Consider the following 56,662-nt stretch of genomic DNA (forward strand, 5'->3'; position numbering starts at 1 on the left):
TGCGGCGAGCGCCTGCCTTCAGCAATCGACCATGGCAAAACCGACAATGCGGCAATGGCAGAACGAACACCGATAAACAGAAACGGGCCGATGCTTGCCATGGCAGTTGATTGCGCGACAAAGCCCATGCCCCAGATGACGCCCGCCAGAAGAAGGAGCATATTAGCCTGTACGCGTGTCATCAGTGCCTCATGTCTATAAGAAACAAGGATGACAGCTTGGCTCATCATCCCTTCGTGGATATGCTATAGGCATTAGCCTGACGCTGCGGCAAGGGATTTCCTCTTGTTGCGAGTGTGGCAAAGCTTTTTCGGAAGGGCAGCATGTTTTCTTGTCTATTTAATCATAGGTCAGTTCTTACAGGCGCTGCACTGGCTCTCGTTTTTGCAAATCCCGGTTCAGCCTCGGCCGCTTTCAAACAGATTCGCGATAGCTGGGTTCTGTGTGATTATGCGTCCAATTGCACGCTTACGCTTAACAGTACAACGCAAGGCGCCCCCTCGTTCAATCTGTATCGCAGCAGTGCAGTCGGCGCGCAGCCCTTGTTACGCTTGTCCAATCTTGATTCGAAGCCTGCCTCCGGGCAATTCGTCATTGCGGTTGATGGCAAGCCAGCTCTTTCCGCCGCTGTTTCCGCACTCAAGCCCAATGATGATCAGTTCGATTATGATAATGCGGCGGATGTTGCCAAGCTGATGGATGCCATGAAGGCGGGGCAGAAATTGACGCTGCAACTTGGAAATAAGACCTACAGCTATTCGCTGTCCGGTTTTGTCGGTGGTCTTATTTATCTTGATGAGCAGCAGGCGCGAAATGGCACAGTCGCGGCCCTGCAGGCCAAAGGCAAAAAGCCTGCGCCGCCTGCGCCCGATGTCTCGCTGATCACAACTCCCGAACAGTTGCCAAAGAAAATCCGGCCAGATTTTACCGATGAAAAAGGTGTATGTGGCACGTCTGGCGGGTCATCCTTTGACACAGGTGGCGGTTTTAAAGCGAAGATCGGTGATGGGTTGAGCATGATTGCAATGCCATGCGGCTCGCCGGGAGCTTATAATCAGCCTTATGTCTTCTATAGCCAGTATGAGAATCAGGTGGTTCCAATCGCGTTGCCAACCATTTCGGATGATGGTCCAAGCACGGTCGATCAGGCATGGAATATCGACTGGTCGCAGGCAAACAAGACAGTGACCGCGTTTTTCAAGGGCAGGGGCTTGGGTGATTGCGGAACCTATGATGTCTGGAAAGCCACCGATGATGGCGAAGGCAAGGTGCGCTTTGTGCTTGTTGAAGAGCGGTCGAAAGGTGATTGTGACGGCAATTATGCGGGTGGGCCTGAAAAGTGGCCTGCAAGCTGGCCGATTTCTGTAAAATAGCGCAATGTTTCCCGCACAATTAACAGGCTAAAATTTTTGTTCGTGAAATGATTTGTGAAAATGCTATAGTTTCATCAACATCACTTTGAACGGTTCCGAAGCCTGTGCTTCGGGGACCGTTTTCTTTTGTGTGCCGGCGGGTATTTTTACCTTTCGGACGGTGATTTTGCTTCAATGTGTGAGGCAAGATCAGGCGGGCAATCAAACTGCCGTCGCATTTAATCCCGGAGGGGAGTGCGACGGGCGATGGAAAGGACTGGACTGGGTATGGAAAAGTTCCCGATGACCCCTCGCGGTTTCGAAAACCTCAAGGAAGAACTGCGCACGCGTCAGCAAGTTGAGCGCCCTCGGATCATTGAGGCGATTGCTGAAGCGCGCGCGCATGGCGATCTTTCTGAAAATGCTGAGTATCACGCTGCAAAAGAAGCCCAAAGCCTGAATGAAGGCCGTATCAACGAGCTTGAAGATCTGGTTGGTCGCGCCGAAGTGATCGACGTTACCAAGCTTTCCGGCGATAAAATCAAGTTTGGCGCAACCATCACGCTGATCGATGAAGACACCGAAGAAGAGAAGGTCTATCAGATCGTTGGCGATCAGGAAGCCAACGTCAAGGAAGGCCGTATTTCGATTTCCTCGCCAATCGCGCGCGCGCTGATCGGCAAGGGTGAAGGTGACACGATTGAAGTCAATGCACCGGGCGGCTCGCGTTCTTACGAGATCATCAGTTTCAAGTTTGTTTGATGGCTGAGGTAACGGTTCCCGTTGATCAGGTTGAGGTCGTTGCGCCTAATTTCAAGCGTCGCCTTTCGGGCGTGACCTCAACCATCGTGCAACTTATCCCTTTGCAGCGCGCGAAGGGATTGGGCATTGCGACAATGGGGCCGGGACTGCCTGACAGCCTGCCGCATTTAGGCTGGTCAGCGCTTTTCTCCTTTTGGAAAAGGCCTGCGAGGCGACGTTTCCGTATCTGGCACGCACGTCGCAATATCGAAATGCTGGCAGGCATCTTCATGCGCGATGTGCTGCGCATGAAGCTCAGGCTGGTGTTTACGTCTGCTGCACAGCGACATCACAAAGCTTTCACCAAATGGTTGATTCGCCGCATGAATGCGGTGATTGCGACCAGTGGTCGTTCGGGACGTTTTCTCGAAGTGCCGCATGATGTGATCATGCATGGCGTTGATCTTAAACGGTTTCATCCGCCGCTCGGCGATGATGACCAGTTCAGCGCGTCCGGGCTGCCGGGTAAATATGCAGTTGGCTGTTTTGGCCGGGTGCGTCATTCAAAAGGCACGGATTTGTTCGTTGATGCGATGATTGCGCTGTTGCCAAAATATCCTGACTGGACGGCAATCATTACCGGGCGCACGACGACTGAACATCAGGCATTCGAAGATGATTTGAAAGTGCGTATTACGGCTGCTGGTTTGCAGGATCGCATCTGCATTCTTGGTGAGGTGCCGGATGTGCGCATCTGGTATCGGCGGCTTACACTTTATGTGGCGCCATCGCGCAACGAAGGTTTTGGCCTCACGCCGCTGGAAGCCATGGCTTCACAAACGGCTGTCGTTGCAAGCGATGCCGGTGCCTATGCCGAAATGATCGTGGAAGGTACGGGCAGTTTTGTTGCGGCGGGTGACGGCAATGCTTTGCGCAATGCTATTGAACCTTATCTTGCCGATCCGGCTATGGCTCAACGCCATGGCGAAAACGCGCTGGCCCACGTGCGTGAAGCGTTTCCGCTCGAAAAAGAAGCGCAAGCAATCAGCGCGGTTTACGAGCGGGTCTTTAACGCCAAATAGATTTAGAGAATCATCAGTGGCTCGTCCTTAACCGGACGAATGGTCAAGGCTGTGCGGACCGAATCCACATTGGGCGCAGCCGTCAGCTCTTCGATGACGAAGGTCTGGAACGTGTTAAGGTCGCGCGCAACGCAATGCAGCAAAAAGTCGGATTCACCCGAAACCATCCACGCGCGGCGTACCAGCGGCCACTGCTTGGTTTTCTCTGCAAAGGCTTTTAAATCGGCATCCGCCTGACGGTGCAGGCCCACCGAACAGAAAGCGACGAGATCCTGACCGAGTGCATTGCCGTTAAGGATGGCGCGGTAACCACGAATGACACCGCTTTCCTCAAGTTTGCGGACGCGGCGCAGGCAGGGAGGGGCCGAAATTCCAACCCGCTCAGCGAGTTCGACATTGGTGATGCGCCCGTTATTCTGGAGCTCCCGAAGGATTTTCCAATCGATTTCGTCCAGATCGGCCTTGATCGGCATATAAAACTCCGCGCGCAATGAAATTTCATTCAGGCGTAATAATAAAACACTCAGCGCCGCTATAGCGCAATGTAATCCTGCTCATACCAAAAGAAACGACCGGATGTAAACTGCTTAAAGCGCTGTTAGCGCATCCAGAAAGTGCGTGTGAACAGGATAAATACGGTGACAAGCTCAAGACGCCCCGCGAGCATCAGGAATGAAAGCACCCAAAGCGCGGGATCGTGAATGGTGGAATAGTTGCCCACTGGTCCGATTGTATCGCCCAGACCGGGCCCGACATTTGACAGGGCAGTCAACGCGCCGGTGAAGGCGGAAACAAAATCCAGTCCGAGGGACGCCAGCAAGACAGCGCCGATGACGAGAGAAGCAATATAGAGAAACAGATAGAGCAGAACGTTCTGGGCGATCTCGCCGGACACTTCCGATGAACCGTACCGGATTTTAATGACCGCATGGGGCGTGATCAGCCGCACGAGGTTCGCTTGCGTCAGACTCCACAAAATGATCAGGCGATTCATTTTTATACCGCCGGAAGTGGAGCCAGCGCAGCCGCCAAGGAACGAGGCAAGAAAGAAAATGCCGATTGCCGGTGGTCCCCACAGCGAATAGTCTTCCGTTGTAAAGCCGGTCGTGGAAATGACGGATACAAAATTAAAAGATGCCGTGATCAGAGCACTTCCAAATGGAATATGTGAACCAAGGCGCAGCACAATTGCCAGAATAAAGCTGAAACCAATAACAATGGCCAGAAACAGCTTCACCTGGGGGTCAATGAGCGAATCCGTTCGACGTGGCATGAAAGCTTTAATGTAAAGAATAAACGGTAGCGCTGATAAGGCCATAAACACAGTTGATATAAGCAATATCAGGTGGTTGTCGTGGTAAAATCCGAAAGAGCTGTCATGCGTAGAAAAGCCAGCCGTGGCGATCGTCGTCATGCTATGGTTCACAGCATCAAATATGCTCATGCCTGCTGCGAAATATGCGATTGTACAAGCGGTTGTCAGGCTTAGATAAGCTGTGATGATGCCCAGAGCGATCTGGTTCATGCGTGGAAGAATTTTTTCCGATTTGTCGGAATTCTCCATATGAAAAAGCGCAAGCCCTCCTGCACGCAGCGATGGCAGCAGCAAAAGCGCAAGCCCGATAAAGCCGATACCGCCGATCCAGCAAAGAAGTGATCTCCACAGAATGATGCCGCGCTGCATGTCATCAAGACCTGTCAGAGCAGTGGCACCGGTTGATGTGATGCCTGACATCGCTTCAAAGAAAGCGGTGGCATAGCTGATTGGCAGATGGGAGAAATAAAGCGGGATCGAACCGAGGAAGCCGCCAGTCACCCACAGGCAGACGGTCAGCAAAAAACCAAGCCGCGGTGTGAAGCGGGTGTTGTGATTGTGCGTGGCCAGCAGAATCAGGGCAGACAAAGCGCCGGTTGCTGCGGCAGAACGCACGAAAACGAGCCAGTCATCGCTGCCGTCGCGCAGATCGACGGCCGCTGGCAGCAGCATTGCCACAGCCATTACGAGGCCGAAACGCGCGCAGATATTGGCGACTGTCTTATAGATAGCGGTAGGCTCCAGCTTTTTGAAAGCAGTGATTTATTCTGCGTGTTTAACGCGGGAAACTGCCCGCTGCAATGCGGGTGTGGCGTATAGCCGTTCCGAAAGGTCACAAGCTGTGGGCGAAGGGCGGCAAACATGCAGCCAACCTTGCAAATGCGGGTTGGTGGACCTACCTTGGACATAATATCAGGGCACTAGCCAAATCGAGTGCGAAAGCGATTCTCGCAAGCTTGACGTCCGCGAATTAAATCGATTTTTGGGACCGGAGAACTACCCTTATGTCACAGCGTCACGCGCCCGTCATTATCATCGGCTCAGGTCCGGCGGGTTATACTGCCGCAATCTATGCAGCGCGTGCGATGCTCAAGCCGATCATCATCACTGGTCTTCAGCAGGGTGGTCAGTTGATGATCACAACCGATGTGGAAAACTATCCAGGCTATGCTGAACCCGTACAGGGGCCCTGGATGATGGACCAGATGGCAACGCAGGCGCAAAATGTTGGCGCCGAGATTCTTTACGACATCATCACTGAAGTTGAGACCACGTCGCGTCCGTTTCGTCTGATCGGTGATTCTGGCACAGTTTACACCTGTGATGCGCTGATCATTGCCACAGGTGCGCAGGCCAAGTGGCTGGGCCTTGAAAGCGAACAGACCTTCATGGGTGGTGGTGTTTCAGCCTGCGCGACCTGTGACGGGTTCTTTTATCGCGGCAAGGATGTTGTGGTTGTTGGCGGCGGCAATACGGCTGTCGAAGAAGCACTTTATCTTTCGCACATCGCCAAGAGCGTGACGGTTGTTCATCGCCGCGAAGGTTTCCGTGCTGAGAAGATCATGCAGGATCGTTTGCTGTCACGCGATAATGTGAAAGTGGTCTGGAACAGTGTCATCGATGAGATTGTCGGCACTGAAGCCAAGCCGCCGATGGGCGCAACCGTGACCGGTGTGCGCTTGAAGAATGTTGTTACGGGGGAGACGGCTGTTCATGATGCGCATGGCGTTTTCATCGCCATTGGTCACGCGCCGGCTGTTTCTTTGTTTGAAGGCAAACTCAAGCAGAAGCCAAACGGTTATCTTTGGACTGCACCCGATTCAACGGCCACAGATGTTGCTGGCATTTTTGCTGCTGGCGACGTCACAGACGATATTTACCGGCAGGCAGTCACGGCTGCGGGTATGGGCTGCATGGCTGCTCTGGAAGCAGAGCGCTGGTTGGCTGCACAGGAACCGCTGCACGAAGCTGCGGAGTAATGAGAGGGGGAGAAGGTGGTCGCACCGCTCGACTGGGATAAACTGCGCATCTTCCATGCTGCTGCGGAAGCAGGGTCTTTTACCCATGCCGCGCAGACATTGCATCTGTCGCAGTCGGCTATTTCGCGTCAGGTGAGCGCACTTGAGCAAGATGTCGGCGTTCCGCTGTTTCATCGACATGCGCGCGGACTCATTCTGACGGAACAGGGCGAAACGCTCTACCGGACGGCACATGACGTGCTGATGAAGCTCGAAAATGTTCGCTCCAAGCTTGCCGAAAGCAAGGAAAAGCCAACAGGTCGCCTGCGTGTGACCACAACGGTTGGTCTTGGCTCCGGCTGGTTGATCGAACGCATTCAGGAATTCGTTGAGCTTTATCCGGATATTCAGTTGCAGCTTATCCTCGATAATGAGGAGCTGGATTTGACCATGCGTCACGCGGACTGCGCCATTCGTCTGCGTCAGCCGCAACAGCCGGATCTCATTCAACGTCGCCTGTTTACTGTGCACATGCATGTCTATGCATCGGCAGGATATGTTTCCAAGCATGGAAAATTGAATTCCATTGAGGAAATTGACCAGCATCGCGTGGTGACATTCGGTGAGCCTGCGCCAAGCTATCTGACCGGCTTGAACTGGCTTGAGATTGCTGGTCGTACGGATGGTAGCTCACGTATTCCGGTTTTGCAGGTCAATAATCTTTTGTCGATCCGTCGCGCTGTGCAGCGTGGGGTCGGCATTGCGGTTCTTCCTGACTATATGGCCGATAAGGAATCGGGTCTCGTCCAGCTTCTGCCAGAGCTTGAGGAAATTCCTTCCTTCGATACGTTCTTTTGTTACCCGGAAGCGTTGAAGAATTCGGCCAAGCTGCATGCCTTCCGCGATTTCTTGTTCTCGAAGGCGAGAAACTGGGTGTTCTGATCAGGCTCAGAAATTAGCAAAAGGCCGCGCAGGATGACTGACGCGGCCTTTCGCTATTATGAACTCTCCAGGGCGATAGGGGAGTCGTTGTTCAGGTCTTATTCCCATTAAGATTATGTGGATAGACCTCGTGCATAACGTCATCAATCACGTAATGTATGAGTGTATCGACCTCGACGATTTCACTGCGAACTGTATCGTCCAGATTATGAACAACAGCCCCGATAATGCGCTCGCCCGGCAATTCCCGGTTGATTGCATGGGCGACAAAGCCTGACGACGGTGCCCATACATAATTCGTTCCATTTGCTTGGCCCGACCATGCTCTATGCAGATGGCCGCTTGCATGAAGTTTGACATTATAATCCGCAAAGAGATCGGCCAGGCGTTGGCGAGGTCTTGGTGGAACACCCCAAAGGCCGGTGTTGCCTTCATCCAGCGCATCGACAAACAAAGGTTTGTGCGCAAAAACCGCGGCGGGTCGGCCGCCGCTCTCGCTTAATTGCTGTTCGAGCCAGAGGAACTGCTGTTCCTCGTCGGTTGAGCCGTCGCCGAGGATGAGACTGTTGAGACCGATCAGTCGCCATTGTCCAAAATCCCGCGCCCAGTAATCGGGACCGAAATGCGCGCGCCAGCGTTGCAGTCTCTGTGCATTGACTGGCTGGCGGCTTGCGGGCAAATGCCCGATGTCGTGATTGCCCGGAAGACACAGAATTGGCGCGGGAAGGTCGGCTATCAGCTCCCGACAAAAGGCCAGGTCTTCTTCGATATCGGCACCGTCTACTGTGAAGTCACCTGTATGGATGATCAGGTCCGGCTTCTGATCAGCTATCCAGTTAACGAGGGGAAGCCAGTTGCTGTTGAAGTGCGGCTTGGTTGGGCTGAGGTGCGTGTCGGTAATCTGTATGATCCGCAAGATAAGCTCCTGCGCAGCGCGTTGAATGAGTGAGGCTGCGAATTCTACATGGCTTCTAGGAGCATCAGATGACAAATTGGTTTCAGTTGAATGATCGTTTCATGACAAGCGACTGTCGAACTGATTTGCTTGCCCACTAAAGTTATTTGCCATTATAAAAGGCATTGAGATTGATCATGTGCCTCTCGTTTAGGCGCGTCATTATTCGGTTTTAAAAAACTTTTTCGCTTGGTTAACTTGTAACATACTGATTTATTTGAGTTATTATAAAAATCAGAGCTATGCGTTAAATGCATAGCTGCATTGTTTTAAAGTTGAGTTGCAAAAACAATAATCACAGGGCATAAAGAATGCATCTCAGCGCTGCGTTTCCTCCTCCCATTTGCGCGCGCTGAGTGTTCCCCTCTGGAGGTTTGCCTCGAAGGCACCTTCAAAACTCAAAGCCAGACATTTGTCTGGCTTTTTTTTTGGCTTCGCGCTGAAGTCATTCCTTCCGACACATAAGCGGATACGAAAAAGGGGCCTTTCGGCCCCTTTCATCATTTATATTCGAAGTTGTTAGCGCAGACTTGCGCAGAAGCGCTGAATGCGTGAGCAAGCTTCTTCGAGCAAGGCATCGGACGTTGCATACGAAATGCGGAAGTTCGGTCCAAGGCCAAAGGCCGAACCATGAACGACGGCAACGCCTTCAGCTTCCAGCAGTTCGGTGACAAAATCTTCGTCGGTTTCGATGACCTTGCCAGCTTCCGTCTTCTTGCCGATCAGGCCGGCGCAGGATGGATAGACGTAGAATGCACCTTCAGGTGTCGGGCAGTGGATGCCGCTTGCCTGATTGAGCATCGATACAACCAGATCACGACGAGCCTGGAAGATCTTCTTGTTTTCTGGAATGAAGTCCTGCGGGCCATTGAGCGCTTCAACAGCTGCCCACTGAGCGATGGAGCAAGCGCCGGAGGTCTGCTGACCCTGCACCATGTCCATGGCTTTGATGAGCTGCAACGGGCCTGCAGCGTAACCAATACGCCAGCCGGTCATTGCATAGGCCTTGGATACGCCGTTCATGGTGAGCGTGCGATCATAAAGCGAAGGTTCAATCTGAGCAGGGGTCGTGAAGACGAAATCGCCATAGACGAGATGCTCATACATATCGTCAGTCAGAATCCAGACCTGCGGATGACGAACGAGAACGTCGGTCAGCGCCTTCAGTTCCGCTTCGGAGTAAGCCGCGCCGGTTGGGTTTGATGGCGAGTTGAAGACCAGCCACTTGGTCTTTGGTGTGATCGCCTTTTCAAGTTCGGCGGCTGTCAGCTTGAAATTGTCTTCGATCTTGGTGTTGACGAAAACCGGAGTGCCACCATTGATCGCAACCATTTCCGGGTAGCTGACCCAGTATGGCGCAGGCACGATGACTTCATCTCCGGGGTTCAGGGTTGCCATGAAAGCATTGAACAGGATTTGCTTGCCGCCGGTGCCGACGATGACCTGTTCTGGCTTATAATCGAGGCCATTTTCACGCTTGAACTTGGCAACGATGGCCTGGCGCAGCTCAGGAATACCGGCAACGGGTGTGTACTTGGTTTCGCCGCGATTGATGGCGTCGATGGCAGCCTGCTTGATATTGTCCGGCGTGTCGAAATCGGGTTCGCCTGCTCCCAGACCAATCACGTCCTTGCCCTTGGCTTTCAGTTCACGTGCTTTCTGACTGACCGCGATGGTTGCAGATGGCTTTACACGAGAAAGGGCGTCGGCGAGAAATGCCATGATAGATCTCCATAGATGGCAGGATCAGATAACCGGCACCGGGCACGGTCCGGTTTTGCGGACTTTCTATGTCCCATTGGCGCAAGAATCGCAACAAGAGCTTTGCGGTTTCGCGAGAAAATACGGTTTCTCGCGCGATTGTGTTGCTGAAAAGTTCTGATCTATCAGTAATCCGACCCTGTTGCTTCAATGAAACTGATTGGACAGGCTGCACGCAGATCGACATGTTATATCGGCACAGGAGAAGCAGATGCTCACAATCTATTCACAGCTCGATTCCGGAAATTGCTATAAGCCACGGCATTTGCTTGCAAAACTCGGCAAGCCTTTCAAACATGTTACGGTGTCGGCACTCGACGGTTCGACCCAGACGCCTGAATATCTTGCGAAAAACCCGAATGGCAAAGTTCCACTGCTTGAGCTGGAAGATGGGCGTTTCCTTGCCGAATCAAATGCAATACTTCTCCATCTGGCAGAAGGAACGCCCTACCTCCCAAAAGACGCTTATGAGCGTGCACTGGTTTACCAATGGTTGTTCTTTGAGCAATACAGCCATGAGCCTTATGTTGCCGTGCGCCGCTCCTTGCTGCTTTACCCGGAGCGCGCGCATCTTGCCACGCCGGAGCGGCTGGCATCGACGCTTGCGGGGGGCAATAAAGCGCTTGGTGTCATGGAAGAGCAGTTGAAGAAGACGCCGTTTCTGGCAGGAGACAGCCTGACAGTGGCTGATATTGCGCTTTATGCTTATACACATGAGGCGCATCGCGGTGGCTTTGATATGACGCGCTATCCGGCAATCAATGCGTGGCTTGCGCGTGTTATTGGCGATGACGGCCATGTCCCAATGGGCTGGCTGCCTTGATTTCAGATAAAGAAAAAGGCGGGGTGTTGCCCCGCCTTTTTCTCTGCCTTAGAGGCAAAACTTATGCTGCGACGAGGTTGTCGGCAGACGAACGGCCCGAACGACGGTCCTGTACGATTTCGTACGAAACCTTCTGGCCTTCGTCGAGGGTCGCAAGACCTGCGCGCTGAACAGCGGAAATGTGGACGAATACGTCCGTGCCGCCCTGATCAGGCTGAATGAAGCCGAAGCCCTTGGTCGTGTTGAACCACTTAACTGTTCCCGTAGCCATGGGAAATTCCTTTGTAACATTAGTAGTCGTTAGTCCGTATGCTTCGCACACGTCCCTGTGGATCGAATTTATGGACAGGAGATCGTCAGGAAGCACGGCAGGCCGGGCGGGTCGCAAAGTCACTTGACCGAAAAATCGATGCCAGAATTATATGTGACAATTTTGACCAAGACAAGACAGGCTTTGCTATCTCTAAAGGTCTATTTCTGTATCGCTTTTTCATATTTCAATGTTCAGGTGAACGCTTGTTTCTGCCGAGGCGGGGCCTAACAGGTTTAAAAATATTGCTATAGCATACACCGGGAATTGATTAAGACGCGTTGGAAGAAGTCTGTTATTGAACGCGCGGTTTTTTACCGGCAAATTGTTGCACACATTCGGTGAGGAAAGACGTGGTATCCAAATCAAAGCAGGATAAGCCGCTCAGCGCCGAGCATCCGCTTCGTGACCGGTCCAATAAGGGCAAGCACGACGGCAATGATCTTTTCTCGCATGTGCATATGATGATGAGTGCATTCTGGGTTTCCCCGGTTCGCAACACTCTGATTGCAGTTGGAACCGGAATCTTTGTTCTGATTGTTCTGATCGCGGTCGGGCAGGTCGCCATCAACCGCTGGAATGTGCCCTTTTACAACGCGTTATCGGATCGCAATCTGAGCGCTTTCTTTCATCAGCTGTTGATTTTTTTCGCTATCGCTGGATCAATTCTTATCCTCAACGTGTCGCAGACATGGCTCAACCAGATGTTCAAGCTCAAGCTGCGGGAAGGACTGGCGCGCGATCTGGTGGGGCAATGGTTGCAGCCGGGGCGCGCCTTCCGGCTGGCAAAGGCTGGCGAGATCGGTGTTAATCCCGATCAACGCTTGCAGGAAGATGCGCGGCATCTGGCTGAAACAACCAGCGATCTTGGAATCAATCTGCTGCAATCGACCGTCATTCTGGTTAGTTTTGTTGGGGTGTTGTGGTCGCTTTCGAGCGGCTTTGTCTTTCATGTCGGGGGCTACAGTTTTTCCATTCCCGGCTATATGGTCTGGGCAGCGGTGTTTTATGCGGGTTCGGCATCGCTGCTGTCATGGTTTGTTGGCCGCAGTCTCGTCAATCACAATGCCAACCGCTATGCGCGTGAGGCTGATTTCCGCTTTTCGCTGATGCGGGTCAATGAGCATATCGATGCGGTGACGCTGGCCCGTGGTGAGGCGGATGAGCGGCGAAGGCTTTATCGTGATCTTGATGCTGTCTTGGTCGCAATCAAGCGGATCGTCATTGCGACGACCAATCTGACATGGGTGACGGCTGGCTATGGCTGGTTCACGATCGTTGCTCCCATTCTTGTTGCCGCACCGGTTTATTTTTCAGGCGGACTGACATTTGGCGGTCTGATGATGGCCGTGGGCGCTTTTACGCAGGTGCACAATTCGCTGCGCTGGTTTGTCGATAATTTTGGCGCCATCGCTGATTGGCGCGCAACGCTCTTGCGCGTGGCAAGCTTTCGGCAGGCTATTTTGCGCATGGATGAAATTGGCCATCCTGATCAGCAGATCGCGGTTGCGACCAATGAAGAAGAAAGCCTGACAATCGATAGTCTGTCGATTGCTTCCCCTGAAGGATGTCTCAATCTGGTTGAGAAGAAGGTTGTCATCAATCCCGGTGAGCGCCTGCTTGTAACGGGGGCGACCGAATCCGAGCGCAGCCTGTTCTTTCGGGCACTTGGCGGCTTGTGGCCGTGGGGCAGTGGACGCATCGGAATGCCTGCGGGAAACCGCGTGGTGTTCATTCCGCATGCACCCTATATCCCGCCGGGCAATCTGCACGATGCGGTTGTTTATCCCTTGAACTCTGCTGACTTTTCAAAAAATCAGGTTGCCGAGGTGCTCAGACTGGCGGGACTTGAGCGGCTGGTGTCGCAGATCGACCGCCCGCTGCGCTGGGATCGGACGCTGACGGCTGACGAACAGCAAAGCCTCGCCTTAGCGCGGCTGGTGCTGCAAAACCCTCACTGGGTCGTGATCGATGGAACGCTGGATGGAATGGATGAAGAGGCGCGCAGGCGCGCTTATGATATTCTGGAAGGGCCTCTGAAGGCTGCTTGTGTTATTCACATTGGGAAAGGCATAGACCATAATGGCTTGTTCAAGCACAAGCTTCATCTGGAAATGGATTTGCAGGCCGATCCATTGCGTTTGCCGTATCAGAACTAAAGTTTTCTAAAGCGCTTCCTGTTTTGATCGAAACATCGGAAATGCGCCATCTATTTTTTCATGCATTACCCCACGCAAAACCGCTTCGTATTTTTGCTGCAAATGCTCCAATAGCAAAGGCCGCAGATTTTCATCTGCGGCCTTTTTCTTCTGCAAGCCGTGCTTATGTGCGGAAGTAATCCTGAAGCGGACGAACTTCCATTGAGCCAGCCTTAAGCGCTGCAATCGCGTCTGCGGCCGAATCTGCACCAGCCATAGTTGTGTAATATGGCAGTTTTTGCATCAGCGTTGCGCGGCGGATCGACTTGCTGTCAGAAACCGCACTTGCGCTGTCGGTCGTGTTGAAGACCAGGTGAATCTGGCGATTGCGGATTGCGTCTTCAACGTGTGGGCGGCCCTCAATAACCTTGTTGATCTTGGTCGCTTCCACGCCATTCTCTTCGAGGAACTTCTGAGTGCCACCGGTTGCCATAACCTTAAAGCCGATGTTTGCCAGTTTGCGCACCGGACCAAGAACACGTTCCTTGTCTTCGTCACGCACCGATACAAAAACCGTGCCCTCGCGGGGCAGTTCAACACCTGCACCGAGCTGCGCCTTGGCAAAGGCCAGCGCGTAATCATAGTCGAGGCCCATGACTTCGCCGGTTGAACGCATTTCCGGTCCGAGCAGCGTGTCAACGCCAGGGAAGCGGGCAAATGGGAACACGGCTTCCTTGACCGCAATATGCGGACGCGAAGGAGTCTTTGGCTTGCCACCATATGCGCCGAGCGCTTCTTCAAGGTTCTCACCGGCCATGATGCGGGCTGCAACCTTGGCAATCGGTGTGCCGATGGTCTTGGCGACAAATGGCACAGTACGCGAAGCGCGCGGGTTCACTTCAAGAATGAAGATTTCGCCGTCCTTGATCGCGAACTGCACGTTCATCAGGCCGCCAACATTGAGCGCCTTGGCGAGCAATGCTGTCTGGCGTTCGAGTTCGGTGACGATCTCTGGCGAAAGCGTATGGACCGGCAGCGAACAGGCAGAGTCACCCGAGTGAATACCAGCTTCTTCGATGTGCTCCATGATGCCGGAAACAAAACTGTCCTTGCCATCGCAGAGGCAATCCACATCCACTTCGATTGCCTGTGTCAGGTAGGTATCGAACAGGAGCGGGTTCTTGCCGAGCAGCGTGTTGATCTGGCCGGTCTTGTCGTTTGGATATTTGGCCTTGATGTCTTCCGGTACCAGTTCTGGAACCGTGTCGAGCAGATAGGCTTGCAGGCTGCGTTCATCGTGAATGATCTGCATGGCGCGGCCACCCAGAACATAAGATGGGCGCACAACCAGCGGGAAACCAAGGTCTGCTGCAATCAGGCGTGCCTGTTCAACCGAATAGGCGATGCCGTTCTTCGGCTGATTGAGACCCAGCTTGATGAGCAGCTTCTGGAAGCGGTCGCGATCTTCTGCAAGATCGATTGCGTCGGGCGAAGTGCCCAGGATTGGAATGCCGGCCTTTTCAAGTGCATTTGCGAGCTTGAGCGGTGTTTGGCCACCAAACTGCACAATGACGCCATGCAGTGTGCCTTTTTCCTGTTCGACGCGCAGGATTTCCAGCACGTCTTCTGCCGTCAAGGGTTCGAAATAGAGACGGTCCGACGTGTCATAGTCGGTCGAAACGGTTTCCGGGTTGCAGTTGATCATGATGGCTTCGTAATCGGCATCGTTGAGCGCGAAGGCCGCATGGCAGCAGCAATAATCGAACTCAATGCCCTGGCCGATACGGTTTGGACCCCCGCCGAGAATGACGACCTTTTTGCGATCCGAAACTTCGGCTTCTGAGCGTGGCTGGCCAACAAAAGGCGTTTCATAGGTCGAGTACATATAAGCGGTTGGCGAAGCGAATTCCGCAGCACAAGTGTCGATGCGCTTATAAACCGGATGCACGTCGAGATCATTGCGCAGCTTGGCAACGTCTTCGGCATCTTTGCCAATCAGGCTTGCAAGGCGCGCATCGGAGAAGCCCATCGCCTTCAACATACGCAGATTTTCCGTGTCCTGTGGCAGGCCATGTTCGCGAATACGGGCCTCGGTATTAACGATGCCTTCGATCTGCTCAAGGAACCATGGATCGATCTTCGATACGTCATGGATCTGCTCTGTGCTGAGGCCGAGGCGCATGGCCTGAGCGACCATGCGAAGACGGTCTGGCGTTGGTGTGCCAATGGCTGCACGGATTGCGTTCTTTTCGTCGCCTTCCTCGATGTTCGGGATAGCGATTTCATCCAGGCCCGTCAGGCCGGTTTCAAGGCCGCGCAGCGCCTTCTGCAAGCTTTCCTGGAAAGTACGGCCAATCGCCATGACTTCGCCGACCGACTTCATGGCGGTGGTCAGGATTGGCGATGAGCCGGGGAATTTTTCAAACGCGAAGCGCGGGATTTTGGTGACGACATAGTCAATCGATGGTTCAAACGATGCAGGCGTTGCGCCGCCGGTGATGTCGTTGTCGAGTTCGTCCAGCGTGTAGCCAACCGCAAGTTTGGCTGCGACCTTGGCAATCGGAAAGCCGGTTGCCTTGGAAGCCAGCGCCGATGAACGCGAGACGCGTGGGTTCATTTCGATGACGATCATGCGGCCATTGGCCGGGTTGATCGCGAACTGGACGTTGGAGCCGCCTGTTTCAACGCCGATCTCACGCAGCACCGCAATCGAGGCGTTGCGCATGATCTGGTATTCTTTGTCGGTCAGCGTCAGGGCAGGGGCAACGGTAATGGAATCGCCGGTGTGCACGCCCATCGGGTCGAGGTTTTCGATTGAGCAGATGATGATGCAGTTATCCGCCTTGTCGCGGACCACTTCCATTTCATATTCCTTCCAGCCAAGAACCGATTCTTCGATCAGCACTTCAGTGGTTGGCGATGCATCAAGGCCGCGCTCGATGATTTCAAAAAATTCCTGACGGTTGTAAGCAATACCACCGCCGGTGCCACCAAGCGTAAAGCTTGGGCGGATAATCGCCGGAAGGCCGACAACATCCATCGCCTGTGCAGCTTTGGCCAGCGCATGGCTCATATAGCGCTGCTTGCGCTCGACTTCGCCAAGCTGCCATTCAGTTTCAAGCTTATCGAGTGCCTTATCCAGATCGTCGCCCGAATATTGCGCCTTGACTTCGTTGCGCTTCATTTCGTGGCGCTTGCGATCTTCGTCCTTGATTTCGGTCGCATTGGCGAGCATCGACGTCGGGGTATCAAGGCCGATCTTTTCCATGGCTTCGCGGAAAAGTGCGCGGTCTTCTGCCTTATCGATCGCTTCTGCGTTTGCGCCGATCATTTCAACATTGTAGCGCTCAAGAACGCCCATACGACGGAGCGACAATGCCGTGTTGAGTGCCGTCTGTCCGCCCATGGTCGGCAGAAGCGCATCCGGGCGCTCCTTGGCGATGATTTTAGCAACGACTTCGGGTGTGATCGGCTCAATATACGTCGCATCGGCCAGATCAGGATCGGTCATGATCGTTGCCGGATTGGAATTGACGAGGATGATGCGGTAGCCTTCCTCTTTCAACGCCTTACAGGCTTGTGTGCCCGAATAATCGAACTCGCATGCCTGACCGATAACAATGGGGCCCGCGCCGATGATCAGGATCGATTTGATATCTGTACGTTTCGGCATGGGGGCGTATCCTTGTTCTTAGCCTGCCAGAAAAGCCCGCACGGTTTTCCGGCGGGTTGGCAGAGGTATATTCTGTGGGCTAAGTGGGCCTTATAGGCAATGATGATCCAAAGCGGAACCCCACAAATGCCCTTATTTAAAAGAAAATGCGGGCATTGACCAAAACTTCCTGGCAATGCCGCCTGTTATGGTCTCTCATTGATGCGTTTGTTGCAGTTGCGTCTTTGTTTGTGATTCCTGCTCATTTACTTTTTATGTTGCTGTGCCAAGAGTTTGTGCGACAATTACCAGTAATAGATTGGTGCTGCCCTCTCATGGGCTGGCACGGTGAAGGGGAGTTGGTCCATGCGTTGGCAAGGCCGTAGACAAAGCGATAATGTTGAAGATGTTCGTGGACAACAAGGCGGCGGTGGCGGCTTTAGTGGCGGTGGCATGGGCGGCGGGCCAGGTTTTCGCATTATGCGGGGGGGCGGTATTTCCGGCATTGTTATTCTTGTCGTGCTGTTCTTTGTGTTGCGTGCGATCGGCATTGATCCGATGCCATTCCTTTTTGGCGATGGCAGTATTCAGTCCACGCAAACGAGCCAGCAGAGCAGTGGCGGTAAGGTTGCCAATGATGAGGCAACCCAATTTGCCCGGACGATTCTTGCTGAAACCGAAGATACCTGGAGCGGTATTTTCCAGTCGCGCGGACAGACCTACACGCCGCCGACCATGGTTCTATTTTCGGATGGTGTGCGCTCTGCCTGCGGCATGGCTTCATCGGCTTCTGGGCCGTTCTATTGCCCCGGGGATCGCAAGCTTTATCTGGACCTCACATTTTTCAACGAGCTCGCGACCAAATTCGGCGCATCTGGTGATTTCGCCAATGCCTATGTGATTGCGCATGAGGTTGGGCATCACGTTCAGAACCTGCTCGGCATTCTGCCGCGCTTCAATCAGATGCGCCAGCAGATGAACGAAGCGCAGGCCAATCAGATGTCGGTTCGGGTCGAATTGCAGGCCGATTGTTTTGCCGGTGTCTGGGGATATTACACCAACCAGAAGGGTATTCTGGAGGCGGGTGATCTCGAAGAAGCAATCAATGCGGCCCACCAGATCGGCGACGACACACTGCAAAAGCGCTCTCAGGGTTATGTGGTGCCGGAAAGCTTCAATCACGGCACGTCTGCGCAGCGCGCCAAGTGGTTCCAGCGCGGCTTTGATAGCGGCAAGATCGATTCCTGCGATACATTCAGCGGTGATATCTGAAATTAAAGCTGCATGCAGACAAAGAAAAAGCCGGGATCAAATCCCGGCTTTTTCATTTCTTAACAAAGTCTTACTTCGGTGCTCTCAGGTGTTGATTCACGCAGCCTGTTCGCGTTCCGGCAGGAGTGCTTCGCCCTTTTTCTCGCGGATCAGATTGATGAACCGACGGAACAGATAGTGGCTGTCCTGCGGGCCGGGAGAGGCTTCCGGGTGATGCTGTACGGAGAACACAGGCTTGCCGATGACGCGCAGGCCGCAATTGGTGCCGTCGAAAAGTGACACATGGGTTTCTTCCACATGGTCCGGCAGGCTGTCGGAATCAACGGCAAAGCCGTGGTTCATCGATACGATCTCAACCTTGTCGGTGGTGTAATCCTTGACCGGATGGTTTGCCCCATGGTGGCCCTGATGCATCTTTTCAGTCTTGGCACCAAGCGCCAGTGCCAGCATCTGGTGGCCGAGGCAAATGCCAAAAACCGGCAAGCCGCTATCAACCAGCTTTTGGATGGTTGGCACGGCATAGCTGCCGGTTGCCGCTGGATCGCCGGGGCCATTTGAAAGGAAGATACCATCCGGGTTATAGGCAAGCACATCTTCTGCGCTGGCCGTTGCAGGCAGAACGGTGACCTTCGCACCGAGGCCTGAAAGCAGACGCAGAATGTTGCGCTTCACGCCGAAGTCGAGGGCGACGACATGGTATTGTACATCAGACTGTTCGCCATACCCTTCACCCAGCACCCATGGTGTCTGATCCCATGTCAGGCTCTGGCCGATGGTGACATCTTTGGCGAGATCGAGGTTTTCAAGACCGCTCCATTGGGCGGCACGGGTTTTCAGCGCTTCGATGTCAAACTTGCCTTCCGGGTCATGCGCAATGACGGCATTTTGCGCGCCGCGCTCACGAATAAGGGCGGTGAGGGCGCGGGTATCGATGCCGGCAAGGGCAATGACGCCGCGATTCTTAAGCCATGTATTCAGGTCTTCCGATGCGCGGAAATTGGAAGGGGTGGTGATGTCCGCTTTGAAAATCGCACCGACTGCGCCGTGGCGGTTGGCGGGCGTCAGGTCTTCAACATCTTCCGCATTGGTGCCGACATTGCCGATATGTGGGAAGGTGAAGGTAACGATCTGGCCGGCATAGGATGGATCGGTCAGGATTTCTTCATAGCCGGTGAGGGCAGTGTTGAAGACAACTTCTGCTTCAATCGCACCCGTTGCGCCAAGGCCCTGACCTTCAATGACGGTGCCGTCAGCAAGTACGAGAACGGCGGTTCGCTTTGCAATTGTCCAGGGTGCTGTTTTCGATGGGGCTTCGGTCATGGCGTGCACTCCTGCGTGGTTTCGCGTTTGCCGTCTGGCGCGCGTTTTGGTTTATCAGTCATGCGGCATGTATCCGTGTTTCAACCTCTCATTGTGAGCAGCTTGAAAAAAGGAGTTTCCGGGGCCATATATGCACCAAAACACAGCGGGGATTAAACTTCCCGCCGTGAGCACATGCCGATGTCCTGCTAAGCCCTGACAAATAGAGAAACTTGGACGCGCGGTCAATCGCAGGAACGCAAGCTTTTTACGAAAATTTGGGATTGGGTCTATTCCGTCATACCCAGCTTCAACCCCTAATCCTCAACAGGCCCTAAGACGTGTGATTGCTTATGGCCCCGCTTTTGGACTAGAAGCGGTTCTAATTGAACATTTTACAGATATTAGGAGAATAATATGCTGCGCCAGGAGATTTCTCAGGCAATGACCGATGCCATGAAGGCACAGGATAAGCTTCGCTTGTCGACGCTGCGTCTGATCATGGCTGCGGTTAAGGATCGTGATATTGCCAATCGTGGTGCAGGCAAAGATCCGGTCGGTGATGAAGAACTGCTTGGCATTCTGGGTAAGATGGTCAAGCAGCGCGAAGAATCTGCACGCATTTATGAAGAAGGCAATCGGATTGAACTGGCCGAAGGTGAGCGTGCCGAAATCGCGATCATCAGCGATTTTCTGCCAACGCAGATGAGCGATGACGAGGTTAAGGTGGCCTGTGAGGCGGTCATCGCCGATATTGGTGCACAGGGACTGCGCGATATGGGTAAGGTTATGGCCGCTCTTAAAGAACGCTATGCAGGACAGATGGATTTCACCAAAGCCAGTGCGCTGGTGAAAACGCTGCTGCAGTGAGATGCGTAGAACCGCCTAGCGGCGGTTCGATCCTCAACTGAAATGCCGGGGCACGCAAATGGTCATGTCTGCTTGCCTTGGATTGGCGATATTTCGAACGTTTTATATTGCCGGAACTATCTTCCTGAAGCATTCTGGTCGTTCACCCGTCAGGCATTTTGTGACGCAAACAAACCAAAATCGGATGAACGACCATGGAAACCACCCAACTGCATCGCGGTCGGCTTATCGACCATATTCAGCTTGTTGTCCGCGATATCACGGCCAGTCAGAATTTCTACACGGCTGTTCTGGCGGTGCTGGATATCCCTATTGTAACGACGGCGGACGACTACTTCTGGGCTGACGAGCTTGTTGTGTCGTCGGCGGATAGTCCGGCCGCACTCGGTGTATTGACAGGACGCCACCATCTGGCCTTTCAGGCAAAGGATCGTGCAACAGTGGATGCTTTCTATCGTGCTGCACTGGAAAATGGTGGGCAGGATAACGGTGCTCCTGGCGAGCGCCCTTATCATCCCGATTACTATGCGGCTTTCGTTCTCGACCCCGATGGCAATAACATTGAGGCCGTCTACCATGGAAAGGCGCGACGCAGCGCACCCTCTGTGGTGATCGATTTTTAATGCTTGCTGTTACGAGCCTTGTTTCGCTGTTTTCAGGCGTGTGGTGCTGAGCAGGCCCTGTTCCTCAAGAACCGGATAAGCCATTGATGCCAGCAGTGAATTGATCTGCTTGAGATCGCGAATGGTATCGAGATGAATCGTACTTGTTTCGATGCTTCGGGTCGAACCATCGCGAAGGCGCGAGAAGTGGCGCATGCTTGTCTGCTTTTCCAGTTCGCGCAGATTGTCTTTTTCCTGCACGAGCTGGCGGGCTGTGTGCCCGTCGCGAGAGACGATCACATTAAAGGCCATATGCGCATTGGCGAGCACCATGGCGTGGAAGTGGGTGAGTTCCTTCCAGCCTTCCTCGGTGAATTCGAGCTTGTGATCCATCTTCTTTTGCACATGTGCGAGCATGTTGCGCACGATGATGTCGCCGACCTGTTCAAGCTTGACGCAGGCGCCCATCAGTTCCTGCATGCGCAGCGCTTCAAATTCATCCAGATCCTTGCTTGCAACTTTTGTAAGATAAAGCTTGATCGCGGCATGTTTTGTATCAACCCGGTCATCAAGAGCTGCCAGTTCATTGATGCGTGTCTGATCGGGCTTTTCATAAAGGTCTATAATACGGCGCAGCATCACTTCAATCGTGTCACACACGCCCACGACTTCACGTGTTGCATTGGCAAGTGCCTGTGAGGGCCGGTCGAGAACCGCCATATCCAGTGCACTGTATTCTTCGAATTCAACCGGCTGAATGGGTGCGTTTTTGTCAGCGTTGAGGTGGACGAGTGCGTCAGTGGCGCGCAGAACCAGCCCCGACAGCGGAATGCCTGCAACCATGACAATGACGTTGAACAGAATATGCGCATTGACGACCTGCGAGACCGGATCGCCGCCCAGAAAACCAATCGAGGGTTTGAATGTCTCAAACAGGATCAGGATCACCAGCGAACCGGCACCGCGCATCAACAGATTGCCAAGAGGCACGACGCGCGTTTCCGGCGGTGCATTTCGGGTCAGGATGGGGGCGATGATTGACGAGCCGAGATTGACGCCCAGTACCATAACCACGGCCAGTTCCGGCGCGATCAGTCCGCGTGAAGCGAAAGTGGTGAGCAGAATGACGGCTGCGATACTTGAATGAAACAGCCATGTCATGAGCGCCGCCAGAAGATAGGCGGTTATCGGATCGCCGGACAGATAATCGACGATGATGGGCAGCAGCTCACTTTGGCGAAGCGGTTCCGTTGCCTGCCCGGTCATTTCCAAAGACATGATGAGCAGCCCGATACCCACCAGAATGCGGCCAATCTGTCGCCAATCCCGTCGCTCGGTGGTCATGAAAATCGCAGTGCCGGAAACAAGGCAGAGCGGTACCAGCAGGGTCAGGTCATAGCTCAGAATTTTGACGACAAGTGCCGATCCCAGTTCGCCGCCGCGCACGGCCATCAGGCCAGCGACGCCGCTCACAATGCCTGACCCGACGAAAGAGCCAACCAGCAGCGTTACAGCGGTCGAGCTTTGCAAGGCGATTGCCAGCGCAAGGCCAAAGGCAATTGAAAGCAGGGGATTTTGCATCTGGTTGCGCAGACGACGGCGCAAACGATCGCCATAGGCGCGCTCCACTCCTGTTCGCACCATGCGCGTCGCCCAAAGCAGGAGCGCGACTGCACCAGCAAGATGCAAAAGGACCAGAGAACCGTTCACGAAAAATCCTTTCGGCTTGGGGGTGAAAAATGAAAACTCGTCAGGTTAAGCTTACGCAACGAAAAGAGAAAAAATATGTTCCGGCTAATGATTATTTGAAAGAATATGGGCTGGAAATGGCCTTAAATCAAGCGTTCCTATTGTAATGTGACAGGTATATGACAGTTTTATGAATGTCGGAGCCGCGTCCAATCATCATCCTTATCCGCTTTACAGCATGTGATTAGCGGGGAGGGCCGCTTGTGTGCGATGGACTGTATGATTGTGCGGGCCTATATGTATCTCAGTCTGCATATCATGCTTATCTGACCCGAAAGTGACAATCGTAATGCGTTTTCCGCCCTCCTTTCTTGATGAGATCAGAGATCGCGTGCCGATTTCGACGCTGATCGGAACGCGCGTTTCATTTGATCGGAAAAAGAGCAATCCGCCGAAAGGTGATTTCTGGGGCTGCTGCCCGTTCCACGGAGAAAAGACGCCGAGTTTCCATTGCGAGGATCGCAAGGGGCGTTATCACTGCTTTGGTTGCGGTGTGACCGGTGATCATTTCAAATTTCTGACTGAGCTTGAGGGCGCAAGTTTCCCGGAAGCAGTTGAGCGCGTTGCCGATATGGCGGGCGTGCCGATGCCGGCGCGTGACCCGGAGATGGAAAAGCGCGAAGCACAACGCGCAACGCTTTATGATGTGATGGAATTGGCTGCGCAGTTTTTTGAAAGCCAGTTGCAGGTTGCAGCCGGAGCGAAGGCGCGTGCCTATTTGCGCGACCGTGGGCTTTCCAGTGCAACGCAGCAGACATTTCGTATTGGGTATGCGCCCGAATCGCGCAATGCGTTGAAAGAATTTTTGGCCTCCAAAGGCGTCGCCAAAGATCAGATTGAGGCGTGTGGTCTTGCGGTGCATGGTGAAGGCATCGCTGTTTCTTATGACCGCTTCCGGGACCGCATCATGTTCCCGATTGAGGATTTGCGCGGGCGGATTATCGCCTTTGGTGGCCGTGCACTTTCAGCCGATGCGCCTGCGAAATATCTGAACTCACCTGAAACCGAGCTCTTTCATAAGGGGCGGGTGCTTTATAACGGGCTGCGTGCGCGCAAAGCCTGTCAGCCGCAGGGGGGCGAAGAGGCCAAGGCGATTATCGCGGTTGAGGGCTATATGGATGTGATTGCGCTTGCACAGGCCGGCATTCATCAGGCTGTGGCGCCGCTTGGAACGGCGTTGACCGAAGAGCAGCTTGAATTGCTTTGGCGCATTAGTCCTGAACCGATCCTGTGTTTTGACGGTGACGGCGCAGGTGTGCGTGCAGCCCATCGTGCGGCTGATCTTGGTCTGCCGAGTTTGCAGCCGGGAAAATCACTGCGCTTTGCTATGTTGCCGGAGGGCCAGGACCCGGATGATCTGGTCAAGGCAGAAGGTCCGTCGGCGTTTTACGCTGTTTTGCGGGATGCCAAGCCGCTGGTCGATCTGGTGTGGACGCGCGAAACGGCAAGCGGCGTGTTTGATACACCGGAGCGCCGTGCAGAGCTCGAAGCACGCTTGCGCGAAATTACTAATCGCATCGCAAATGAGGATATTCGACGCCATTACAGTCAGGAAATGCGCGACCGGGCACAGGCGTTTTTCGGGCAGCGGCGGCAGAACAATGGCGGAAATGCTTTCAATCGCGACAAAGGCAAGGGCCGGGGTGCGCAGGGCGGTCGCGGAGGGGCAGCCGCCTTTGCTGGACGCCTTGCTTTTTCAGACAGTCTGACGCGGTCCAATGTGGTGAAGGGGCGAAATGCGCCTTTGCGCGAAACAGCCATTGTCCTGATGCTGCTCAATCATCCGCGTTTGATTGAGGAAGATTTCGAGGCGATCGCGGCTCTTGATCTTGAGCATGACGCGTTGAAGGTGTTGCATTTTGCAATGCTTGATGTTCTCGCATCAGCTCGTGTGGAAGATGGCTTAGCCATGCGCAAGGCGCTGGTCGCGGCCGGTCATGGCGAGCTGATCGAAATGCTTGAAGCAACGGTGCGCCGGACACGGGAATGGACGGCGACCGCACAGGCTGCGGAAGATGATGTTCGCGAAGCCTTAAAACAGGCGCTTCACTTGCATCAGCGCGCGCGCACCCTACATAGGGAACTGCGCGCTGTCGAAGCATCGCTTGATAGCGATGAAACGGGTGAAGTTTTTGCCCGTCTCATCGATATTCAAAAGCAGATCGCGCAGGCAGAAGCGACCGAAGCTCTCATCGATGGGTTTGGATTGTCTTCAGGACGCAGTGCCGGTTCGTCGTAACGCTATCCGAATCACTTTGCGCCGATGCGCCGTTGAAACCGCTGGATTTGTAAGAATTTGGGACGGTTGAGGGCCTGAGGCGATGACGCGACAATAAATGATTCGCTTTTTAGAGCCGAATCAGGTGAGTCGCTCTTGACGCGCGGCGCAAATGGCGGAATCACGACAGTTCAAACAAGGAATAAAGAACTGATATTGCAGAAATTACCTGAATGAGTTCCTGAATTCTTCCTTGATGGGCATCAATCACAGACCGGGCAGGGCCTTTATGGCGACCGTCGATACCGGATCTACCCACAGGAATTTGGAGACTGCAGGATCCGTTAATGAAGGCAGGGTTAATCCGGCATTAACGTGAAATCAGCTATTCGCAGAATCAACAGTTAAACGGCGCTCTCGCAAAACCGTTTGACCACTCTATATATCTTATACGCGACCGGTGTCGCCTGGAGACGAGCAATATGGCAACGAAGGCTAAGGAAAACGAAGAAGCCGAAGTCGAGCGCGAAGGTGCGACCGACGGGCCGCTTCTCGACCTTTCTGACGATGCTGTCAAGAAGATGATCAAGGTTGCGAAGAAGCGCGGCTACGTCACCATGGACGAGCTGAATGCCGTGCTTCCTTCCGAAGAAGTGACATCTGAGCAGATCGAAGACACGATGGCTATGCTGTCGGACATGGGCATCAATGTTGTTGAAGACGACGAGCAGGAAGCTGATCGCGACGATAACAATGAGGATGAACAAGAAGAAGGCGGCGATCTGGTTGAGGCAACCGGCACAGCCGTTGCTGCCACCACAACCAAAAAAGAGCCGACCGACCGCACCGACGATCCTGTGCGCATGTACTTGCGTGAAATGGGTACTGTTGAGCTTCTGTCGCGCGAAGGCGAAATCGCTATTGCAAAGCGCATTGAAGCCGGTCGCGAAACGATGATTGCCGGGCTTTGTGAAAGCCCGCTGACATTTCAGGCCATTATCATCTGGCGTGAGCAGCTGAATGAATCCAACATTTTGCTGCGTGAAATCATTGACCTTGAAACTACCTATGCCGGCCCAGAAGCCAAGCAGGCTCCGATTGTCGAGCGCGTGGAAGAAGAAAAGCCACGCGATGATAAGGGGCCGCGCCGTTCGCGTGATGACGACGACATTACCAATGTCGGCGGCGATATGCCTGCGGAAGAAGAAGAGGATGATGAGGACGAAGCCAATCTGTCGCTGGCAGCTATGGAAGCTGAACTGCGCCCACAGGTTATGGAAACGCTCGACCTTATTGCCGACACCTATCGCAAGCTGCGCAAGTTGCAGGATCAGCAGGTTGAAAGCCGTCTGGCTGCCACCGGCGAACTCTCATCCAGTCAGGAACGCCGCTATAAGGAGCTGAAAGATCAGCTGATCAAGGCGGTTAAGTCGCTTTCGCTCAACCAGAACCGTATCGAACAGCTCGTTGAACAGCTTTATGACATCAACAAGCGTCTGGTTCAGAATGAAGGCAGGCTGCTGCGTCTGGCCGAATCCTTTGGGGTTCGCCGTGAAGAATTCCTGAAAGAATATCAGGGCCACGAGCTTGATCCGAACTGGATTGAGCGTGTCAGAACATTGACTGCACGCGGCTGGAAAGATTTCGCGACGAAAGAAGAACGCGCAATTGATCGGCTGCGTTCAGAAATTCAGATGCTTGCTACTGAAACCGCGATTTCGATTGGTGAATTCCGCCGTATCGTCAATCAGGTTCAGAAGGGCGAACGCGAAGCAACCATTGCCAAGAAGGAAATGGTGGAAGCCAACCTTCGTCTCGTGATCTCGATTGCCAAGAAGTACACCAACCGTGGCCTTCAGTTCCTTGATCTTATTCAGGAAGGCAATATCGGCCTGATGAAGGCGGTTGATAAGTTTGAATATCGTCGTGGTTACAAGTTCTCGACCTATGCGACATGGTGGATCAGACAGGCAATCACCCGTTCGATTGCCGATCAGGCGCGTACCATCCGTATTCCGGTGCACATGATCGAAACGATCAACAAGATCGTTCGTACATCGCGCCAGATGTTGCATGAAATCGGTCGTGAACCAACGCCGGAAGAACTGGCTGAAAAGCTCGCGATGCCGCTTGAAAAAGTGCGCAAGGTTCTCAAAATCGCCAAGGAGCCAATCTCGCTTGAAACGCCAGTGGGTGATGAAGAAGATTCACATCTGGGTGATTTCATCGAAGATAAGAATGCGCTGCTGCCCATCGATGCAGCCATTCAGGCAAACCTTCGCGATACGACGACCCGCGTTCTCGCTTCGCTCACGCCGCGTGAAGAGCGCGTTCTGCGTATGCGTTTCGGTATTGGCATGAACACTGACCACACGCTTGAAGAAGTCGGTCAGCAGTTCTCGGTGACACGTGAACGTATTCGCCAGATTGAAGCGAAGGCGCTGCGCAAACTCAAGCATCCGAGCCGTTCGCGCAAGCTGCGTTCGTTCCTCGACAGCTAAGATTTTTTCGCCCGATACCGGATACGGTGTCGGGTGATGTTCTTAAATAGAGAAGGGAGGGAGCGATATGTCTTTTTTGAAGCGTCTTTTCGGTGGTGGTTCTGCGGATGAAACTCCAGCGGCACCAAAAGAAGCCGGACGCCTTGAACACAAAGACTTCCTGATCGTTGCAACACCTTACAGCGAAGGTGGTCAGTTTCAGGTTTGTGGCGTTATCTCGAAGACGATCAACGGGGAATTGAAAGAGCATCGCTTTGTGCGTGCTGATCGTTGTCCGGGGCTTGAGGATGCAGCGAGTATCTCGCTCAACAAAGGTCGACAGATTGTTGACGAGCAGGGCGAAGCGATTTTTCGCTGAGCTGCCTGCAAGAGAATCGAAAAAGCCGCCCACGAGAATGGGTGGCTTTTTTTATTGCATTGTGAGTGTGGCTGACAGATGCAACCGAAGGAGCGGGCAATCGGAAAGGGCGGCGATTTGCCCATGCCAATTTATGCAAAACCGCTACGCACTTTTGCTGCAAATGCTCTATATGCAGCCCTATGAATAAGAAACCTTTCTGGCAGACCAAATCTCTTGAGCAGCTTACCCGTAAGGAATGGGAAAGCCTGTGCGACGGTTGCGGACAGTGCTGCCTGCATAAGTTGCTGGATGACGACACTGACGAAGTCTACTGGACAACGGTGGCTTGCACGCTGCTGGACGCAGATAGCTGTAAGTGCAGCGATTATCCCAATCGCCGTGCCAGTGTGCCGGACTGCGTGTTTTTGACGCCAGAGATTGTTTATGAGGTCAACTGGTTGCCTGCGACCTGCGCCTATCGACTGGTTGCAGAAGGTGCCGATCTTTATTGGTGGCACCCGCTGGTTTCAGGATCACCGGATACGATTCATGAAGCAGGCGTCTCTGTTCGTGGCCGGGTGACAGCATTTGATCACGAGCTTGAGGACGAAGAGGAATATATCCAGCACATGGTCCCGCTCGATTGATTGGCTGATAGGCAGATTACTTGAGTTTACTGTTGGCGACTTGATCAGATTTTCAGTGTGAATATCCAGATAAAGTGCTGATTTAAAATGGTTTTATAAAATTACGCTACGGTCTTGATCTATCTGAATAGTATGTGAACACGCCCTTGGCTTTGCGTTCACATTCATTCGAATACTTATCGGATGTTCTGGGTGAGGATCGCCCAATGAAAGTTCGAAAGGATTTTAAGATGTCCGCACTGTCGCTCAAATCATTCATCGTCACTGCTGCAATCGGTCTCGCTGTGGTTTTCACCGCTGGTGCATCGGCAAATGCCGCATCGCCTGCATCCGCTCCTTCGGTCAGCACCGCGAAATATTCCTCAGGCATCAATATCGATTATCGTGGTCATCGTCATCGTCATCGTGGCCCGGCTTGTTCTGTTGAGAGTGCCAAGATGAAGGCCCATCGCATGGGTATCCGCAACGCACGGGTTATTCATCGCGGTAAATCTGTTCAGGTTAGGGGTTTCCGTCACGGTCGTCCGACGGGTGTCGTCTTCGCAAATGTGCGTGGTTGCCCGATTATTCGATAGAGCGCGTTTCGATTTCCTTAAATCAGAATTTTGAAAGCCAGCCCGATTGGATCGGGCTGGCTTTTGCTATTGTCGTTATTCCTTGATCTCGAAAACGACGTTAACCGAAACATTATAGCTATTCTCGCCCGCAGCAATAGGAACTGAATCCTGAGGCGCGGCGTTGGCCATCATCTTCATCTCACGCGCGATTGGCATTGGCATTGGAGAACGGCTCTGCTCGCTGATCTCAAGGACACGACCAAGACCAACGCTTGCCGCATCAGCGAGCGTTTTTGCCTTTGCAATCGCATCAGCCACGGCGCGTTTGCGCGCTTCGTTGATTGTTGCTGACGGATTGTCATTCACGAAAGTCAAATCACCGCCCTGATTGACGCCGAGTGTGACCGATTCATCAAGGACATTGCCGACCTTGGACAAATCACGCACACGAACCGTCAGGCTGTTGGAGACACTATATCCGCTGATCTTAGCCTCTTTCAGGCCATTCTTGTCATCAGGATAGATATAGCTCGGCTGAATATTGATGCCGCTCGTCTGAAGATCACGGTCTTCGACCCCTGCCTTTTTCATTGCGTCGAGCACTTTGGCCATTGCTTCATTGTTGGCCGTCATTGCTTCGCGGGCAGTTTTCGCATCGCGCAAAACGGTGAGATTAAGAATGGCCATATCCGGGGCAGCCGTCATTTTGCCTTCGCCCGAGACGGAGATACGAGCAGGCTGTCTCGTCATCTGATTCTCCTGTGCTGCGGCTGGCAATGACAATGCGCCTGCAAGCATGATTGCCGAAAGTGAAGTGGCAAGAAAGGTAGTAGCGCGCTTATTCATAAAATCTCCTGTAGAGAATGTTGATGCAGCCGGTGTAAAGCAGTCTCCGTAAAGATCCATTTCTGCTTTGCCATTAGAGTGCTCAGCTTGACCGAAAGTTATTAATTCCTTTCGGAGTACGCTTTTCTTTATTTAAGTCCCCCCTAAAGGAAAATATTCCATTATTTGACGCGAAATGCAGAATAATTGCAACTAAACGCTTCAAATTTGATGTGTTTTTGTCCTGAGTTGCATGAATGGCAATCGAATATGTGCGTATTAGGGCAAATCGTATAATTGACAGCTTGTGTCCAGCGCTTCTTTGCGGTACGTGCAGAGTTGCGTGGGGCCTGTAGCTCAATTGGTTAGAGCCGGCGGCTCATAACCGCTTGGTTGGGGGTTCGAGTCCCTCCGGGCCCACCATTGCTTAAATCATTGATTTTATTTTGTTATCCCCACCGGATTTTTCGTTTTGTGCACCTAAATGTGCCCCTAAAACGGGTGTAGCGTGACGCGATTTTTCGGAATTTTGTCACGGCAAATCGGAATCATCGAAATTCCAGTTGCCTTGTCAAAGAGCGTTTAAAGCGCTTTTAAAGTGCCTTCACAGATAAAAGAAAGCCCCGGCACTTGCCGGGGCTTTTATCATTTGAAGCGAAACTCAATATCGAGTGCCAGTTGATCGCCTCCGGAGACATGGAAGCGATCAATTTCAACCAGATCACTATCTCGCCACTTAGCTTGAAACTGGTTTGCTTGCTTCATTAAACGATGAACCGCATACACCTGAGCTTTAGGGTTCATGTCAGCTAATTGGTTCTTAGTAATCCCTGAAAGGCTGTAAAGCTCAACGAGGTCGCTAGAAAACTCCTCTAGTGTCTGATTCTGATCTCCGCCAAATGCGGCTGATGAACAGAGTAAGAGAGCCGTGGCGAGTAATGATGCGCGTTTCATTTTTGATGCCCCTTCTTAATATGCCTTGACGCTAAGCGTCTTCGCTTGGGCTGGCAATGGTAAAACTGCAAGGCGTAATTGCCATCGACAGTCATTAGTGCGGCCCGCTGATAATCAACTCACGTACCGGCTTTCCCTTACCCCCACCTGCCGTGTAGGTCAGCGAAACGTCCTCAATGTCGAATGCTGAAAAGATCGAGCGTATCTCTGGCACATCATTGATGGAGAATATGAACCGGCCTTTGATGCGGCCGAGGCGTTCCGCCAGCACTTCAAACTGATTTCGACCGAACATCTCTTTGCCGTAACAGTCTTCAGTCCCACAATAAGGAGGATCGAGATAGAACAGTGTTTCGGGTCGGTCGTAGCGATCAATGAAGTCTGGCCAGTTCAGGTTTTCAATTACGACAGAAGCGAGGCGCTCATGCACATCCTGAAGCACGGCAGCGAGTGTGTTCAGGTTAAAGCGCGACGATCTGCTGTAATCGATACCGAATGAACGTCCCGCGACCTTACCGCCAAACGTCAGACGCTGGAGATAGAGGAACCGGGCTGCGCGTTCCAGATCGGTTAACGTGTCTGGATCGGTCGAGTTCAGACGTTCAAAGTCTGTGCGACTTGTGATCTGAAAACGGAGCGTGTCCATAAGCTGGGGATAATGGCGCTGAAGGATACGAAACAGGTTAGCCACGTCTCTTGAGCGGTCATTGATGAACTCAGCCTTCGGGGCTGATGTGCGCCTGAAGAACACACCACCCATGCCGACAAACGGTTCAGCATAGAGCGCATGTGGCGTGGCTTCGATTTTGGCGCAGAGGCGCTTTGCGAGCTGGCGTTTGCCGCCAATGTAGGCAGCTGGAGGAGAAACAGGGTCGATCCGGCGATACTCAGTCTGCAAGGTCATGACTCATTCTAACGAATCTGCCACATGGCTCTGGCCCTTATGGGCATCAGGATGCGGCGGTTATTCCAGAGGCTGTCGAGCGGGATTGTTTGGTCGCAGGCCCGCTGCCACGAATTAACGTGGCCGTCCCTTCTTGCGGGAGGCGCGGACGCCTCCAGCGTCTCAATCGGTCAGTGGTTCAAACCGGCCGTCGAGAAATTCATCAGCGTAGCTCGCCCAAAGGCGATTGTCGGTCTGATCGAGATACACAACGATCACGTCAAAGCGTTCTGTGTGGTTTTCCATTACGACCGTTAGGGGAATGCGCATGAAGGCCGTGCCATTGCTTTTCATCGGCTCGTATGGCGCGATTAGATGATAGGCATCGCGCGTATCGCTCCAACCCCACAGATAGGCGGTTTCACCGTTCTTGCAGCGTGAAGCCAAGTTTTCGGTCACATTGCGGACAACCAGACATTCGCGTCCTGTCCGCTTGTGCCGCCATCTGCTTCCTAATTCCACGTCCATTGTCTTTCCCTTCAGGCAAATGCCGCGTCGATCTGCTCAAAGGATGAAATAGTCCCGTCTTCGATCTCGGCCAGCACCTGCGCCTCGATGGCGAAGCATCTGGAAACATGCGCAAGCATTGCATCGCTGATCGCAATCACGGCCGCTGCATTGATGGTGACAAAGGTTCCGTCAGCGGATTTCCATTGTGTCGAAAATTCCGGATCATTTTGCGCTGCAACGCGAGCGCCGGAAATCATCGTCTTGGAGCGGTCATCGGTCGAAACTGTCAGGCCGTTAGTCTCAATGCCGCCGACTTCCTTCTGCCAGCGCTTATTTGCTGCATAGTCGGATAAATTAATCTCGATTTCGGGTACGGGAGGCGGCAACGTGAGGCTTCCGTCCGGAGCACACCAGAGCTTCATGTTTTGTGCATCCAGCCACTGTTGTTCCGTCACTTGGATTGCTCCGGTCGGAATGTCGGCATTTATTGCGATAGCTTCACCGGCATCGTTCAAAATTGGCGGATAGGTCGCTTCGCAGTAGTAAAACAGCGGGTAGCCTTCCGGGCCGAACTTGATGAACTTGTATTGCATGATTGTTCCTTAGATCAAAAAACCCGTGGCGAAGTTTCTGAATGCTTGCATCATCGGATTGCCCTGCACCGCGTCCAGAACGAGCTTGAATTGAACGGTTCCGCCTGCGGCAAGCTGAACTGCTGCGGAAAGAGTACCGGCGCGATAATATTGCTGCCCACTCTGCGGGTTCATGGGATAGACCATCTCAGAGTAGACGCTACCATTGACGAATATCTGGACGATAAACTGCCCTCCGTATCCGTCCCCCATCGTTGTACCCATAGAAAAGAAATACATCCCGGCTTCGGGAGCCGTGAACACTCCGCCACTCCAACGATTGCCAACGTTTAGAGGAGAAGCGGTAAAGCTGAGATTGGTCGTTCCATTGTAAACCAGCTGATTGGCAGCCAAATGCGCTTTGAAAACTGGTCTCGACGCACTGATAATCCTTCTCTGCTCTTGCGCATCAGGAGATGCCAAAAATGTTCGAGACCATGGCGGAAGTGGTGACGTTGCAAAGGTATCTGGCCCCGTCGCATAAAGTATTTGGTCACCGACGATGGTAGGTGCTTTCAACAGGGCAACGCCGGTCGACGTGATATCCGTCTGCACTATTTCCTTGCTTGCATTCGTTCGAAGGACCTTGTTCGTCTGAAGCTCCAGCGCTGCCAGTTGCTCCAGATTTGCAATTTTTTCCAATTGACGGATCACATCAAGGTTGCCACCAGCGACAGCTTCCAGAACACCGGGAGCAAGGAAGCGAAGATATTGGCCCTCATCGCCTTCCAGCTCTCCCAAAGAGTACAGCGCCCCTTTGCCAAACATCTGATAGAGCATTGCAGCCATACCGGCCAAGCGCGAGCCTTCCGGCTGATAGCGAATGCGCAATGGCTGGTTCGCTCCGGCTGCAAGCATCGAGCAGGGCTGCATCAGCGTTCCGGAGTTCTGCCCGGTAATGCTTTCAATGATGAGCGTTAGCCCGCTTGCCGTGATGATACTGTCTCCCGGCTGGATCGCTGCCACTTCCAACGCGCTGCCAGTGGTGGTGAAGTCCTTTTCGCCTTGAACAAGCGTCAGCGTGCCAATGGTCCAATCGGGACGATATCTGCCCTGTGTCGCCATGCTACTTCACCTTGTTCATTTTCGGGGTTGCAATGGGTGCGGTACTGGCGACCGGAGCGGGAACCGACGCAGCACCTGCCTTTTGCAGATCGGCCATGAGCTGGTCGCGATCCTTGTTGAGGCGCGCAATCTCTTCCTTGTGCTTCTTCTCGACCTCTTCCTTGTCTTTTTCCGCCTGTTTGAGCGCCGCCTGAAGCGAATAGACCTCGTTAGCGAGAACAAGAGTGCGGTCTTTGTAGTACCCGTTCAGGGCTTCGGCTTCGCTCCAGCCCGCCATGGGAACAATGGTGATACGGCCCGGCGTTTCAGTCGTGTCTGGCTTCAATTCATCAGTCATAGCGCTTCCTCACTGGCTATACGTTCAAGGATGGCTTCGATATCGCGGGCGGTTGCAGCTCCGTCGATCTCAGCCTGAAGGGCTTGCCGCTCGATCTCGATTGAAGCGAGACGGCTTTGCATATCGTGGTTCTTCTGGATGATGATGCTCGCCTCGGCCGCAGTTGTGACCAGTGGCGAGGCGTGACCGTTAGAAACTGCAACTGCTGCCGCGTATTTGACGGCATAAAGATCGGCCTTCAGCCCGATTGCTTCACGAATACGAATGGCGAAATGGTTGTCGAGCTGCTCACGCGCAACGGCTCGTTCCTTCGCCATGTCCTTTTTCAGAGCGATCTTCACAGCGCTTTCACCTCCGCCCTAAAGGGCAACAGAGGCCATGCATCAATTGCGATGCGGTACGTGCCGGGATCATCGGTTGCAAACTCCAACGCCCCGCCCGAAACCTCATATGGCTCATCGTCGATCATGACGGCCGCACCTTCAGGGATGCCGGTAATAATGGCGCTGGCCTTGCCATTAGCCTGAATTTCCAAGGCAGAAATTGTCGCAAGCGGCCGTTCTGTCAGATTGCCTTCAAACACATAAAAGCCAAGCGCCACATCAACAGGATCGGCATCCTCTTCATGAACCAGATAGCGATAGCCCTGATCTCTTAGATTGGCGGTATAGGCTTCAACGTCTGAATTGGTCGAAACCCAGAGAATGCGCCCGTGAACGTCATAGACGATAATCATGATGCCTCGTTGTAAGTGATGACGAAGGAAGCTGACGGCATGTCAGCCAAGCCCCAGCGGCTGTAGATAAAGAGTGCGGTCGTGAAGCTCTGCCACCAGAACATCGGCTCACGAAAAATCGTGTTCCCGTCGAGCCCAATCCACATCGTGAATGCCGGTTCCCGTGCTCCAGCTTCGCTGCCTGCAAGAATGCCCATGCAGTAGCAAAGTGGCGGCGAGCCGAAGGGTGTGGCGAAGTTGACGACAGCCCGGTTATAAGCGGTAGCGCGCGAACCGCCTTGGTTGAAAGCCTGAAACGGTGCGATGCCCTTGTCGTAGATGGGCTGCTGCGCGCCGTTGGGTGAGAACGCCAGTGCGCTTTCACCTTCTTCGATCTGACGACCGGGCTTTGCCATAAACAATCCATCTTTGCTGAGGCGCGCTCTTGTCATCACGGCCTCATCGTCATGATCTGCGCGCCACGCAGAAAGGTTGGCGTCGGGAAATCGACGTAGATATTGGCGGCATCCACTGCGACAAAGAAGTGGTTCTGGCTGCTGGAGTTGTCGCCGCCGCTGCCGATGTAATAGGCCTTGGCTGGATAGGCGCGATTGTCTTCGCCGGAGTACCGGCCAAAGGCATAAAGCTTCGGAACAAAGCCGAGGTTCAGAATAGGAATGGTCTGCGGATTTTGCCCGACAATGAACGGCACAAAGATGCTCTGGATCAGCTGCGGATAAAGCAGACGCTCATCAAGCAGCAGTTGCTCCTGTGATGCGTAATCAACATCGACATTGGGCGCTGAAATCCGGAAGACACCGGCACCAAGATTGAGTTTGCCGCGCTTGATCATCCCGCCACCCTGAATGCAAAGTAAGCGATATGAACCGGCAGATTGAACGATCCGGTTGAGATGTAGACGCCATCAGCACGAATACGCGCGACGGGATTGTTGCTGGTAAACGGCACAACGGAATACCACCATGCGCCGCTGGCTGATTTCACCATCAGGATTGTCATGGGCACGTAGCCGGGATCAGCCCATGCGACGACCCGCTGATTGTTTCCAGCCGCCGAAACTGTGGCGATGCCGCTATCGAAGATTGCCAGATGCGAAGGGAAAACGCTGTCGAATACGACCGCATTGACCGGCAGATTGAGATTGTTCGCGTCATATCCCGGCCGCACTATGCGCAGCCGTTTGACACCGTTCACATCTTTGAGGAAGCCAACATTGGTCATTGGAACCACTCAATGCTGCCAGTGCCGAAATTGATCTTGAACCGGCTGTCCCATGATTCACCGATACCGGCGCGGAAATAGCCAACATTCAGGATTTGCAGCGTCAGCTCACCGTCCACGAAAGCCATCGGCTGCTGGCGTTTGGCGCGGTTGGTGACATACAGGCCATCCGCATCAATAATGACGCGACCTTTGCCGTTTGCAGATTCAAGAAACAAAGCGGCCGGAGCAGTTGTATCGCCGTCAGACTGGACCGTGCTGATGCCGATGCGTGAAGATGATCCGTTCTCATTGGCTTCCACATAGGTACGGAACGTGCCTCCGGCTGAGAACCTGCCGACCTGAACATTGAGACCTTGGATCAAAGTGCCAGACGCTTCAATCCTGCCATTCAGTTCCTCATACTTGATCTGCATGGCATTAACGGCTGTCAGCACCGTGTCGTTGACCGTGATTTCCATCTGCTCGATGCGCGAGACAATTGCCGAGCCGGGACCGACCGCCGCAACAATCTGCTCTTTGAACGACGCTTTGATTTTGCCGTTCTGAACAGCCACTTCGCGGCGGATTTCACCGATCTTCATGGTTGATTGAGCGCCAACATCAGCAATGATTTTGCTGAGGCGATCTTGCTCATCAATCACATACTGCATCGAGCCATTCTGATCCTTCCACATGTCTAGGACATCGGTGTTAAACTGCTCAACGCTGAACTTGTATATATCGAGCGGGCCGAACCGGATGTCGTCGGTTTTAACGTCAATCCACTCGCTCCAGTCCGTTTCACGATAAGAGCCAGGCACATATTTGCCACGCACCTGCACCCACGTATTCGGGGGCAAATCGGTCTGAATGAGCCATGCAAACGGCTGGCCATAAGGCGTGCTATCGCTATCAAAGCGGTTTTCATTGGAGCCGCGAATGCGCAGCTGCACATGAACATGCGTCACGTCATCCTGTCCCGGCGCGCAGAACACGCGCACGGTTGGGCGGCGTGGTCGGCCAAGATCATCATTGAGAACTGCCGGTTCGGCACCCCAGCCATACATTGGCTGCGGCGGAGCCGTAATCGGGCCAAGCCAGCCCACCACTGGTGGAAGGATGATCGAAGGAGGCGTGAAGTCACTCGGCTCCAGCTCGCGCAAAACAACTTGCTGCACCATTCCCGGCTCGCCAGTGATGCGGGTCGCGATGAATTTCTTGTTCACATAGCCGTTGCGCACCGATGTCCATGAAATCACGTCGATGCCCGGCTCCAGCACCCACGCTGAAGGCGGCAAATAAATGACATGCGTCACAAAACGGCGGTTCTCTTCAACAAGCGTCTTGGTCGAACGCTGGACTTGTCCGGAGAATGGAACTGCCTCGAAAGCCACATTCTGCGGCAACGATCGGTCGCCGTCCTCGCGTTCCAGCTCCAGATCGCGGCGCTCAGGTGCATCCTTCATCGTCCAGCGCTCTTTGCGCTCCGGATAGGTCGCAGAAACACCATTGTTGGTGTTGGTGATCGACGGGAACGGATCAAGGTCTTGGTCGCGGCTCACGACAATGCTGTCATCGTCAATGAAGTAGACGGCCGATCCCGGCGCGCCGACCTGAAGCTTGACCATGCCGCCGACTTCAACGATACGGCCGAGGCAGGCAAGGCGCAGCTCCTCAATCACCTCCATCGGCTCAACATCGACATAGATTTCATAGCCGCAGCGGAATTGTGGCTCCATGCCGTTGTCACCCATGACCGGACGGTCGCATTCGTTTGCGGCTGCAATCCACGATGTTGCAGGCAGGCGGAAAGCAGAAATGTTCTGCCCGCCGTAGATCCACTCGCTGCCATAATAGATGCCGCGAATGATGTTGTAGATGATGATGGCGGGGTTTCGCGTTGGAAGCCACGTCGAAGGGTCGGCCCAGCGCTGGGGACCGTTGCCGCCATTGGTGCTGTCAAAGCGCAGATCGTAAAAGCGCATCGGCTTAGGTTCAACGATCACGGCCGGAAGAGACCCGCCGAGCTGAAGCTCACGATTAATGCGCGTTGTGATGATTGCAACCTGACAGCCACGGCCGATCATGTCGGCGGTAAACGGACGCTCCGGATCGGCTCCGAACTTTGCCAGCAAATATGGATTGGCCGTGGTCTGCGAGCCATCCATATAAGAAACCCAGACGTTATCCTTGCCGTCCTTGCGAAACTCCTTGATTGGAAATCCACGGCCGTCTGCATGTGGCTCATTCCAGAGGATCGTTGAAAGCTGATCGTCAATCCAGATGCTTTCAATTCCCTGCGGACCTGCAAAGGAAGGCAGCGAGGAGATTTCAATCACATCGACAGCATAGGCGTTAGGCGTCTCGCCATCCTTGCCGTGGGTGCCTGCATATTTGCGCCTGCCTGCCACGCCACGCTCACCGATAGGAAACGACAAAGGGAGATCGTCGCCCATCTTCAGTTCAAGTGTTACGCCTGAAACCTGAGATTTCTTCTGTGCTCTCTTCTGAAGAAATTGCTGCAGAAGGCTTGAGCCGACCATAAGGGCAGCTTTGAAAAGCAGACCGCCGAACGCGCCAGCAAGCTTGATGCCGAAACCGACGATAGCACCAACAACCGGAGCCGCCTCGGCCGGAGTGACCGTCAAGATAAGAATGAGTGCTAAGAGCGCTTTAAACATGCCTTCAACCCACCTTGAAAATCATTTTGGCATCGAGCAGATCGACAGTGCCAATGCGGGTTTCGGTCAGGACGTAGATGCGTTCGCCATTGACCACACCAAGCGCATGACCAATCGGGCCTTCAACTTCTAACGCCGCTATATCGCCAATGCGGGCTTCGCTTGGATGCGCCTGCGGCAAGATAGAAGCGACCATTTCGCCCAAAGAGGAAAAGCCAGCATCACGGATGATACGGGCAGCGCCGAGTGCATCATGATAAGTGCCGCGATATTCCGCGCACATATCTTCGCCAGTCAGTGCTTCGACCAGCCGACCGGCCAGCGAAGGACCGCAATCATGAACGCCCCATTCAAAAGGCGTGGCATGGATTTCATCAATCGCCCGCTCAAAATGTTCCCGCCAGTCATGACGACGCTGAAGTGTCTTCATTTGAAAACCTTTGAAACAAGATTGCTGAGGCGTTGAGCGGCCTTTTCACCCCAAGGAATTTTCCAGCTGGAAACGGTTGAGGCCCATTTGCTCCATTGATCGCCACCACGAATTTTCTGGCCTTCATAGGAAGACTTGCGCGGATTGGTGCGGGTGAGCATGGCGAAGACTTCCGATACGACTTTAACCTTGATCGAGCCGGTACCGCCTTTGCGTGGGACTTTGATAGGCGCGCCGTCGATCATGCCCAGAAAGCTGATCAGGCCGGGGCCGATCTGGTCTCCAGTATCTGGATTGATCAGAATGTCGTGGATTTCGACACCGCCAAGCCGCGCATCATATTCACGCACCAGCTTGTTTGCGGCGTCTGCAATCTGCGACAGATCAATGGTGACATTCTGCACGGTGAGGTCCGAAACGCGCGGGATATCGCTGACCTTGCTAATGACATCGGCATAATAGGGCCGCGAAATGAGCGAGCCGTTTGAACCGCTGTAAACCGTGAGGTTCAAATCCTCGTCACCTGTCCAGCAACCGATTTCGCGGATATTGCCGGTGCCACGTTCTTTCACGCGGAACCACACAGCCTGACGCGTAACCAGACCAGACACAGGCGCATCGTTCAACTGATCGACAAAGGCGCTTGTTGCCGCTCTCATGCCCGCACCCTTGTTTTCTGGATGAGTTTAACCGACGCGCCATCAGTGATGGTGTTGCGCGCAGTACCGGGATTGTGGCTGGTTGGAGCAACGATGACCGGGCAAGCGGGACGGATAACGACAACGGGATCGGTCGCACTGACCAGCATTGGCAGACGCGGGAAGATCGGCGCATCAAGGTTTCCGGCCGCTGTAGCCGAAACAGTTGCAGTGACTTCAACAAAGGTGTGTTGCTGCCCGCCGCTGTAGGTGACTTGGAGCTTGTCACCGACCGTTAGAATATAGCCGGGTTTAAAGCCTCTCATGCGAGCGGTCACACGATCCGCGCCAATTTCCCGAATGCTGACAACCGAAGAACCAAAGATGATACCGCGCGGATCGGCATAAGGATAAAGACTTGTAGGATCGCACATCAAGAAAGCTTGACGTGAGCCGTCTAACGCCCTGATGCGTGCCGCCGCTTGCTTCAGCTCCTGATGCCTGCCAGCGCCGAACGTCAATTCAGCAACCCATTTTGGCTTTGTTAGTTCTGCCTGCCAGAAATCACCGTTGCCCAATTCGTCGGTTTCGTCGCCGCGTTCAATGGTGAACGTGCATGTTCTGATGGGCAAATGATCGTACACAGCCGAGAGAGGGAGAATACTCATCAGCGCCACCTCGGCTGTTCATTGATTTGCTGAAGGCGGTCTGGCAGGTTGTTATCGTATTCCTCTAACGCCTCCATCATGCCGTCATAGGCTTTTTGCTTCACATCCTCGCCGCTCGATCCGCGCAAATCCTGATGCACGGTAAGAGATGGCCGCATTGCCATCGCTGATGATTGACCGGCTGAAGGACTGTTGAAGCGGGCAATGGGTGAAGGTGCGACATCAGCTACAGCACCGCCGTTCGAATAGCCGCGACGGCCAAGGCGCATGCCTTCAACCACATGAACGCCGCCCGCGCGGGCGACGTCACGCTGGGACCATACCACCTCACCAGCGTGGACAATGCCTTTAGGTTCATCAACCGCGCCCGGTCCGGTGTAGCCACCGGAAGACCAAAGGCCGGGAATGCCGGACGCGATTGCATTTGCAAGCTGCTGGCTCTGAAAGCCACTTGCACCGGGAAACAACGATCCCATGTTGAAGCTGAAGCCGCCGCCGCCCAAAGACATGCTGGAAAGCTGTTGGCCGAAACTGTTAAAGCCTGAACCAAGCTGATTGAGGCCTGCGCCAGCAGTTCCCACATTCGAAGCCAAGCCATTGAGGGTGTTACTGGTGCTTCCAGCCGTTGCGGTGACCTGACCAAGCGCGGTGTTAAACTTGTTGACGTAATCGGTACCAGTGGTGCCAAGCATATCGGCAACGCCACCGCCACGCCCCACCGAACCGGGACCGCCAAACCATGCTTGCGCTGCACCACTTGCACCAAACTTATCAACGTAGCCGCCGAATATCTTATTGAAGACGGCATCCTGTGCAGATGAGGATTTCAGGTAATCCTGTGGCGACATCGAAAAGCCGAGAGCGCTTTTCGTCCATGATGGAATGTTCGCGCCCATGACCTGATAAGCGCCATAAGCGCGGTCGCCATTGGCGGTGATGGGACCAAGCGCACTATAGCCGCCGCTGCCTGCACTCTCGATAAGTTTGATGGCAGACGCATACTGCGACATGCCGAGGCCAGCGCCGGGAACGTTAGAGTTTGCGGCTCCAAACATTCGTGAGACGTTGCTTAAAAGCCCATCCGCACCGCCGAGACCAACGCCGCCGACATTAACCACAGCTGCCTGTACGTTCATCGCGCCAACGGATTGCCCACCAAGAATCCCAGACAGAAGGCCGCTGCCAGATTTGGGCGACAGGAGATCATCCAGTGTGCCGAGGTTTGAGCCAAACAGGGCATTTTTGAGCGGATTCTTGACTGCGAGATCAGTGAACGTTCGCGTGATCTCAAGACCGATGCTTTTCAGCGCATCTTTATAATCGCCACTGCCCAGCGCGTCGAAGATGCCGTCAATCGCATTCTCGCCCGCGGATTGATACTGTGACCATGCATCGGTCTGGCGTTCGAGTGTGATGCGGGCTTCCGTCAGCGCCTGCGCATTCTGACGGTACTGTTTGCCAAGCTCACTCTCTACCGCAATGCCTGCGCGTTTCAAATCCTGCTCGGCCTGCAGCACTGAAAGTGCACGGCGGCGAACCAACTCGCCCGAACTGACGAGCGAAAGTTCCAGTTGCAGCTGCTTGGCTGTGTCCTTCTGGCCGTCGATCATTTCAACGGCATTTGCGCGCCGCTGTTCTTCAGCCAGCTCCTTATAGCCAGCTGTCATCTGACCAATAATAGACAGGAGCTTTTGCTTTTCCTCGCCTTCAGCGCGAGCAGCTGCAGCAATAAGTGGACGAAGTGCGCTTTCTGCCTGCAGGTAAGTTTGTGCGTCAGCTGAACTAATTGTGCCTGCGATGATTGCATCGGTCACACTTTTGCGAGCATCAACCTCGGCGCGCATGTCGATGATGTCAGCGGACGACTGTGCAAGCGCCTCGGCCATCACTTGATTGCGAACTTGTTCGACACGCGTTTGCGCCTCTGCAGCGCTGATGTTCATTGCTTGCAATTCGATACGTTCGCGCTCCGCAGCCAGCTGGGCGCGGGTAAGAGGGTTGCGAGCGGTCAGAAGCTGGATGTCGATTTGAGCCAACTGGATTTGGCGTGCTTCCTGTGAATTGATGCGAGCGAGAGCTTCATCCCGCTGTCGCAGTGCGTCGTCTCGCTCTTCTCGGTTTGATGCATTGCCACGCGCCGTAGCGTAGCTTTCCTGAACCTGTCGTCGGTCTGATTTCTGTAAGCTTGCAATACTCAGGAGGCTAGAATTGCCGTCCATGTAAGCGCCACTGCGTCGACGCTCTTCGCTCTCGACAAACCTTGCGCGGGCTTCCTTAAGTCTTTCTAATTGAACAGCCGCCTGCAGAGCTGCTGGCCCAAGCTCTAGCAGCTCCTTAGCAGTTTCTTTGATGGATTTATTATTCGGCTCCAGATACCAGCGCTCTTCCACCAGTCGGCGAAAGCCCAATATGTCCGGCTTCCCATTTTTGGCGGTCCGCTGAAGGTGCAGAATGGCTTTTTCAAACTCCTTATAGGGGCTGTTGACCATCCATTCCGCGTCATCCCCTACGAAGTTGAAAGCGTCCTGCCACATAGAGCCAGAGGATACTCGGCCTAACTGACCCAGAATTGAATCGGTATCAGTACGGATGCGCTTTTCCAGTTCAGTACGGGAGCCGACCGCAAGAAACCTAGTTCCGGCGTTCAGCCGTTGATAATATTCATCAGCGCCTGTTCCAGCGTACTGGTAGGCATCGCGAAGCGCTTTAATTTGGCTTTCGTGCTCTTCGAGAGATTTGCTTAAGCTTTTGGCATTGCCGGTCCAAGTCATCGCGTACTGAATGGCGGCAGCGGTTAGACCCGTCACCGCTACCGTTGCAAATGAAACCGGAGAGAGAAGCTGAGTGAAAGCTCCGACCAATGTCGAGCCAGCCTGCTTCAGGTTCATGCCAGCCATACCGCCAGCAATCTGCGTACCCTGTTGCATGGCAATCATAGCCGGGTTCATACCCATGGCGGCAGTGACACCAATATCCTGAAGCTGAAACATGGTGTTGGTGGCTGCGAAATTCTGACCATTTGCAGACTTCAAAGCCGAAGCGCGACCCTTGATGACGTCGATGGATGCGAGAGCTGCCTGACGTTCCCGGCCTAATGCTGCTGTCATTTCGTTCACAGACAGCGCGCCCATCGCGTTCGCTGTGCGAATTTCCGCTTTGGCATCCCGGTAATTCTGGATGACCGCAAACATCGGATTGTACTTGGCGCGAAGCTGATCAAGCGCCATGCCCTCGTCAGCGAGTGCACCCATCCATGCGCGCTGGTTGGAATTAGCCGCACCTGAATGCAGGCCAGTCGCGGTGGCGATCAGGCGTTGCATCTTGGTTTCAGTGACGATTGCAGCCTCACCAATGGAAGCGATTTCATTTTTGGTCTCGGCCGCAGCCGGTTTCACTGAGGACGCATCGGCCGAAATCACAATACCGAGTTTATAGGCGGTGTTTCCGGCCATTAGTCGTCTCGCTCATTGAGGATGGTTAGGGCCTCGGCCTCCATCAATCGGATGTCGGCAAAGACGTGCTTGGGTGCTTCAAGGTCATCAAGCACAAGACGGATGGCGGGATAGTCGAGACCTTGCCAGAACAACCCCGCCATAGTCGCTGCAACCCGCCACTGTGTCTGGCATTCGAGAAAGGCATCGAAACTGGCGTGATTAACCGGCATGATCTCGACACCTTGCTTTTCGACTTCCGTCGCCGTGACGGAAAAACCCATCTTGGCGAAATCAGAAGCAACCGCGTCATCTATGGTGGCAACTTCTGTGCGGTCAGCGCGGCCTGCACGGATTAAAGCCCACGCACGGGCCGCGCTTTTTAGTTTCCCAGCCGTGCCTTGTCTTCGGAGAGCGCATCGATGTAAGCGCGGACAAAGGCATTGCGGATATGCCGGTAGCCATAAAGCAGCCTGAAATTCGCTTCGCTGAAGCTGATTGGCTTGCCGTCCGCATCAAGGATATTGTCCCATCCGCGAAGAGTGCGCAGAAGCAGATTGAGATCATGCTCATCGAGTTCAGACTGAATGGTTTCGATCTCTTCGTCTGAAAGCTCAGGCGTGATCTTGCCGACGATTGCCTGACGTGCCTTTGCCGAGGCCTTGCCATCATCAGGTGGGAGCATTTCGAACTTGGCCTTAAACTCATGTTCGATGAATTTACCGGCTTCGTCCGGATGCGGTTCGATGACCTTAACCGGCCACCAGAAAGTTATGTTGGTTGAGAATTTGAACACGGGTTAAAACCTCTTCAAAATGCGATTAAAGACGTTCAGAAAGCCGGATTAGCGGACGATGATCTTCAACTCGTCCATGCCGTCGACCGGACAGAACGAGAGTGGCAGGCTGTAATTGATGATGTTGTTTGTCTGGCTCTGACTTGGTTTGCCGATTTCAACGGCAGGGGCCACGATCTCGACAGTGTTGCCCGCCTTCGTGCCGTGAATGAGCGAAAGGGCGCCACGCGTTCGGTCGAGTGCCTTCTGAAACCAGTTTACAGTTGCGAGCGTCGTCGCTTTTACAACAGCAGTACCAGTGGATGAGCGGGCAGAAATCATAATGAGTTCTTCGCCGATCAGCATGCGTGGTGTCAGCGTGTTGCCAAGATCAATCGAGATCGATTCCGCGACCGCATTCCAACCATGAAGCGACATCGTTGTATTCGCCTTGGAAACAGTAACTGGCGTCATCCAGTCAGCCATTGAAACGGCAGGCATGACAGCGACATCGGTAATATTTCCAAGCAATCCCATGGCCGTTACGCGGAAACGCGGGATCGCAGATGGTGTGAACGATGGCGCGATATTGACCTGACAACCAAGAAGGACGTGCTGCACCTTATCCGAAATGAAATAAAGCGAGCCTGATTCAACGGCATCTTCAATGATAGTGTATGTCACATCAGTGTCAGCCGTGACCGTTTCGGCCATACCGGCAGCGCGCAGGATAGAGCCGTAAGCCGGGACATCACCAGCTGCACCGGCACCTGCTACCTCGACCTCAAATTCAAGCCGCGCATAAATGCCAGCCAGGACAACACCCTGATTGCCCATATATGGCAAAAGAAGATCGCGACTGACTTCCTCACCTTCAATCGGCGTAAAGGTCACATTTGTGCCGACAATAGCGTTGGCGGCAACAGGAGCGGCATCGGTGCCGTAAGTTGCCTCCAGCTTGAAGAGCATTGCAAGCTTGTTCCATCTGCGCGCCATATTACTTGCCTTTCTTTGTCGAGGCGGGCGTGTCCGCTTCGTTTTGGATTTCGCTCTTTTCCGCTTCAGGCTGTGCTGTGGGCGGAATAGTTTCATCGGCACGGCTCAGCGCACCTGTTTTGGAATCGCGGACATAACGTCCGCCACGAACTGGATTGCTCATCAGGATTTCCCTTCCAAAAAGCGCGACGTTTCCCACGTCTGCACATAGACTGTGACGCCATTGCCAATTGGCGCTGCTTGAGCGGAAACCAGAGAAAGCGGGTCTTCGCCTGATGGCGGCTCCCAACCGGCCAAGGCTGTTTCGATCGACTCTTTCACTTCATCAAACAAAACTGCTTTTTTGCCGCCGCTTGCATCGTCATGTCGGCGCATGACAAAGGCGACGAGCAGCTGCACCACAACGACCTGAAGGTGTCCGCCAGTCATCCGCTCATTTTCCTGCGCACGCTCGCGGTAAGGCAGAACGAATGCTGTGCCAGATCGCGGAGCAGTTCCTTTTGTGATCCCTTCAATGTCTTCAGCCGGACGCACATCGATGAGGGCGGGTGCATGAGACTTAAGGCGGTCGATGATCTCCTGAAGCATCAGAGCCACCCTTTTAGTTTGTCGGCTGAAAAGACCGGACCCGGACCTACAATGCTGACATCACTGCCTGAAGATGGCTGCGGCGCAGGTTCATCCGGACCAACCGGGAGTTTGAGCCGATTGGCTGCAACATCCTTCAACGCGGAAATTGCTTCCTTCCAATCACGCACCACATGCTCAGGCGCGCCATCGCGATGAAGAAAGTACCGAGCGATCGAGATTGCCCATGTGCGGACAAGGTCAGGAACTGAAGTGAACGGCAGCTTGTATTGCACACTGACATAGCCATTGACGGTGTTGTCAGCATGAACCAAGGCCGCGTCGATCACGTCCGGATCAACTGTGCCATCCAAATCGCGGTCTGCGATCTGGAGGATTTCATCTTCACCAGCACGTTCCAGCAAATCTCCCAGCGAGGCGTAGGACATGATCAGTCCAAATCCTCGCCGTGTTCCCACTCGACAACGCGCTGCTTTTTGCGCAGCTCGCGATGCTCGGCTTCGGTCAGGATGATGCGTTTGCCGCTTTCATAACGAACGTTGTTATGGCGTACCGGACCGAACACGAGAATGAACTCGCGCTTTTCCGGAGCCGTTTCGACACCAAGCACCTTCGACAGGATTGACTGCGCTGTCGCTTCAGAAATCCCGCCTTCAGAATTGGTTCCCGAACCCGCTGCTTCCGGTTCGGGGATGGAAGTGCCCTGATCTCCATCAGTCGTTTTGACTTCTGTTAGCTCGGCACTTTCCTGCGGTTTCACCAGTTCGACTGAAGTCGTTCCGGCAACAGCGCCGCTGCTCGCTGTGGTATCGGTGGAAATGGAGGCGACAGGCGCGGCCACACCTGTCGCCCCTGCATCAGCTGACAGGGGAGGACTGCCAGTCCGTGCGTCGGTGCTGCCGTTAGCAGCAATATTAGCTGTATTAAAGAGTGCTGGATCACCAACTGGCTCGGCGTCCGGAACCTTTGGCGTGTTCGTATTGGTTTTGGGTTGCTTGGCCATTTTCAATCTCCTCGGATTTTACAGAAGCCGCCCGATCGGCAGTTTCTGGAAAACCCGCCCGGATGACGCCGGGACGGGAAATTCTGGACGCCGATCGGCGTCAGGCAAAAACACGCCGATGCAGCAAACTGCGACCGTCAGTAAGGAAGCTGAGGCGATAAACTGGCTTGAGCTGTTCGATGACGCGGAAGGCGATCAGTGCGATCGCAGACATGAGATTGAACACCGAATGAGCCACGTTCGTTTTCAGCAGATACATGAGCGGAACAGCAACGATGCTGACGGCGTACGAAATGCAGATTGCGGCAATAGAGATCACGAAGAGAAAAGAGCGTCGAAACATCAATTCTTCCTTTGGTGGTTGCGGGAAAGCTCACCCGGTGAATGACCGGGTGAAGCATTTTAGAAAGAGGGGTCAGGCAGCGTCTTCGAAGAGGAAGCCAAGCTCCGGTGCGGAAATCACTTCCTTCACACTCTCACCTGAACGAACACGTTCCGATCCGCGCAGGCCGGTTTTTGGCTCAGTGATCGAACCGGAAACGCGAGTGCCAAACTGCGCTGTCCAGCCGAAGGTGGGTGTGGCCGAGACGCTGTCAGCAAGCGGCGCTTTGTGGAAGAGAACGCAATGGTTGCCCCAAGCGCGATGACGCTGAACCGGCTGACCGGGTTTGGCGACATTGATCCAGCTTTCGCCAATGATGATGTCATCAAGTTCGAGAAGATCAGCAACGGCTCGCTTGTTGGCGTAGCCATCAGAGGCACCCGATGGTGTCAACGCACGGAGAACACTAGGATTAGTGCGCAATGCCGTCCATGAGCCGCGTCCCATCGCTGCATTGTTGGGGCGCATGATCATGCTGTCAGCAGCTTCGGCAACCGCGACAATCGGCTTGCTGTCGGGGTTCGACCACTTGGAAGTACCCGTCAAAGCTTCCTTGTTCGCCTCAGGATAGGTAGCCGGGTCCATGACCTTGCTTGCTACGCGAACTTCACGATCGAGAAGAACGAGGTCAATCAGCTTCTGAGCTGCAAAGGCACGCGGATCGTATCCAGCCGGAGCGTTCGCAATGTCCGACAGCGGGATCACGTCATCAAGACCGTAGTCTTCCGTTCGCGATTCAACTTCGTCAGCGTTAAACTCGACCGTGTTCGGTTCCGACTTGCGGCCGACTTTGGTGTCGTGGAGTGTGATGAACTGACTGAAATCGAACGTCCAATATTTGAACTGCTCACGTGGAAGCAGCGGATTAAGGCGAGGCAACACCAGATCAGCGATCAGTGCGGTGTTGCTGTAAGCCTGAACGATACCGACTAGAACCGGATCGACTGGAAATGGCTGGCCTGACATTAAAGGCTCCTGAAAAGAGGTTTGAAGCTGGATTTATGCGGCGGTGAGATTGCCGCGCTGGATGAAGGCACGGACGAAGTCACCCGACGCTGCGGCCGTCATGACGAATCCAGCCGTAACGGCACTCGCGCCTGATGCCGGAGCCGCTGCGACCGCCGCGCCAGCCGCACCTGCGGTGAAGTCCGCACCCGGTACGATCGCGCCACCGGCCACAACTTCAGCAGGGCCAAAGAGCACGACATCGATGCGCTCACCGGCCTTGGCACCAGACGGAAAGTCCACGACGCCTGCAATCTTGTCGGTTGCAGCGGTAGCGAGTGCGACTTCGCCATCATTGGCGGTGAATTTGACGAGGCGGCGGTGGCCGATGTCGCCAGCTGCCACGAAGGTTTTGATATGCGGGTTCATGCTCGCTCCTTAGCGCTGAGTGGCTTTCAGGCGCATTGCGGCTGCGGCGGGAGAGATTTTCTCGCCTTTCTCAGCTGCAGTGCGGATTTCGGTTTCAATTGCCGTCTGCACATAAGCAGAATCGGAGAAGTCCGGACCGTCGCCGGTCGCCAGTTCCCCGGTTGTGACTGGCACTGGCAGCTTTTCCAGAAGATCGCGGAATGCTGAACGTGGCGACTTCGTCACCTGCTGATCGCCTTCGCTAAAGGTCAGCGTTTCGCCGTCTTCCAATTCCGAGAAAAGTGCGGTGGCAGCTTCCTGAAGGCCAACCGGCAAACGACCGGCTTCCACGACAGAAGCAACGAAAGCAGTATCGGCTTCGACACGCTGTTTGCGCTGATCTTCGGAGAACGTGGTTTCACGCTGAGCGATGGCAGCTTCGCGGGCGTCAAGCTCCGCCTGCCGCTGTTCGGCGGTTTTCATGGTTTCTTCCTTGGTTTGGTTTTCGGAAAACGTGGTGCGAGCGGCTTCCTCGACGCGGGCATCCGAGCGAATGTCGGCTGCAGATTGGGCAAGCTGATCAAGGTCCCATTGCGGGACAATCTTGTCGGCTGTCTCAATGTCCTTGGTCTCAATGATAAAATCGCGGATTGCGCGGAAGATGCGGCCGACATTGTCAAGCGCCCAAGACGTGCGCCACTCCGAGAAGTCGAGCTCGATATCAAGATCGCCTTCTGCAAACTCGATTGGTTTCAGACCCTTGATGGCTGGAGGTTCGGCACCGAGAAAGCCGACATGGCGCAAATGATACTTGCCGGGTGTCGGATTTGATTTCTCGTCGGGATGATAAAGGCCAGCTGAAACCTTCTTAAAGCTGCCTTCACGGACCATTTCGGAGAATTCCGTGTTGAGCTGCTCAGGCTCAGCAACAATGCGACCGTCGCGAACGGACATAGACTTAATCCAGCCATAGGCAGGTCCGTCCTGCTTTGGATGGCCGACAACGATCGGCGCATGGTGTAGCGCCGGATCATAGCTCGCAGCGATATCGGCAAGATCGCTCTCAGCGAAGGTAATGGTCTTACCCTTGGCTGTCGTATGGGTGCCGATGCGGAAGATTTCAAAAGGTTTCATGCCGCCATCTAAGGGCGGACGGCTCAGGCGGTCATGAGCGTAAAGTTACCACTCCAAATGCCGCTTTCGGCCTATGACTGGATAGCGCGGCAGATCGATGGGGGCAATATAAAGAGGGATGAAATTTGAAGGCTGTTTGAAGGCCGTGGGCGCGCATCCATACCCATTTACGTCCATCCGGCCAGAAAACGCAATGAGCGCGTTCTGTGACCCTTAAAATCAGTTTGCTGGTTCCCCTCCGACAGCGTCTTCAAAGTGGTCGCGAACGATTGCTTCGATCTCCATCTTGTCGGCCTCACTGATGCCGAGGAACTGACGCTTGGGTATTTTAACAGACTGCACCATGAATGTCTGCCCGCCCATCGAAAAGACAAGGGCGCTCGCATTCTTGGGCCTTATCGTAGCACCTTCATTATGGACGCGGGCGTAGATGACGTTGGTGCCGATTTCCACACTGTCAGAGGCGACCTGATAAACGATCTCGGAAAGCGAACGTGTTTCGCCACGAAGCTTGCCGGGACCTTTCTTGGTCTTGGCATAGAACGTGTTGAGGTCTTTCCATGGATTGCCTTCTGGGTCCTTTTCATCAATGAAGCGGCGCTTAGTGACGCGGGTTTCATATTCACCGATATTTTTAAGGGCTGGAGCAAGATTACCAGCTGCATCATAAAGCCGCTCAAGTGCTCCAGTGACGCTGTCGTCATCTACGATAATGCTGGTGCCTGCCATTCTGCTCTCCGTTGTCTATGTCGGTATGGCGTGATAATGTTCAGGTGTTGTCTGATCGAGGCTTTTCCGGGGCCCTCCGTAGATCAGTCAACCGGGGACGCGCTGGCAAACCGCGTCCCCCTTATTGTTTCCGATAGAGCAGCGCACCTGATCGGAATTTCTCGATATAGGCGTCATCGCTGTCAAAGCCTGTGATTGCCACCCATCCCGATTTTGTCCACTCGAAACGCACAAACAGGCTGCGGCCGTCATCAAGAACAATTCGCTTGAGATAGGCCCGGCGCAAAACAATACCCGATTTGACTTCGGCCCAATCCACCCAAATTTCATCCGGTGACTGGATCGCGTCGGCAAGAAAAATGGCGTACTGGCCGCGCCCGCGCTTTCCGCTTTTAAGACCTATGACCGTGCCGTCTGGCTGGCGCTGTTCAAACATCGAACGGCCAATCGTGATGACCCCGCCGGAAACATCGCGGTAATAGGCTGGCTCGTCGGCCTGAAGGCCAAAGCGGCCCATGAATGCCGAAACATAGTTTTCAGGTTCAAGGTCCGGCGCAAGTAAGTCCTCCGCTGCGGCTTTCGCAGGCGCTGGAAGAGACGGTAATTGTTTCGACTCGACTGGTGTTCCGAATGGTTTCAACGGTTGCTGTAGCTCAACTGGCACCATACCGTGCTGCCACTCTTGGCCGACATTATATTCCCAGCCGCGATCAATGCCGGGGATACGCATTTCTGCTTGGCCGGTGCGCGGATCGGTATCCTCATAAGGTGTGAGGTCCGGAGCCTGATCCGGACCTGACTTTCCGAGCGCTTTCAGGTCGCGCTCGGAAAGTGCTTCTACATCACAGAAACAGCCCCAGCCGTTGGGCGGAAACATATAACGCCAAGCCGGATCATCGGCGCGAAGGATGCGACCGTTCCACGACAAATGCAGTTTGCGTGGATGAAGCGAACCGGAATGCACATATTGCAAATATGGCCTGTAACGCATGACATCCGGATCGGTCAGCTGTTTCCAGCGCCCGGCCATATATGAAGTGCGCATATTGGTTGTGAAGATGATTTTCGAACGCCAAGCTGCTCGCTCTTCCTCGGTTTTACCGTGCGAGAAATACTGCCATCCGTAGCGCTTGACGATCTCGTCAAAGTCCTTGCGAAACTCGTTGTAGCCGGTTCCTTCCGATCGGGCTTTCTCGATTGCCGTCCGGAAGTCTGACAACATGTCGTCACGCGTCACGCCTGCAACGGAAAACCCGCGAACATGCGCGGCATGGCGAAGATCGTCAGACCGCCGCGTTGGCAGATTGACCTTGCCAGCGAGATAATTGATTGCCTCTTCAAACCGGACCTGATCAGCCATTCGTGCTATCAACGCCTTCCAGCATGGCAAGAAGGGAACCTTGCTCCATGGCGGTGGCGAGATCTTCGACACCCATCTCAGCAGACAATCTGGCAAGGCGTAAAATCAGATCGTCATAACCCTGCGCCTCGGTGAATTCGGCGCGGATAGCTTCGATCATCCTGTCGATAGCTGGTTGCGCAGCACTTTCAAGCTGGCTTGAAAGCTCCTTCACAGTGGTTTCACCGCGCTTTGAAACGCTGTTCGGATTCTCTGCAAATTCCAGATTATCCATGATCGACGGCTTTTTATCCGGATCAATGGGAGCTGGCGCGACCGGCTGCTTTTTAATCCACTCAGCGCCGTAAGTGTCGCTGATGTAATCCGGATCAGCTGGCTCATAGCCCATCTGGTGAAGCTTCTGGTCACGCTCGACCTTTTTGTCCAGGTCTTCGGTTTCCGAAAAATCGCGCCATACTTCTGGCAGGCCAGCGCCGGGATAATTCAGCTCAATGATCCAGCGAACGAGCGTGTCGCGGATGGTCTCGCAAACCAGATCAGAAGCTGCCTTTGCGATCGCAATACGGATTTCATTATGGATTTCGCCCAGCGATCGAGCGCCACGCTCGCCGGAGTTCGTCGTCAGCGTTTCGCCAAGAACAGCTTCGCTCATCAGCTCGTCCAAATAGCGAGCAAGCTTCTCAAAAAAGTCACCACCGCCTGCGTTAGCTGATTCCAGCAAGTCAGCTGTGACGGTGTTGGGAATGACAAGACCTGTATCGTTTGCCATCTGGCGCAGAACCATCGTCATCTGCGCTTGGCGTTTTTCGTCGTAACTACCTTCATACTGAAGTACAGTCGTCGGAGTTGCGTGCTTTTCCGTGCCGCGCAGCCAATGGGCCAGAACCTGACGTTTGAACCATGCAGGCCAGAACAGAACAGAGCCAATGCCAACGCCATAAGGATCGTCGTCGTCATCGTCGATCGTGTGGCGATGCACGATGAACTTACGTTCTGGCACGGCTTCACCATCCATGGCGTTTGATCGGGTGAGAACGCGCAGCGCACCATCCACAGTGAAACGGAAGCGGCGCTGTTTCTTGACCTTAACTGCACTGGCTTCCCAACCCAGAGCTGTCGAAGACCACAAGATTTCTGCGACTGAGAAACCCTTCAACACAGCACCTAGCAAGCCCTTTGTCAGGCGATCAAAGTTTATGGCCTTCAGCTGGCGCTCGACTTCCGCCGCAGCTTTCTTGTCAAGGCGGCTTTCTGATGCCGCTGTTATCTTCCATTCACGCGAAACCACTTCAAGCTTCAGCTTCTGCAGGATGGCGAAGGCATGCGGATCGCGGCGGATTTCATCATAGATTTTGATGGCAGATGCACCGCCTCGGCTGACAAGAACTTCATCAGTCGGCTGAAGAATGCCGGTAAAGTTGGGAACATAAGGATCAGACGCCGTGGTCGCGATCTCTGGAATAACGGGGACTGCCATTTCACATCCTCATAAAGCCGGACAGATCAGCACGCGCCTCAACGCTGCCAAAGCTTCCGCTGAAGTCATCTGAAATTTTCGAGCTGCTGCGTTCGTTGCCTGTGGTCGATCCACCAATGTCGCCACTGCCTTGCTCACTGGCATAGATGACGAGAGCGCCTGCAATGGCTGCTTCACCATGGCGTTCAAAGCCATCTGTACCCATGGTTCGGGCATTGTCCGGAACCTTGGCAATGCCCTTGGTCATTTTGACCGCTCGGTAGTCTGCAAGTACGTCATCGTGCAAAGCAATCTCAATGCCGCGATCTTCAAAGGCCGCTTTCATCTTCGGCATATTGAGCATGTACCAGCTCTGCGAGAGCTTGATCTCCGAAACGTAGTTCGGTCCCCATTCCTGACGGGCCGCTTCCGCATGCGATGCACCGTTGCCGGTGGCGTCAAATGCCGCATGGAAAAAGCGTGGCAGCTTCTTCTGAAGCCAGAAAATAATTTGCTTCTGGCTATCAAACGGGACGTTGCGCAGCTCCAGCATGAACGGTGTGGAAAGCTTCAGGTCGGGCTGCACCTGAAACGGATGGATAAATGAGCCGTCGCCCGATCGGCCAAAGTCCTGACCGAAGCCCGAACGCAAAAGCGGGTCCATCTTCGCAATATGCGGATACAGCTCTTCGCGGCAAAACCGATCGACTTCAGCGGTGCGCTGCTCAAGCGGGAAGTCAACAAAGCCGTCGACCGGCTTCCAGCGGATAAGTTCAATCCCTTCCTGCATGCACGCCGTGATCATTGCACGGGTGAGATAGGCACCAGAAGACTGCGATGGAATACAGAAAAGTTCTTCGTCGGCACCTGATCCATAGAACTTGACGATCTGGGCGCGCCACTGTGCTTCGCCCTCCGGCGTCCATTCCTTGCCCGTCACAAGACAGATGCGCTCGTAAAGACCTGCATGCAACGCTTCGTCAAAATCGATGCGCAGATGCTTGTAATCCTGCTTGCCAGCAAGAATATCTTGTATCTGCTCGTTGAAGTGATTTTCGAATCCGTCATGCGTCGAACAGACAATGACCTGACCACCCCACATCAAAAACGCCAGCGCTGCCTTCAGAAGCTGCTCAAGATCATCAACGAACGCCGCTTCATCAATCATCACCACGCCCTGCTTGCCGCGCAGTGTACGTGGTGCCGATGAAAGGCCGATGATTTCAAAGCCCGAAGCAAACTTGATGCGGAAAGCCTGAATGGAACGCTCGCCATTCTTGTCGCTGTCATCAAAGACAAATTCTTCCATCTCGGAAGCAGCGTGAGAAAAGTGACGCGCCCACATAGCGCAGGCGTCAATAAACTCGCGCGTCATTTCCTGAGAATAGGAAATGTACATGAAGTCCATGCCGCCAGCATCGCGAGCAAGAGCCGCACGAATGACGGCATAAGCAGCGCAAGCCCAAGTCAGGCCAATACGGCGGGATTTTTCAACGAACAGAACAGGGCAATCCGCAACGCTCATGCAAAGTGAGACGGTGCGCTGCTGGTATGGCAAGAGCGCCTTCCGGCGCTCGACCTTCTCCAGCACGGCATCCTTAGATAGCCTGCGAATTTCCGCCCACTGTTCTTGTGTGATTGGCGCGCTCATTTGCTCACCCCAAGAATCTGATCGAGAATTTCCTCTGCAGCATCAGAGGTAAGACCCTTGGCTTTCGCGACGCTCTTCACAGCTTCCTTCGTTTTTTCGGTGAGTTCAGCCTCAAGTTTCTGGCGGTGGGCACTCGATGTGGCCTGAGCCATCGCAATCATGCGCATGGTGTTGGCAAGCTCTAAAAGTGACTTAGGATTCAGCTTGCCCTTTTGCGCGCGCAAGGTTGCCATGACAGCCGCTTTGATAGCTTCGCCGACGAACTTGGTAATGTCGTCCCCGTCACTATGATCCAGTCCGGCCAGTACCGCTGTCGCCATCTCACGCGCCTCATTGAGGTCGCGCGTCGTGGCATCCAGATCAATCGAGTAACGATTAAACGAGGACTTTGATGGGATGCGGATATCAAGCTCGCCACGGCTTTCGCGTTGCCGTTCCTGAAGCTTTGTAACAAATTCCTCATATACATCTTGTTGCGATCGCTGCATCGCCTGCAGTTCGCCAGCAGCCCAGATGACAATGTCGCTGCATTCCTGTGGCAGCAACTGGATGGAATTGAGACGGCCTCGACCTTTCGCCATGGCTATTCACCCGGACGCGAGGGGCGGGTTACGCCTTCGATCGCAATGTCGCGATCCAGATGGCGCTGGCCCATCGTGGTAAGAGAAACGACTTTCACCGTCCCTTCCGCCGTCGCAGTGACAGCGCCAAGATTAGCAAGATAATCAATCTGACTATGGACCCATGCACGATCCTGACGGATCGCAAAGCGTGGTAACACGAAATCCTGAAGAATATTGCTCGCAAGGCTTTCGTTGATCTGTTCGGCAAGCGCCTTGAGGATGATCAGGCGAGCGTCTTCACGGATTTTCTTTGCATAGTCGATGCCCAGACTGTTCATTTCTTAGCTTGCTCCATCAAAAGTTCATGCAGCCGTTCACTGGTCGCAGCTATGGGTTTCAGTTTTTCTTCCAGAGCGGCAAAGCGGCCGTTCATTTGCGCAAGAGCGATTTCCATGCGGTGCTGTGAATCGCGATCCGGCAGATGTTTGATCTCGTTTTCCAGTGTCTGGACGCGACGATCATGTTCAGTGAGCTTGGTCGTGTGGCTCTCGACAGCATCTTTCAGCTGCTTTTCACCGCTGTTGATCCAGCCCTT

59 protein-coding genes and 1 tRNA gene (2 of these 60 cut by a window edge) are annotated in these 56,662 nt (G+C 53.9%); 16 read left to right on the plus strand and 44 right to left on the minus strand.

Annotation, left to right across the window (positions count from 1 at the left end; all coding sequences use genetic code 11):
- A protein-coding gene (locus tag ABE527_RS08325) for a DMT family transporter (RefSeq protein ID WP_265985533.1) crosses the window boundary here: on the minus strand, positions 1–182 show its 5' portion. 721 nt of this gene lie to the left of the window's left edge; only the first 182 of its 903 coding nucleotides appear in the window; the start codon lies at positions 180–182; the stop codon falls past the left edge of the window.
- Positions 183–323: 141 nt separating this feature from the next.
- Here ABE527_RS08325 and ABE527_RS08330 point away from each other — a divergent pair, with 141 nt between their 5' ends.
- The 3 genes from ABE527_RS08330 to ABE527_RS08340 all read left to right on the plus strand — a co-directional run bounded on the left by ABE527_RS08330 (position 324) and on the right by ABE527_RS08340 (position 3,175).
- Positions 324–1,373 (plus strand): DUF1176 domain-containing protein, encoded by a 1,050-nt coding sequence (locus ABE527_RS08330; RefSeq protein WP_499696612.1) that lies wholly within the window; start codon positions 324–326, stop codon positions 1,371–1,373.
- A 267-nt stretch (positions 1,374–1,640) separates the two neighbouring features.
- Entirely contained in the window at positions 1,641–2,114 is a 474-nt protein-coding gene (gene greA, locus ABE527_RS08335) for a transcription elongation factor GreA (protein ID WP_265985699.1), read from the plus strand.
- The gene (locus tag ABE527_RS08340; RefSeq protein ID WP_499696613.1) at positions 2,114–3,175 is read left to right on the plus strand and encodes a glycosyltransferase family 4 protein; all 1,062 of its coding nucleotides are present in this window, start codon (positions 2,114–2,116) and stop codon (positions 3,173–3,175) included. Before greA ends, ABE527_RS08340 begins: the two co-directional genes overlap by 1 nt.
- Positions 3,176–3,177: 2 nt before the next feature.
- Here the strand turns inward: ABE527_RS08340 and ABE527_RS08345 are convergent, their stop codons facing one another.
- Both ABE527_RS08345 and ABE527_RS08350 read right to left on the minus strand, forming a co-directional pair.
- Positions 3,178–3,648, minus strand: coding sequence for an Lrp/AsnC family transcriptional regulator (locus ABE527_RS08345; RefSeq protein WP_095447076.1), 471 nt, complete (start codon positions 3,646–3,648; stop codon positions 3,178–3,180).
- A gap of 125 nt (positions 3,649–3,773) precedes the next feature.
- Entirely contained in the window at positions 3,774–5,174 is a 1,401-nt protein-coding gene (locus ABE527_RS08350) for a TrkH family potassium uptake protein (RefSeq protein WP_265985530.1), read from the minus strand.
- 320 nt (positions 5,175–5,494) lie between these two features.
- Between ABE527_RS08350 and trxB the strand changes: the two genes are divergently transcribed.
- Together trxB and ABE527_RS08360 are read left to right on the plus strand one after the other, a co-directional pair.
- Positions 5,495–6,469, plus strand: a complete 975-nt coding sequence (gene trxB, locus ABE527_RS08355) for a thioredoxin-disulfide reductase (RefSeq protein ID WP_499696614.1) — start codon at positions 5,495–5,497, stop codon at positions 6,467–6,469.
- 15 nt (positions 6,470–6,484) lie between these two features.
- Positions 6,485–7,390, plus strand: coding sequence for a LysR family transcriptional regulator (locus ABE527_RS08360; RefSeq protein WP_265985528.1), 906 nt, complete (start codon positions 6,485–6,487; stop codon positions 7,388–7,390).
- Between the two features lie 91 nt (positions 7,391–7,481).
- On the opposite strand, the gene ABE527_RS08365 is transcribed toward ABE527_RS08360, so the two are convergent.
- On the minus strand, positions 7,482–8,306 hold the full coding sequence (locus ABE527_RS08365) for a metallophosphoesterase family protein (protein ID WP_499696615.1): 825 nt from the start codon (positions 8,304–8,306) through the stop codon (positions 7,482–7,484).
- Positions 8,307–8,864: 558 nt separating this feature from the next.
- Positions 8,865–10,067, minus strand: a complete 1,203-nt coding sequence (locus tag ABE527_RS08370) for a pyridoxal phosphate-dependent aminotransferase (protein WP_265985526.1) — start codon at positions 10,065–10,067, stop codon at positions 8,865–8,867.
- Between the two features lie 250 nt (positions 10,068–10,317).
- Here ABE527_RS08370 and ABE527_RS08375 point away from each other — a divergent pair, with 250 nt between their 5' ends.
- Positions 10,318–10,929, plus strand: coding sequence for a glutathione S-transferase family protein (locus ABE527_RS08375; RefSeq protein ID WP_499696616.1), 612 nt, complete (start codon positions 10,318–10,320; stop codon positions 10,927–10,929).
- 61 nt (positions 10,930–10,990) lie between these two features.
- On the opposite strand, the gene ABE527_RS08380 is transcribed toward ABE527_RS08375, so the two are convergent.
- The gene (locus tag ABE527_RS08380; protein WP_006471898.1) at positions 10,991–11,200 is read right to left on the minus strand and encodes a cold-shock protein; all 210 of its coding nucleotides are present in this window, start codon (positions 11,198–11,200) and stop codon (positions 10,991–10,993) included.
- A gap of 392 nt (positions 11,201–11,592) precedes the next feature.
- Between ABE527_RS08380 and ABE527_RS08385 the strand changes: the two genes are divergently transcribed.
- Positions 11,593–13,398 carry an ABC transporter ATP-binding protein/permease gene (locus tag ABE527_RS08385; protein ID WP_323054554.1) on the plus strand — a complete coding sequence of 602 codons (1,806 nt, stop codon included), beginning with the start codon at positions 11,593–11,595 and terminating at the stop codon, positions 13,396–13,398.
- 163 nt (positions 13,399–13,561) lie between these two features.
- Here the strand turns inward: ABE527_RS08385 and carB are convergent, their stop codons facing one another.
- Positions 13,562–17,050: a carbamoyl-phosphate synthase large subunit gene (gene carB, locus ABE527_RS08390; protein WP_265985524.1), complete on the minus strand. Its 3,489-nt coding sequence runs from the start codon at positions 17,048–17,050 to the stop codon at positions 13,562–13,564.
- A gap of 345 nt (positions 17,051–17,395) precedes the next feature.
- Here carB and ypfJ point away from each other — a divergent pair, with 345 nt between their 5' ends.
- Complete coding sequence (gene ypfJ, locus ABE527_RS08395) at positions 17,396–18,301, plus strand: KPN_02809 family neutral zinc metallopeptidase (protein WP_499696617.1); 906 nt, start codon at positions 17,396–17,398, stop codon at positions 18,299–18,301.
- Between the two features lie 96 nt (positions 18,302–18,397).
- On the opposite strand, the gene carA is transcribed toward ypfJ, so the two are convergent.
- Positions 18,398–19,621, minus strand: coding sequence for a glutamine-hydrolyzing carbamoyl-phosphate synthase small subunit (carA, locus tag ABE527_RS08400; protein ID WP_499696618.1), 1,224 nt, complete (start codon positions 19,619–19,621; stop codon positions 18,398–18,400).
- A 396-nt stretch (positions 19,622–20,017) separates the two neighbouring features.
- On the opposite strand from carA, the gene ABE527_RS08405 reads away from it, so the two are divergent.
- Both ABE527_RS08405 and ABE527_RS08410 read left to right on the plus strand, forming a co-directional pair.
- Positions 20,018–20,470, plus strand: a complete 453-nt coding sequence (locus ABE527_RS08405) for a GatB/YqeY domain-containing protein (RefSeq protein WP_265985521.1) — start codon at positions 20,018–20,020, stop codon at positions 20,468–20,470.
- Positions 20,471–20,664: 194 nt separating this feature from the next.
- Complete coding sequence (locus tag ABE527_RS08410) at positions 20,665–21,093, plus strand: VOC family protein (protein WP_396998372.1); 429 nt, start codon at positions 20,665–20,667, stop codon at positions 21,091–21,093.
- Positions 21,094–21,102: 9 nt separating this feature from the next.
- Here the strand turns inward: ABE527_RS08410 and ABE527_RS08415 are convergent, their stop codons facing one another.
- Positions 21,103–22,782: a Na/Pi cotransporter family protein gene (locus tag ABE527_RS08415; RefSeq protein ID WP_396998374.1), complete on the minus strand. Its 1,680-nt coding sequence runs from the start codon at positions 22,780–22,782 to the stop codon at positions 21,103–21,105.
- Positions 22,783–23,110: 328 nt separating this feature from the next.
- Between ABE527_RS08415 and dnaG the strand changes: the two genes are divergently transcribed.
- The 5 genes from dnaG (at position 23,111) to ABE527_RS08440 (ending at position 29,102) form a co-directional block, all read left to right on the plus strand.
- Positions 23,111–25,060, plus strand: a complete 1,950-nt coding sequence (gene dnaG, locus ABE527_RS08420; protein WP_499696619.1) for a DNA primase — start codon at positions 23,111–23,113, stop codon at positions 25,058–25,060.
- 461 nt (positions 25,061–25,521) lie between these two features.
- Positions 25,522–27,540 (plus strand): RNA polymerase sigma factor RpoD, encoded by a 2,019-nt coding sequence (gene rpoD, locus ABE527_RS08425; protein WP_265985517.1) that lies wholly within the window; start codon positions 25,522–25,524, stop codon positions 27,538–27,540.
- A gap of 67 nt (positions 27,541–27,607) precedes the next feature.
- On the plus strand, positions 27,608–27,898 hold the full coding sequence (locus tag ABE527_RS08430; protein WP_499696620.1) for an HlyU family transcriptional regulator: 291 nt from the start codon (positions 27,608–27,610) through the stop codon (positions 27,896–27,898).
- 182 nt (positions 27,899–28,080) lie between these two features.
- A complete protein-coding gene (locus tag ABE527_RS08435) occupies positions 28,081–28,527 on the plus strand; it encodes a YcgN family cysteine cluster protein (protein WP_396998380.1) in 447 nt (148 codons plus the stop codon).
- Positions 28,528–28,757: 230 nt separating this feature from the next.
- Positions 28,758–29,102 (plus strand): antifreeze protein, encoded by a 345-nt coding sequence (locus ABE527_RS08440; protein WP_499693949.1) that lies wholly within the window; start codon positions 28,758–28,760, stop codon positions 29,100–29,102.
- A 75-nt stretch (positions 29,103–29,177) separates the two neighbouring features.
- On the opposite strand, the gene ABE527_RS08445 is transcribed toward ABE527_RS08440, so the two are convergent.
- The gene (locus ABE527_RS08445; RefSeq protein ID WP_265985514.1) at positions 29,178–29,930 is read right to left on the minus strand and encodes an SIMPL domain-containing protein; all 753 of its coding nucleotides are present in this window, start codon (positions 29,928–29,930) and stop codon (positions 29,178–29,180) included.
- Between the two features lie 325 nt (positions 29,931–30,255).
- Between ABE527_RS08445 and ABE527_RS08450 the strand changes: the two genes are divergently transcribed.
- Positions 30,256–30,332 (plus strand) — tRNA-Ile (locus ABE527_RS08450).
- A gap of 222 nt (positions 30,333–30,554) precedes the next feature.
- Here ABE527_RS08450 and ABE527_RS08455 read toward each other — a convergent pair.
- From ABE527_RS08455 to ABE527_RS08620, 34 genes are all read right to left on the minus strand, one after another.
- A complete protein-coding gene (locus tag ABE527_RS08455) occupies positions 30,555–30,863 on the minus strand; it encodes a hypothetical protein (RefSeq protein ID WP_499696621.1) in 309 nt (102 codons plus the stop codon).
- Positions 30,864–30,957: 94 nt separating this feature from the next.
- Positions 30,958–31,767, minus strand: coding sequence for a DNA adenine methylase (locus ABE527_RS08460; RefSeq protein WP_499696622.1), 810 nt, complete (start codon positions 31,765–31,767; stop codon positions 30,958–30,960).
- Between the two features lie 162 nt (positions 31,768–31,929).
- The gene (locus tag ABE527_RS08465) at positions 31,930–32,274 is read right to left on the minus strand and encodes a hypothetical protein (RefSeq protein ID WP_499696623.1); all 345 of its coding nucleotides are present in this window, start codon (positions 32,272–32,274) and stop codon (positions 31,930–31,932) included.
- A gap of 11 nt (positions 32,275–32,285) precedes the next feature.
- On the minus strand, positions 32,286–32,849 hold the full coding sequence (locus tag ABE527_RS08470) for a DUF4376 domain-containing protein (protein WP_499696624.1): 564 nt from the start codon (positions 32,847–32,849) through the stop codon (positions 32,286–32,288).
- Positions 32,850–32,858: 9 nt separating this feature from the next.
- Positions 32,859–33,953, minus strand: coding sequence for a hypothetical protein (locus ABE527_RS08475; protein WP_499696625.1), 1,095 nt, complete (start codon positions 33,951–33,953; stop codon positions 32,859–32,861).
- Position 33,954: 1 nt separating this feature from the next.
- A complete protein-coding gene (locus ABE527_RS08480; protein WP_499696626.1) occupies positions 33,955–34,290 on the minus strand; it encodes a hypothetical protein in 336 nt (111 codons plus the stop codon).
- The gene (locus tag ABE527_RS08485) at positions 34,287–34,631 is read right to left on the minus strand and encodes a hypothetical protein (protein ID WP_499696627.1); all 345 of its coding nucleotides are present in this window, start codon (positions 34,629–34,631) and stop codon (positions 34,287–34,289) included. Before ABE527_RS08485 ends, ABE527_RS08480 begins: the two co-directional genes overlap by 4 nt.
- The gene (locus ABE527_RS08490; RefSeq protein ID WP_499696628.1) at positions 34,628–35,026 is read right to left on the minus strand and encodes a hypothetical protein; all 399 of its coding nucleotides are present in this window, start codon (positions 35,024–35,026) and stop codon (positions 34,628–34,630) included. Before ABE527_RS08490 ends, ABE527_RS08485 begins: the two co-directional genes overlap by 4 nt.
- A complete protein-coding gene (locus tag ABE527_RS08495) occupies positions 35,023–35,457 on the minus strand; it encodes a hypothetical protein (RefSeq protein ID WP_499696629.1) in 435 nt (144 codons plus the stop codon). Before ABE527_RS08495 ends, ABE527_RS08490 begins: the two co-directional genes overlap by 4 nt.
- A complete protein-coding gene (locus ABE527_RS08500; protein WP_499696630.1) occupies positions 35,457–35,858 on the minus strand; it encodes a hypothetical protein in 402 nt (133 codons plus the stop codon). Before ABE527_RS08500 ends, ABE527_RS08495 begins: the two co-directional genes overlap by 1 nt.
- On the minus strand, positions 35,855–36,247 hold the full coding sequence (locus ABE527_RS08505; RefSeq protein ID WP_499696631.1) for a hypothetical protein: 393 nt from the start codon (positions 36,245–36,247) through the stop codon (positions 35,855–35,857). The genes ABE527_RS08500 and ABE527_RS08505 overlap by 4 nt, the downstream gene beginning before the upstream one ends.
- The gene (locus tag ABE527_RS08510) at positions 36,244–38,910 is read right to left on the minus strand and encodes a hypothetical protein (protein ID WP_499696632.1); all 2,667 of its coding nucleotides are present in this window, start codon (positions 38,908–38,910) and stop codon (positions 36,244–36,246) included. The genes ABE527_RS08505 and ABE527_RS08510 overlap by 4 nt, the downstream gene beginning before the upstream one ends.
- Before the next feature lie 4 nt (positions 38,911–38,914).
- The gene (locus tag ABE527_RS08515; RefSeq protein WP_499696633.1) at positions 38,915–39,340 is read right to left on the minus strand and encodes a DUF6950 family protein; all 426 of its coding nucleotides are present in this window, start codon (positions 39,338–39,340) and stop codon (positions 38,915–38,917) included.
- Complete coding sequence (locus tag ABE527_RS08520) at positions 39,337–39,999, minus strand: hypothetical protein (protein WP_499696634.1); 663 nt, start codon at positions 39,997–39,999, stop codon at positions 39,337–39,339. The genes ABE527_RS08515 and ABE527_RS08520 overlap by 4 nt, the downstream gene beginning before the upstream one ends.
- A complete protein-coding gene (locus ABE527_RS08525; RefSeq protein ID WP_499696635.1) occupies positions 39,996–40,646 on the minus strand; it encodes a hypothetical protein in 651 nt (216 codons plus the stop codon). Before ABE527_RS08525 ends, ABE527_RS08520 begins: the two co-directional genes overlap by 4 nt.
- Complete coding sequence (locus ABE527_RS08530) at positions 40,646–44,098, minus strand: phage tail length tape measure family protein (protein WP_499696636.1); 3,453 nt, start codon at positions 44,096–44,098, stop codon at positions 40,646–40,648. The genes ABE527_RS08525 and ABE527_RS08530 overlap by 1 nt, the downstream gene beginning before the upstream one ends.
- Complete coding sequence (locus tag ABE527_RS08535; RefSeq protein ID WP_499696637.1) at positions 44,098–44,361, minus strand: DUF1799 domain-containing protein; 264 nt, start codon at positions 44,359–44,361, stop codon at positions 44,098–44,100. The genes ABE527_RS08530 and ABE527_RS08535 overlap by 1 nt, the downstream gene beginning before the upstream one ends.
- Positions 44,362–44,459: 98 nt before the next feature.
- Positions 44,460–44,873, minus strand: coding sequence for a hypothetical protein (locus tag ABE527_RS08540; RefSeq protein WP_499696638.1), 414 nt, complete (start codon positions 44,871–44,873; stop codon positions 44,460–44,462).
- Between the two features lie 48 nt (positions 44,874–44,921).
- On the minus strand, positions 44,922–45,848 hold the full coding sequence (locus ABE527_RS08545) for a phage tail tube protein (RefSeq protein WP_499696639.1): 927 nt from the start codon (positions 45,846–45,848) through the stop codon (positions 44,922–44,924).
- 1 nt (position 45,849) lies between these two features.
- Positions 45,850–46,011 carry a hypothetical protein gene (locus ABE527_RS08550; RefSeq protein ID WP_499696640.1) on the minus strand — a complete coding sequence of 54 codons (162 nt, stop codon included), beginning with the start codon at positions 46,009–46,011 and terminating at the stop codon, positions 45,850–45,852.
- Complete coding sequence (locus ABE527_RS08555) at positions 46,011–46,436, minus strand: phage tail terminator protein (protein WP_499696641.1); 426 nt, start codon at positions 46,434–46,436, stop codon at positions 46,011–46,013. The genes ABE527_RS08550 and ABE527_RS08555 overlap by 1 nt, the downstream gene beginning before the upstream one ends.
- Positions 46,436–46,864, minus strand: coding sequence for a gp436 family protein (locus tag ABE527_RS08560; protein ID WP_499696642.1), 429 nt, complete (start codon positions 46,862–46,864; stop codon positions 46,436–46,438). Before ABE527_RS08560 ends, ABE527_RS08555 begins: the two co-directional genes overlap by 1 nt.
- 2 nt (positions 46,865–46,866) lie before the next feature.
- Positions 46,867–47,439 (minus strand): hypothetical protein, encoded by a 573-nt coding sequence (locus tag ABE527_RS08565; protein ID WP_499696643.1) that lies wholly within the window; start codon positions 47,437–47,439, stop codon positions 46,867–46,869.
- 100 nt (positions 47,440–47,539) lie between these two features.
- A complete protein-coding gene (locus ABE527_RS08570) occupies positions 47,540–47,782 on the minus strand; it encodes a hypothetical protein (protein ID WP_499696644.1) in 243 nt (80 codons plus the stop codon).
- Positions 47,783–47,854: 72 nt separating this feature from the next.
- Positions 47,855–48,787 carry a major capsid protein gene (locus ABE527_RS08575; protein WP_499696645.1) on the minus strand — a complete coding sequence of 311 codons (933 nt, stop codon included), beginning with the start codon at positions 48,785–48,787 and terminating at the stop codon, positions 47,855–47,857.
- A gap of 33 nt (positions 48,788–48,820) precedes the next feature.
- Complete coding sequence (locus ABE527_RS08580; RefSeq protein ID WP_499696646.1) at positions 48,821–49,195, minus strand: hypothetical protein; 375 nt, start codon at positions 49,193–49,195, stop codon at positions 48,821–48,823.
- Positions 49,196–49,204: 9 nt separating this feature from the next.
- Positions 49,205–50,308 carry a peptidase gene (locus ABE527_RS08585; protein WP_499696647.1) on the minus strand — a complete coding sequence of 368 codons (1,104 nt, stop codon included), beginning with the start codon at positions 50,306–50,308 and terminating at the stop codon, positions 49,205–49,207.
- Positions 50,309–50,527: 219 nt separating this feature from the next.
- Positions 50,528–51,037, minus strand: a complete 510-nt coding sequence (locus ABE527_RS08590) for a phage virion morphogenesis protein (protein WP_499696648.1) — start codon at positions 51,035–51,037, stop codon at positions 50,528–50,530.
- A gap of 121 nt (positions 51,038–51,158) precedes the next feature.
- A complete protein-coding gene (locus ABE527_RS08595; protein WP_499696649.1) occupies positions 51,159–52,397 on the minus strand; it encodes a PBECR2 nuclease fold domain-containing protein in 1,239 nt (412 codons plus the stop codon).
- A complete protein-coding gene (locus tag ABE527_RS08600; RefSeq protein WP_499696650.1) occupies positions 52,390–53,874 on the minus strand; it encodes a DUF935 domain-containing protein in 1,485 nt (494 codons plus the stop codon). Before ABE527_RS08600 ends, ABE527_RS08595 begins: the two co-directional genes overlap by 8 nt.
- 1 nt (position 53,875) lies before the next feature.
- Positions 53,876–55,504 carry a hypothetical protein gene (locus tag ABE527_RS08605; RefSeq protein WP_499696651.1) on the minus strand — a complete coding sequence of 543 codons (1,629 nt, stop codon included), beginning with the start codon at positions 55,502–55,504 and terminating at the stop codon, positions 53,876–53,878.
- The gene (locus ABE527_RS08610; protein WP_499696652.1) at positions 55,501–56,085 is read right to left on the minus strand and encodes a phage protein Gp27 family protein; all 585 of its coding nucleotides are present in this window, start codon (positions 56,083–56,085) and stop codon (positions 55,501–55,503) included. Before ABE527_RS08610 ends, ABE527_RS08605 begins: the two co-directional genes overlap by 4 nt.
- A 2-nt stretch (positions 56,086–56,087) precedes the next feature.
- Positions 56,088–56,405 carry a VpaChn25_0724 family phage protein gene (locus ABE527_RS08615; protein ID WP_499696653.1) on the minus strand — a complete coding sequence of 106 codons (318 nt, stop codon included), beginning with the start codon at positions 56,403–56,405 and terminating at the stop codon, positions 56,088–56,090.
- Positions 56,402–56,662: the 3' portion of a DUF2730 family protein gene (locus ABE527_RS08620; protein ID WP_499696654.1), read on the minus strand. Its footprint extends 69 nt past the window's final position; the window shows 261 of its 330 coding nt (coding positions 70–330); its start codon lies beyond the right edge, outside the window — the gene reads right to left on this strand; the stop codon is at positions 56,402–56,404. Before ABE527_RS08620 ends, ABE527_RS08615 begins: the two co-directional genes overlap by 4 nt.

Source organism: Brucella sp. TWI432, assembly GCF_039674445.1.
In the GTDB taxonomy this organism is placed as follows: Bacteria; Pseudomonadota; Alphaproteobacteria; order Rhizobiales; family Rhizobiaceae; genus Brucella; species Brucella chromiisoli.

Coding starts and splice junctions, on each gene's coding strand:
- ABE527_RS08330 (WP_499696612.1), top strand. CDS start 324: ATGTTTTCTTGTCTATTTAATCATAGGTCAGTTCTTACAGGCGCTGCA.
- greA (WP_265985699.1), top strand. CDS start 1,641: ATGGAAAAGTTCCCGATGACCCCTCGCGGTTTCGAAAACCTCAAGGAA.
- ABE527_RS08340 (WP_499696613.1), top strand. CDS start 2,114: ATGGCTGAGGTAACGGTTCCCGTTGATCAGGTTGAGGTCGTTGCGCCT.
- ABE527_RS08345 (WP_095447076.1), bottom strand. CDS start 3,648: ATGCCGATCAAGGCCGATCTGGACGAAATCGATTGGAAAATCCTTCGG.
- ABE527_RS08350 (WP_265985530.1), bottom strand. CDS start 5,174: ATGGCTGTGGCAATGCTGCTGCCAGCGGCCGTCGATCTGCGCGACGGC.
- trxB (WP_499696614.1), top strand. CDS start 5,495: ATGTCACAGCGTCACGCGCCCGTCATTATCATCGGCTCAGGTCCGGCG.
- ABE527_RS08370 (WP_265985526.1), bottom strand. CDS start 10,067: ATGGCATTTCTCGCCGACGCCCTTTCTCGTGTAAAGCCATCTGCAACC.
- ABE527_RS08375 (WP_499696616.1), top strand. CDS start 10,318: ATGCTCACAATCTATTCACAGCTCGATTCCGGAAATTGCTATAAGCCA.
- ABE527_RS08380 (WP_006471898.1), bottom strand. CDS start 11,200: ATGGCTACGGGAACAGTTAAGTGGTTCAACACGACCAAGGGCTTCGGC.
- carB (WP_265985524.1), bottom strand. CDS start 17,050: ATGCCGAAACGTACAGATATCAAATCGATCCTGATCATCGGCGCGGGC.
- ypfJ (WP_499696617.1), top strand. CDS start 17,396: ATGCGTTGGCAAGGCCGTAGACAAAGCGATAATGTTGAAGATGTTCGT.
- carA (WP_499696618.1), bottom strand. CDS start 19,621: ATGACCGAAGCCCCATCGAAAACAGCACCCTGGACAATTGCAAAGCGA.
- ABE527_RS08405 (WP_265985521.1), top strand. CDS start 20,018: ATGCTGCGCCAGGAGATTTCTCAGGCAATGACCGATGCCATGAAGGCA.
- ABE527_RS08410 (WP_396998372.1), top strand. CDS start 20,665: ATGGAAACCACCCAACTGCATCGCGGTCGGCTTATCGACCATATTCAG.
- dnaG (WP_499696619.1), top strand. CDS start 23,111: ATGCGTTTTCCGCCCTCCTTTCTTGATGAGATCAGAGATCGCGTGCCG.
- rpoD (WP_265985517.1), top strand. CDS start 25,522: ATGGCAACGAAGGCTAAGGAAAACGAAGAAGCCGAAGTCGAGCGCGAA.
- ABE527_RS08430 (WP_499696620.1), top strand. CDS start 27,608: ATGTCTTTTTTGAAGCGTCTTTTCGGTGGTGGTTCTGCGGATGAAACT.
- ABE527_RS08435 (WP_396998380.1), top strand. CDS start 28,081: ATGAATAAGAAACCTTTCTGGCAGACCAAATCTCTTGAGCAGCTTACC.
- ABE527_RS08440 (WP_499693949.1), top strand. CDS start 28,758: ATGTCCGCACTGTCGCTCAAATCATTCATCGTCACTGCTGCAATCGGT.
- ABE527_RS08445 (WP_265985514.1), bottom strand. CDS start 29,930: ATGAATAAGCGCGCTACTACCTTTCTTGCCACTTCACTTTCGGCAATC.
- ABE527_RS08455 (WP_499696621.1), bottom strand. CDS start 30,863: ATGAAACGCGCATCATTACTCGCCACGGCTCTCTTACTCTGTTCATCA.
- ABE527_RS08460 (WP_499696622.1), bottom strand. CDS start 31,767: ATGACCTTGCAGACTGAGTATCGCCGGATCGACCCTGTTTCTCCTCCA.
- ABE527_RS08465 (WP_499696623.1), bottom strand. CDS start 32,274: ATGGACGTGGAATTAGGAAGCAGATGGCGGCACAAGCGGACAGGACGC.
- ABE527_RS08470 (WP_499696624.1), bottom strand. CDS start 32,849: ATGCAATACAAGTTCATCAAGTTCGGCCCGGAAGGCTACCCGCTGTTT.
- ABE527_RS08475 (WP_499696625.1), bottom strand. CDS start 33,953: ATGGCGACACAGGGCAGATATCGTCCCGATTGGACCATTGGCACGCTG.
- ABE527_RS08480 (WP_499696626.1), bottom strand. CDS start 34,290: ATGACTGATGAATTGAAGCCAGACACGACTGAAACGCCGGGCCGTATC.
- ABE527_RS08490 (WP_499696628.1), bottom strand. CDS start 35,026: ATGATTATCGTCTATGACGTTCACGGGCGCATTCTCTGGGTTTCGACC.
- ABE527_RS08495 (WP_499696629.1), bottom strand. CDS start 35,457: ATGACAAGAGCGCGCCTCAGCAAAGATGGATTGTTTATGGCAAAGCCC.
- ABE527_RS08500 (WP_499696630.1), bottom strand. CDS start 35,858: ATGATCAAGCGCGGCAAACTCAATCTTGGTGCCGGTGTCTTCCGGATT.
- ABE527_RS08505 (WP_499696631.1), bottom strand. CDS start 36,247: ATGACCAATGTTGGCTTCCTCAAAGATGTGAACGGTGTCAAACGGCTG.
- ABE527_RS08510 (WP_499696632.1), bottom strand. CDS start 38,910: ATGTTTAAAGCGCTCTTAGCACTCATTCTTATCTTGACGGTCACTCCG.
- ABE527_RS08515 (WP_499696633.1), bottom strand. CDS start 39,340: ATGAAGACACTTCAGCGTCGTCATGACTGGCGGGAACATTTTGAGCGG.
- ABE527_RS08520 (WP_499696634.1), bottom strand. CDS start 39,999: ATGAGAGCGGCAACAAGCGCCTTTGTCGATCAGTTGAACGATGCGCCT.
- ABE527_RS08525 (WP_499696635.1), bottom strand. CDS start 40,646: ATGAGTATTCTCCCTCTCTCGGCTGTGTACGATCATTTGCCCATCAGA.
- ABE527_RS08530 (WP_499696636.1), bottom strand. CDS start 44,098: ATGGCCGGAAACACCGCCTATAAACTCGGTATTGTGATTTCGGCCGAT.
- ABE527_RS08535 (WP_499696637.1), bottom strand. CDS start 44,361: ATGGGTTTTTCCGTCACGGCGACGGAAGTCGAAAAGCAAGGTGTCGAG.
- ABE527_RS08545 (WP_499696639.1), bottom strand. CDS start 45,848: ATGGCGCGCAGATGGAACAAGCTTGCAATGCTCTTCAAGCTGGAGGCA.
- ABE527_RS08550 (WP_499696640.1), bottom strand. CDS start 46,011: ATGAGCAATCCAGTTCGTGGCGGACGTTATGTCCGCGATTCCAAAACA.
- ABE527_RS08555 (WP_499696641.1), bottom strand. CDS start 46,436: ATGCTTCAGGAGATCATCGACCGCCTTAAGTCTCATGCACCCGCCCTC.
- ABE527_RS08560 (WP_499696642.1), bottom strand. CDS start 46,864: ATGTCCTACGCCTCGCTGGGAGATTTGCTGGAACGTGCTGGTGAAGAT.
- ABE527_RS08565 (WP_499696643.1), bottom strand. CDS start 47,439: ATGGCCAAGCAACCCAAAACCAATACGAACACGCCAAAGGTTCCGGAC.
- ABE527_RS08570 (WP_499696644.1), bottom strand. CDS start 47,782: ATGTTTCGACGCTCTTTTCTCTTCGTGATCTCTATTGCCGCAATCTGC.
- ABE527_RS08575 (WP_499696645.1), bottom strand. CDS start 48,787: ATGTCAGGCCAGCCATTTCCAGTCGATCCGGTTCTAGTCGGTATCGTT.
- ABE527_RS08580 (WP_499696646.1), bottom strand. CDS start 49,195: ATGAACCCGCATATCAAAACCTTCGTGGCAGCTGGCGACATCGGCCAC.
- ABE527_RS08585 (WP_499696647.1), bottom strand. CDS start 50,308: ATGAAACCTTTTGAAATCTTCCGCATCGGCACCCATACGACAGCCAAG.
- ABE527_RS08590 (WP_499696648.1), bottom strand. CDS start 51,037: ATGGCAGGCACCAGCATTATCGTAGATGACGACAGCGTCACTGGAGCA.
- ABE527_RS08595 (WP_499696649.1), bottom strand. CDS start 52,397: ATGGCTGATCAGGTCCGGTTTGAAGAGGCAATCAATTATCTCGCTGGC.
- ABE527_RS08600 (WP_499696650.1), bottom strand. CDS start 53,874: ATGGCAGTCCCCGTTATTCCAGAGATCGCGACCACGGCGTCTGATCCT.
- ABE527_RS08605 (WP_499696651.1), bottom strand. CDS start 55,504: ATGAGCGCGCCAATCACACAAGAACAGTGGGCGGAAATTCGCAGGCTA.
- ABE527_RS08610 (WP_499696652.1), bottom strand. CDS start 56,085: ATGGCGAAAGGTCGAGGCCGTCTCAATTCCATCCAGTTGCTGCCACAG.
- ABE527_RS08615 (WP_499696653.1), bottom strand. CDS start 56,405: ATGAACAGTCTGGGCATCGACTATGCAAAGAAAATCCGTGAAGACGCT.